Here is a 57,671-nt window from a genome sequence, read left to right as displayed (position 1 = left end):
TTATTGCCCCGAGCTTTGCAGACATCTTCTATAATAACTGTGTAAAAAACGGAATGTTACCGATTCAATTAGATGAAGAGACAGTGAATAACCTTTTTACATTTGCTGAAAAGGACATTTATTCATTAACGATTGATTTGGAACAACAATTAGTAACGGGAGAAGGGTTTGAGGCTTCCTTTACCATTGATCCCTATTGGAAAAAGATGCTTCTAAATGGCTGGGATGAAATAGGCTTAACCCTTTTACATGAAAAAGAAATAAAAGCGTTTGAAGCATCTAGGTAAAGGGTAGCATTTACCTACACGAGGAGATATCTTTTTCGATAAAGATATCTCCTTTTTTCAAAAGGAACAATCGTAGTTTGTAATGAGAAGGAGGAACTGATACACTTTACCTAACTTTAGTAAAAAGACTAGTCCAATAGGAGCGGGAGTAAAACGAATGACCGACAAATCACACGAGCAAAACGAATCTAATATCGTTCTTTATCCTGGCTTAGTTCGTAGATTGCTTGAACTAGGTATGGACTCCTTAAAGGCAAAAGATGGTCAGGCGGCCTACGACTATTTTCAGCAAGCTGAAAAAGTAGAGCCTGAGAATCCAAAGGTCCGATTCGGGATGATGCTTAGCCTTGTGGAATTGGGTCGTCTAGATGAGGCTGTGCAAATGACGGATAAGCTACTCAAAGAAGGTACCGGTGATTACTTTGAGAATTTGCAAGTTCATATCTCTTTACTGGTGCAACTATCCCGGTACGAGGAAGTCATTGAGATTCTTGATGCGGTGTTGGCTGAAAATCGTTTTCCACCTCAACACGCGGAGACGCTTTATAAGCTCCTTCATTTTAGCCGGCAAATGACGGACGGTTACTTTTCAACTGAGTTTTACCCTACAGAAGTTGAGCCTGATGATTCGGGGATTCTTCAAACTGAACATCTTCAATCGGATTCTCCAGAAGTGCAATGGCAAGCGATCCAATCCTTAAATAAAGCAAATCTACACAAGGCGACACCAGAACTTATTACGTACATAGAAGACCCGAACAAAGATCTGCTTTTACGCAGCTATGCCCTGCAGCTTTTAATGAAATGGGAGATCTCGAGTGAGGTTACGATCTCAAAACTTGGTCGAACAAAAACCATTGTCCCAGCTAAGCTTGTGGGAAGTGATGGTATGACTGCATTCTCTAATAAGATAAAAGACATCTTATCAGAACAGCTTGAACACGAAAATCCTATTCTTCATGAAATGGCTACACAGCTTATGATTATGCACTTGCTTGTGCTGTTTCCTTTTTTACCCGAAGAGAACGAGGTAAATGTGTATGCAGCTTCGTTCCATTTGTTGGCGTGTGATCGCTTGGCTTTAGATGACCTTGAAGAAGAAATAGCCGATCAATATAGCTGTTCTGTCTCAGATGTTCTTGAGAAAGTAGCAGTAATTGAAGAATTGGAGCAACAGATATTTAAGCAGGGACCGACTGATTTTAGGGATACAGATACATAACAATTACGAACGTAGAAAAAAAATGAAAGTAGCTCCTGCTAATTCAGGCGCTTCCATTGAAAAGCAAAGGCTTTATGTTATAATAGTGTGGTTGTCAATCATGAATAACGGAAAATCAATCGTTTTAACGAACGAAGATATAGTTGGAGGGAACATGTATGAGTGCAAAATGGGAAAAGCAAGAAGGAAATCAAGGAGTCTTAACAGTAGAGGTTGAAGCAGAGAAAGTAACAACAGCTTTAGACGAAGCATTTAAGAAAGTATCTAAAAAAGTAAACATCCCTGGATTCCGTAAAGGGAAAGTTCCACGCGGTATGTTCGAAAAGCAATTTGGCGTAGAGTCTCTTTATCAAGATGCTCTAGATATTCTTCTTCCAGAAGCATATGCAGCAGCAGTTGACGAATCTGGAATTACACCAGTAGACCGTCCTGATATTGATATCGAGAAGATGGAAAAAGGTAGCAACCTTATTTTTAAAGCGACAGTAACTGTTAAGCCAGAAGTTGAGCTTGGCGAGTACAAAGGCTTAGAAGTAGAAGCACAAGATACAGAAGTAACAGAAGAAGACATTGAAGCAGAACTTAAGCATCTACAAGGGCATCAAGCTGAGCTTGTTGTTGTTGAAGACGGAGCTGTTGAAGATGGAGATACAGCTGTTATTGACTTTGAAGGTTTCGCTAATGGTGAAGCATTTGAAGGCGGCACGGCTGAAAACTATTCTCTAGAAGTAGGTTCAAACTCATTTATCCCAGGCTTTGAAGAGCAGGTAATTGGTCTTAAAGCTGGAGAAGAGAAAGAAGTTGAAGTTACATTCCCTGAAGAATATCATGCAGAAGAGCTTGCTGGCCAACCAGCGACATTCAAAGTGAAGCTTCATGAAATTAAGCGTAAAGAGCTTCCTGAGCTAAACGATGAGTTTGCTAAAGATGTAAACGAAAATGTTGAGACTCTAGATGAACTTAAAAAAGAAGTAAAAGAAAAACTTGAAAAGCAAAAGAAAGATACTGCTGAGAACACAACACGTGAATCTCTAATTGAACAAGCAACTGAAAATGCTACAGTAGATATTCCTGAAGCAATGATCACAACAGAAACTGACCGTATGCTTCAAGAATTTGGTCAACGCCTTCAAAGCCAAGGAATGGATCTTGATACGTATTATCAGTTCTCTGGTCAAAATGAAGAAGCAATGCGTGAGCAGTTCAAAGAAGATGCTGGCAAACGTGTGAAAGCAAATCTAGTACTTGAAGCAATTTCTATCAAAGAAGAGATTGAAGTAGAAGATGCAGACGTAGATAAAGAGCTTGAAAAAATGGCTGAAATGTATCAACGTTCTGTTGAAGAGATTCGCACAATCTTCACTGCACAAGGTGGCATTAACAACTTGAAAGAAGATCTAAAAATTCAAAAAGCTGTAGATCTATTATTAGAACAAAGCAAAACAGCTTAATGTTAATTAAAAATAACAAGGTGCGGACTTGGACGCACCTTGTTTTTCTTCCTTATTATGTTTAAAAGAATGTATGCCGAGCGGTTAATTTGAACATGCTTAGGAGACTATACGAAAAATCTTTTCGCAGAAAAAGGATTTTGAGGATGGAATCTTGAATGTATACAGTATCTAGACATACACTAACATATAACCATTGTTCATGTAGTACATGGTTAATGCAAAATCAATCGTACATAGAAGTTGTTATTGTGTGTAGTGCAATTCAAATTGTGCTACAATAGCTGGAACTCATTGCTCATAACATGAACAGATGACTAGAAAGTAGATGTTATGAAGTAAGTTTGAATTGGACCTATTTTAGGAGTGATCTCATAGTGAATAACAACAAAAAAGGACTAACTTGTTCTTTCTGTGGTAAAGCTCAAGATCAAGTTCGTAAAATTGTAGCAGGACCAGGTGTGAGTATATGTGATGAGTGTGTTGAGATGTGCACGGAGATTATTGAAGGAGAGTTTGGATCAAGAACTTAATGACCGCTATTCTTATAAAGTATGGCATGCATCATTAGTTATGGAGATAAGTTAAATCAATAGTCATGATACGTGCGCAAATGATACAATATTTTCTGAGGGGTGATCTCATGTTTAAGTTTAACGAAGAAAAAGGACAATTAAAGTGTTCTTTCTGTGGAAAAACTCAAGACCAGGTTCGTAAGCTTGTAGCAGGACCAGGTGTGTATATATGTGATGAATGTATTGAACTTTGCACAGAGATAGTGGAAGAAGAGCTTGGAACAGAAGAAGAAGTTGAGTTTCAAGAAATTCCAAAACCATACGAAATCTGTGAAGTATTAGATGATTATGTTATTGGTCAAGGGAATGCGAAGAAATCTCTTTCTGTAGCTGTTTACAATCACTATAAGCGAATTAACTCACTAAGCCGTTCTGAAGATGTTGAATTGGCTAAGAGTAATATTTGTATGATTGGACCAACAGGTAGTGGGAAGACGTTACTTGCACAAACATTGGCTCGTATTCTTAATGTTCCATTTGCAGTTGCAGATGCGACTTCTTTAACTGAAGCTGGTTATGTTGGGGAAGATGTTGAGAATATCTTACTTAAATTGATTCAAGCTGCTGATTACGATGTTGAAAAAGCCGAAAAAGGTATTATCTATATTGACGAAATTGATAAAGTGGCTCGTAAGTCAGAGAACCCTTCTATTACACGTGATGTGTCTGGTGAAGGTGTACAACAAGCTCTATTGAAAATTCTTGAAGGTACAACAGCAAGTGTTCCACCTCAAGGTGGGCGTAAGCATCCTCATCAAGAATTTATTCAAATTGATACGACAAATGTTCTATTTATTTGTGGCGGAGCATTTGATGGTGTTGAGCAGATCATCAAACGTCGTTTAGGTAAAAAGATCATTGGATTCGGTTCTGATGTGAAGCAAGAAGAGCTTAAGCCAGGTGAATATCTAGCGAAAGTCCTTCCAGAGGATCTATTACGATTTGGTTTGATTCCTGAGTTTATCGGTCGTCTTCCGGTCATTTCTAGTTTAGAACCGCTTGATGCTAAGGCTCTAGTTGAGATCTTAACGCAACCTAAAAACGCTCTAGTGAAACAATATCAAAAGTTACTTGAGCTTGATGATGTTGAGTTAGAATTCACTGAGCAAGCTTTAATTGAAATTGCAAATAAAGCGATTGAGCGAAAAACAGGTGCTCGTGGATTGCGTTCAATCATCGAAGGAATCATGCTTGATGTTATGTTTGACCTACCTTCGAGAGAAGATATCGTCAAATGTATCATTCATGATAAGTGTATCACTGAAGGTGAAGCGCCAATCTTGAAATCAGATGATGGTACGGAAATTACCATCTCCAATAAAGAACCAAAAGAAAGTGCATAAGAAGAAGGAGGAGCGAGTGATCGCTCCTCCTTTTTTTATTTCCATAAATAGATCTTCCATTAATTACTATAAGATAGTCTCATAAGGCGTAATGAGTCCCTTCGCGTTCGGTCATACTATGTAAAGATTCGACAGCGACAGGAGGCAATCGTGTGAACTGGACAAGTATTGTATTAATCGTACAGCTGTTTTTTGGTGTAGTCATTGGGATTTACTTTTGGAACTTATTAAAAGGGCAGCGTAGTCAACGAGTGAGTATTGACAAAGAGTCCAAAAAAGAAATGGAACAGCTAAGAAAGATGAGAGCTATTAAGCTTTCTGAACCTTTATCTGAAAAGGTAAGACCGGCCAGCTTTGATGACATTGTTGGTCAACGTGAGGGAATTCGGGCACTAAAGGCAGCACTTTGTGGGCCAAATCCACAGCACGTCATCATCTATGGGCCACCTGGTGTAGGTAAAACAGCTGCAGCAAGACTTGTACTGCAGGAAGCTAAAAAGCATGCGGACTCACCCTTTGCCACAAATGCTGTATTTGTAGAACTAGACGGGACAACGTCTCGTTTTGATGAGCGCGGTATTGCGGATCCGTTAATTGGTTCAGTGCATGATCCTATTTATCAAGGAGCTGGAGCCATGGGGCAGGCTGGAATTCCGCAACCGAAGCAAGGAGCGGTATCAAAAGCGCATGGTGGAGTGCTCTTTATTGATGAAATTGGAGAACTACATTCAATTCAACAGAACAAATTATTGAAGGTGCTGGAAGATCGTAAAGTGTTTTTGGAAAGTGTTTATTACAATGAAGAGAACCAACAGATTCCAAGGCATATACATGAGATTTTTCAGAAGGGATTGCCAGCTGATTTTCGATTAATTGCTGCAACCACAAGACGTCCAGAAGAGTTGCCACCTGCGATTAGATCCAGGTGTATGGAAGTGTTCTTTCGATCATTGAAACCAGAAGAGATACTAAGCATCGCACAAAATGCAGCACAAAAGATTCACTTTGAATTAGATGAAGAAGCAGGAAGTAAAGTATCAAAGTATGCAACGAATGGTCGAGAAACGGTTAATGTTATTCAGATTGCATCAGGTCTTTCATTAGCAGATGGACGCAAACGAATTACAGTGAGTGATATTGAGTGGGTGTTACATGCCGGTCAGATCTCACCGCGACCAGAAAAACGGATTCATGAAGAACCATCTATTGGTTTGGTAAATGGGTTGGCTGTATATGGTCCCAATATGGGTGCTTTATTAGAGATTGAAGTGAATGTTATTCCGAATAAACATAAAGGTACGATTAATATAACAGGAATTGCTGAGGAAGAGAGTACTGGGAACCAGTCCCGCTCTATTCGCAGAAAAAGTATGGCTAAAGGATCTGTCGAGAATGTTGTTACGGTGTTAAGAAGAATGGGTCTTCCTACCGCTGATTTTGATATCCATGTGAATTTTCCAGGGGGAGGTCCTGTAGATGGACCTTCTGCGGGTATCGCTATTGCTAGTGGCATTTATTCAGCCATTCATGACCAACCAATCAGGCATAATCTTGCGATGACTGGAGAATTGAGTATTCGTGGACATGTGAAACCAATAGGCGGTGTTGTCGCTAAAGTAGAGGCAGCAAAGCTCGCAGGGGTAACAAAAGTACTTATTCCTTTTGAAAATGCAGAGTCGATCCTTCAAGAAATTGAAGATATAGAAGTTATTCCTGTAAAAACATTAGATGAGGTTCTTGAGCTATCATTGCTTCCATCTGAAAAGGCAGAAACAATCCCTGCACAAGTATCCTTGAATGATTCTGTTGCGACATCTGTATAAATAGACAAAAAAACGTGGATAAGATAGAATTGAGAAAGTGCCTATCAGTGTATGATCTAAAGGCTGACAGCTATCAAAAAGAATTGATATTAGTGTGCGCGTAATACGTAAAGAACGCATAGACTACGATAACAGCACGAGGATTAGGGTCTTGGAGAAACTAATCCTCGTCTGATTTGTCTGGAACAGGATTCGGAGGTGTTTGCGGATGGTCGAAACAGAAAAGAAACGGCATATTCCGCTTCTGCCTTTGCGGGGGTTATTGGTATTTCCAAAGATGGTTCTTCATTTAGATGTAGGAAGAACAAAATCCGTAGAGGCCTTACAGCAAGCGATGGAAGATGACCAAGAGATTTTTCTGTCTACTCAGAAAGAAATTAAGCTAGATCAACCAACTGAGGGAGACATTTATACAGTCGGAACATTAGCTCGTGTAAAAGAAATGACGAAGCTATCTAATGGAACAGTAAGAATCCATGTAGAGGGAATGAATCGTGCCAAAATAGAACGGTACATTACTAATGAAGCCTACCTTCACGTAGAAATCTCTGAACTTAAAGAGTTGGATACAGAAGTTACGGCGGAAGTTCAAGCAATGATGCGTCATGTTATGTCGATGTTTGAACAATTCTCGAAGCTATCTAAGAAGATTTCTGCAGAAACGTTAGCCATTGTTGCAGATATTACGGAAGCTAGTCAATTAACAGATGTCATTGCAGCGAACCTGCCTCTTAAACTGCAGCAAAAGCAGGAACTACTTGAAACGAATTCCATTCACGCTCGGTTAGTCAAACTGATTGATATTCTTAACAATGAGCAAGAAGTTTTAGGCTTAGAGAAAAAAATCAGCCAGCGTGTCAAAAAATCAATGGAAAAAACCCAAAAAGAATATTACTTGCGTGAACAAATGAAGGCTATCCAAAAAGAGCTTGGCGATAAAGATGGCCGGACGGGTGAAGTGAGTAGCCTCAGGGAACAAATTGAGGCAATAGAGATGCCTAAACAAGTGAAAGAAAAAGCATTAAAAGAATTAGACAGATTCGAGAAGATGCCAGCTAGCTCAGCAGAAAGCTCTGTTCTGCGTACGTATTTGGATTGGCTTATTCAATTGCCATGGACTCACGAAACCGATGATCAATTGGATGTCATTCGTTCAGAAGAGATTTTAAACGAAGATCATTTTGGTTTGGAAAAGGTCAAAGAACGAGTTCTAGAATACTTGGCTGTCCGACAAATGACACAAGAATTAAAAGGTCCCATTTTATGTTTAGCGGGCCCACCAGGCGTCGGAAAAACATCATTAGCACGCTCGATTGCACGTTCCCTTAATCGTAAGTTTGTGAGAATGTCTTTGGGTGGAGTTAGAGATGAAGCCGAAATCCGAGGACATCGACGTACGTATGTAGGTGCGATGCCAGGACGACTTATACAAGGTATGAAAAAAGCCGGTTCTGTTAATCCAGTCTTTCTTTTGGATGAAATAGACAAAATGGCAAACGACTTCAGGGGAGATCCATCGTCGGCGCTACTTGAGGTGCTAGATCCTGAACAAAACAATACCTTTAGTGATCACTATCTAGAGGAGCCATACGACTTATCTAAAGTCATGTTTGTGACAACGGCTAACAACCTTAGTACTATTCCTGGTCCATTACTTGATCGTATGGAAATTATCTCAATTGCTGGCTATACAGAGCTTGAGAAAAAAGAAATAGCTAAAAGCTACTTATTTCCTAAACAAATCAAAGAGCACGGACTTAATGGCAACAAAATGCGTCTAACAGAAGATGCATTGCAAAAGGTCATTCGATACTATACACGTGAAGCTGGTGTTAGGAATTTAGAACGTGAGCTCGCTACCCTTTGTCGAAAAGCAGCTAAGATGCTTGTCACAAAAGAGAAGAAACGAGTGAATGTGACAGAGGCGATGGTTGAAACGATGCTAGGTAAACCACGTTATCGTTATGGCTTGGCCGAGGTAGAAGATCAGATAGGTGCGGCAACGGGCCTAGCTTATACATCTGCTGGTGGAGATACATTGTCGATTGAGGTATCTGTGGTGCCTGGAAAGGGTAAGCTGACCTTAACAGGAAAGCTAGGAGATGTAATGAAAGAATCTGCGCAGGCAGCTTTCAGTTACATTCGTTCACGCTCTAATCAATTAAATATTGACCCATCATTCCATGAGAGTATGGATATCCACATTCATGTTCCAGAGGGAGCTACACCAAAGGACGGCCCTTCTGCTGGTATTACTATGGCAACAGCCTTAATTTCAGCACTAACTGGACGTATCGTCAAACGGGAAGTAGGCATGACCGGAGAGATCACTCTACGTGGACGTGTCTTACCTATAGGCGGTTTAAAAGAAAAATCAATGAGTGCCCATCGTGCTGGCCTAAAGACCATTATTATACCTCAAGATAATGAGAAGGACTTGGATGATATTCCTAAAAGTGTACGCGATGAGCTCCAATTTATTCTCGTGTCACACCTAGATGAGGTGCTAGAACACGCTTTAGGAGAAATCAAATGAAAATAACAAAAGTAGACCTCGCTCATATTGCGGTAAAACCAGAACAGTATCCAAAAACCTTTCTGCCAGAGATAGCCTTGGCGGGAAGGTCCAATGTTGGAAAATCGTCTTTTATTAATAAAATGATTAATCGAAAAAGCCTGGCTAGAACATCAGGTCAGCCTGGTAAGACCCAAACTCTCAATTTCTATGAAATTAATGAGAAGATCCATTTTGTTGATGTTCCAGGGTACGGATTCGCTAAAGTAGCGAAGTCAGTACGGGACCAATGGGGAAAAATGATTGAGCAATTTCTCTCAGAACGCGAACAATTAAAAGGAGTCGTTCTTTTAATTGATTCAAGACACAAACCTTCAAAAGAAGACAAGCTTATGTATGATTGGCTTATTCACTTTGATATCCCTGTCATTCTTATCGCGACAAAATGCGACAAAATTGCTAAGTCAAAGTGGCAAAAACATTTAAACATTATAAAAGAAGAATTAGGGAAACGAGAAGAGGATCAGCTCATCTTGTTTTCATCAGAAACAGGCTACGGACGAGAAACAGCATGGCGTGTCATTCAAAAGACTATCTAAGCTAGTGTCTGGGACACAATCCTATTAATGAATGAAAAGGCCAATCATTTAAATGGGTCTCACAGCTACAGAACACTAATTCGGTTTACTGATTAGCTTAAACCAGTGTAGGACATACATGGAAAGCGGAATGTATGTCCGGAGCGGTAGCAATACTCTTATTATGATTGAACAAAAAACCCTAACCAATATGCTGTTTAATGAGCATAATGGTTAGGGTTTTTTCTTAAGTAAAATATCTATCCTATTTTTTCTTCTGATATAATAGCACAATTCCGATCAAGATAAGAACTAGAGGCCAGAAGTAATCTCCAAATGGAAGAAAGGCAGGATTCTGCAGATACGGTTTCCATGGGGACAGCATATATAATGCAAGTAAAAATAGAGCAATGCCTGGAATAAGTCCTTGGTGTTTTGTACGTGTATAAAGGAATAAAAAGGACATGCTAATGATTAGAAGATACATACCTATGTGACTGGGCCAAAAGGATAACCAATTTAACCCATGAAAATGGATAGCAAATCCGATAAGAATTGCTGCGGGAAATGACATCAATCCATCATATTTGCTTTGAAACAACAAAGAAATTCCAATGATGAATAGAATGGTCGGCCAGGTAAGAAGCTCGTTAGCATAAGGAATCTGGAACATTTGAAGCAAGAAATATGCTCCAAGTCCAATAAGTATAATACCAGGCATAATGTTTGTAGACTTTACTTTTCTCAGGGGACATTCCTCCGGTGATTATTTATAAGATAGATACCTAAAAGCAGATTATTTGCACTGATTCAGCAAAAGGCATACCATTAACTGTGGTTCGTTTGTTAGACTATTCGTTTATGGTAGCATAATGAACTAAAAAGTTCACATAAAAGTACGATGAGAATGGCTTGGTACATGTTATACTTATAACGAATGTAACCGAGTACAAAAGTTAGGTAAGCAGTATGGACCGTATTATTTTTGGGGGTGAGCGACACATGCACATAATACTAGTGGGATTAAATTATAAAACAGCCCCGGTTGAAATGAGAGAGAAAGTCGCATTTCAAGAGACGGAGCTCCCCGCAGCTTTAAAACAATTACGTGTGTCAAAAAGTATATTAGAATGTGTCATAATTACAACCTGTAATCGGACAGAAGTGTATGTCGTAGCAGATCAGCTTCATACAGGTCGGCATTTTACGAAAACGTTTCTGTCGGATTGGTTTAATATTTCGAAAGAGGAGATCACACCGTATCTCCAGATTAAAGAAAACGATGTAGCCGTAGAGCACCTTATGCGTGTTTCTGCAGGCCTAGATTCTATGATTCTTGGCGAGACTCAAATCTTGGGTCAAATCAAAAATCAATTTTTGCTTGCTCAAAATGAGCAAGTGACGGGCACGATTTTTAATGAACTCTTTAAGCAAGCTATAACATTTGCGAAGAAGGCTCATTCACTAACGGACATTTCGCAGCAGGCTGTTTCAGTAAGTTATGCTGGTGTCGAGCTTGGTAAGCGAATCTTTGGTAGCTTCCATGAGAAAAATGTTTTAGTGCTTGGTGCAGGCAAGATGAGTGAATTGACGGCAAAGCATTTGCATTCAAATGGAGCAGCTGAGATTACAGTCATTAATCGTACCGAAGAGAAGGCAAAAGAACTGGCTAGTCGTTTTTCTGGAACGGCAAGACCCTTTAATGAGTTAGCTGATGCACTGACTTCAGCAGATGTCTTTATCAGCTCTACTGGTTCACGTGATTTTGTTGTGACCAAACAAGACGTGGCTCTTGCTTTGAAAAAAAGAAAAGGCCGTCCGTTGTTTATTGTCGATATTGCTGTTCCACGTGATATTGATCCGGCTATTGCTGATTTTGATGATGTGTATTTGTATGATATTGATGATCTGCAGAATATTGTTGAATCAAATCTGGCTGAGAGACAAAAGGAAGCCGAAAAGATTGAGTTATTAATAGAAGCAGAGCTCGTTCAGTTTAATCAGTGGCTTACTACATTGGGCGTTGTGCCAGTTATTACAGCCTTACGCTCTAAAGCATTAGCTGTACAAGCTGATACGATGGAAAGTATTGAACGAAAACTGCCACATCTATCTGAGCGTGACCGTAAAGTCTTACGCAAGCATACGAAAAGTATCGTGAACCAATTGCTTCGTGATCCAATAACCCGTATTAAAGAAATGGCAGGCGAAGGTGAGTCAGATGAATCACTAGACTTGGTTACGAAGATGTTTGCTCTTGAGATGGAGTTAGCAGAACAAGAAAAGCAGGCCTGTTTGCGGGCAGCGGAGGATCATTGGGAACAAACGAAGCAGTTGGACTATGCTGCGGTTTCTACGGAAGAAAAGGCGGTTGTTCGCTCCTAAATAAGGAGTCTCTATTATGAGCTGGATTTATCCTATAACTGTTATTTTATACAGCTTTAGTGTCCTCGGATACTTTATCGATTTTTTGTTTAATAACCGGAAAGTCAATGTTGTGGCTTTCTGGTTGCTTTCTATTGTCTGGAGCTTACAGACAGTTTATTTTGTCCTGAGAGCACTGGAAGTGGGGAGATTTCCGATTGTTACCCCATTTGAAGGGCTCTTTTTTTATGCATGGAGCCTTGTGACAATTTCATTAATTATAAATCTGAGGTTTAAAGTGGATTTCCTCATTTTGATTATGAACGTTGTTGGTTTTAGTATGATGACTATTAGTTTGTTTAAGCCACATACGGAAGTGCCTAATTACTTAGCAAGTATGCTTCAGTCAGAGCTACTTGTTCTGCATATTAGTTTTATTTTGCTCTCTTATACGGCATTTACATTAGCTTTCTCCTTTTCGATTTTATATGTACTGCAGCATCAAATGTTAAAGAAGAAAAAATGGAGTAAACGCCTTCAACGATTTGGCTCGTTTCCTCTATTGGAGCGATACTCTTTTCTAACAGCTGCGATTGGTTTTCCTCTTATGTTAATTGGTGTGATCCTAGGTTTTGTTTGGGCGTCAATAGAGTATCATAGCCTTCCATGGCTTGATGTAAAGATTCTGAGTTCTTTGATGACCCTTATCGTATATGGAGCGTACCTTTACCAGCGTGTGGTAAACTATAAACGAGGGTATCAGATCATTTTATTAAATATTGGTGCATTTTTGGTGTTATTAATTAATTATTTTTTGTCAGGACAATACTCAAGTTTTCATATGTGGACTTGAATAGAGATGATCGCTGAATTGGATGAATGGAGGCAGTTATGCGTACAATTGTTTTAGGTACAAGACGAAGTAATCTAGCTTTAACACAGACAAGATGGGTGATTGATCAGCTTACAAAGCTCAATCTTAACTACGATTTTAAGATAAAAGAGATTGTAACAAAGGGTGACAGAATTCTTGATGTAACCTTATCAAAGGTAGGCGGTAAAGGCTTATTCGTAAAAGAGATTGAACAGGCGCTGGAGGATGGCGAGATTGATTTAGCTGTTCATAGTATGAAGGATGTTCCTTCTGTTATGCTAGATGGCTTTACACTGGCTGCGATTACAAAACGAGAAGACCCAAGAGATGCCATCATCTCCGAAGGTCATGTTAAGCTTAGTGATTTGCCTCCGGGATCTATAGTAGGGACAAGCAGTTTAAGACGTTCTGCACAAATTTTGGCGAAGCGTCCAGATCTAGAAGTACAATGGATTCGAGGAAATGTAGAAACAAGGCTGAGAAAGTTAAAAGAGGAATCTTTCAGTGCGATTGTGCTAGCAGCAGCAGGCTTAAACCGTTTGGGTTACACTGAGGACTTTGTTACAGAGTATCTTGAACCCTCTGTCTGTGTTCCAGCAGTTGGACAAGGAGCACTTGGTCTTGAGTGTCGGAGTAATGACGAAGAATTGAAAGAGCTTTTAGCACATATAAATGATCCCGTTACTTCTCTAACAGTAACAGCAGAGCGTGCTTTTTTACACAAACTAGAAGGTGGCTGTCAGGTACCGATCGCTGGTTTTGCTGTTGTGAATCAAGAGCAGATCGAATTAACAGGATTGGTTGGTTCACCAGATGGGAAAGTGTTAATACAGGAAACAAAAACAGGAACCTCTCCAATCGAGCTTGGTGAATCCGTTGCCCAGGCATTGCTTGATCAAGGAGCCGAAGACATTTTAGAAAAGGTAAAAAGTGAGCTTGACTCATAATTCACTTCATGGAGCAACGGTTCTTGTTACAAGAGCAGCCCATCAGGCTACACGTTTTGTTGAGCAAATTGAACAAGCAGGTGGAGTAGCTGTTGAGGTTCCGCTTATTCATGTAAAAAAAGCGACGAATCAAAAACGAATTCAACACGTTATAGCTACTTTAAAGTCTTACAAATGGGTCGTTTTCACTAGCGCAAATGGCGTTCGGTTTTTCTTAGATCAACTAACGGATGTAGAACTTCGACAGCTACGTCTTTCTGCGAGTATTGCTACGGTAGGGTCAAGTACAGCGAAGGTACTAACTCAATATGGGTTGGTAAGTAAACTAATGCCTAAAAAATATGAAGCACAATCATTGGCAGAAGAACTTCTGCAACAAACAAGCAAAGATGATTCGATTTTGCTTGCACGAGGCAATCTTGCTAGACCTATATTGGCCCAGACATTAGAGCAAGCGGGACGAAAGATAACGGATGTACCTGTGTATGAAACCTACTTTTCAACCGATTCAAAGGAAGCGATAAAAGCATTGCAAGACCAGGGAACACGGTTGGATTTTCTGACATTTACAAGTCCTTCAACCGTTAGTCGATATGTGGAGATTGCAAAGCAACTGACAGGAAAAGTGGATTTGTTATTTCCGAAAGCAAATGTTGTTTGTATTGGGACAGTGACAGCTGAGGAAGCTAGAAGAAATGGGTTATCCGTTGCAGCTGTTCCACGTACATTTACCACAGAAGCTATGGTAGAAGAGCTTGTTCGTTTAAAAAGGAGAGATCTTGTATGACAAAGATGGAGTTTGATCGGCATCGTAGATTAAGACAATCTGCTTCTATTCGTAAAATGGTAAGAGAAACAAAACTTGATCAGGATGATTTTATCTATCCGATCTTTGTAAAAGAAGCAGGAAGCGAAAAAACAGAAGTATCTTCTATGCCAGGAGTGTATCAATGGCCTCTTACTGAAGTATTACAAGAAGTAGAAGAGATCGTGAATTTAGGCATTCCATCGGTTATTCTTTTTGGCTTACCGATTGAAAAAGATGCTGTAGGTTCCTCAGCTTTTCATGATCATGGAATTGTTCAAGAGGCAACTCGCATAATCAAAGAAGCATATCCAGAGTTAACGGTTATTGCTGATACGTGCTTATGTCAATTTACGGATCATGGACACTGTGGAGTTATTAAAGGGAATGACATCGATAATGATCCTTCTCTTCAAATTTTGGCCCAGACAGCGATTTCACAAGCCAAGGCGGGAGCGGATATTATCGCGCCATCTAACATGATGGATGGATTTGTCGCAGTCATTCGCCAAGGCCTAGATGAAGCTGGGTTCGAACACGTTCCTGTTATGGCTTATTCAGTGAAATATGCATCTGCGTTTTATGGACCGTTTCGCGATGCAGCACATGGAGCACCATCTTTTGGAGACCGAAAGACCTATCAAATGGATCCAGCCAATCGTGAAGAAGCTCTTCGTGAAGCGCAATCTGACTTGAACGAAGGTGCTGACTTTCTTATTGTCAAACCGGCATTGTCTTATCTCGATATTATTCGCGAGGTAAAAGATTTTTCTGGTGTTCCACTTGTTGCGTATAATGTCAGTGGAGAGTATGCAATGGTAAAGGCAGCGGCACTGAATGGGTGGATTAATGAGCGCGAAGTAGTCCTTGAGAAGTTGCTAAGCATGAAGCGTGCAGGCGCCGATCTTATTTTAACTTATCATGCCAAGGACGCTGTGAAATGGATGAAGCAATCTATCGAGAAAGGGGATCAGTAGATATGAATTTTTCAAAATCAGAAGCTGCGTTTGAACAGGCTAAGCCACTAATGCCAGGAGGCGTAAATAGTCCGGTTCGTGCCTTTAAATCGGTAGGTATGAATCCTATTTATATGGAAAGTGGCAGTGGGTCTAGAATTAAGGATATAGATGGACATGAATACATTGACTATGTCTTATCTTGGGGACCACTTATTTTGGGTCATGCAGACCCGCAAGTTGTTGAGCAGATTAAGAAAACAACGGAAAAAGGGACAAGCTTCGGCGCACCAAGTGAGCTAGAAACTAAATTAGCTGAGCTTGTTATTCAACGTGTACCTTCTATTGAAGTTGTGCGTATGGTGAATTCGGGTACAGAAGCTACAATGAGTGCGTTAAGACTAGCAAGAGGGTATACAGGTCGATCCAAGATTCTTAAGTTTACAGGGTGTTATCATGGTCATGGGGACTCCTTACTAATCAAAGCAGGATCAGGAGTAGCGACACTTGGACTCCCTGATAGCCCAGGGGTACCTGAGTCTGTAGCTAAAAATACATTAACGGTCCCATATAATGATATTGAAAGCGTCCGGTATGCGTTTGAAGAATTCGGAGATGATCTGGCAGCTGTTATAGTAGAACCAGTAGCTGGAAATATGGGCGTAGTGCCACCGGAAGAAGGTTTCCTAGAGGATTTGCGAAGTGTGACTGAAGAACACGGCACATTGTTAATCTTTGATGAAGTGATGACAGGATTCCGTGTAGGCTATCATTGTGCGCAAGGTACCTTTGGTGTAACCCCCGATTTAACGTGTCTTGGAAAAGTAATAGGCGGAGGGCTGCCGGTGGGTGCGTTTGGTGGAAGACGTGAAATAATGGAGCAAATTGCTCCTAGTGGCCCGATTTATCAAGCTGGTACATTATCAGGTAATCCACTGGCAATGACAGCAGGATATGAAACCCTTTCACAATTAAAGGAATCAGATTATGAGGTTTTTGCGGCTCAGGCAGAAAGACTCGAAAAAGGTCTCTCTGAAGCAGCAAAAAAGTATGGAATTCCTCATCATATTAATCGAGCAGGTTCGATGATTGGGTTGTTCTTCACAGATGAGAAAGTAGATTGTTTCGAAAAAGCGCAAACATCTAATCTCAGTATTTTTTCTCAGTATTTTAAATTCATGCTTGAAGAAGGCATTTCATTGCCACCTTCGCAATTTGAAGGAATGTTCCTTTCAACCAAGCACACGGATGCAGATATTGAAGCAACCATTGCAGCTGCGGAACGTGCTTTTTCAAAAATTGAAGTTTGACTCTTCACAAGAGATCTCTTTGCTAAAACAAGCAAAGGGATCTTTTTTTGGTCATAAACTAGTTCTTATGCGCATAGGATTTCCATGTACGGATTGTATAGGTAACGTGTTGAAAGAATTGAATAAGGAGGAGTTATCATGACGCAGGAACATCCCTCGAAGTTGACGTTGACCGTTGAAGAGTCGGTGTGGTTAAACAAAGGCCAGGAGATAGAAGAAATTCTCGGTATGTCCCTCTCTCCTGAAATTTCAATTAAGGAAGAGGGCAATCAAGTAAGTATTGTAGGTGGGTTAAGGCTAGTAGGTGAGTATATACTTTCTGATTCAACCCAAACGCAGAATGAGCAAGATGTTGATGCGGCTTATCGGGACCAAGCTGCCTTTCGCTCGATAGAAGAAGTGAATGTCTCTGATAATGGTAGAGGAGCTCTAAAGCATTTTTTTCCGATTGATGTCACGATTCCGTTAGACCGAATTCAAAACTTACAGGATATCTATGTGGAAGTTGAATCCTTTGACTATGATGTTCCTGATAAAAGCTGCATTCAGTTAACCGCAGACATCACGATAAGTGGGATGACAGAGGCAGGAGAGCAACAACACGAAGAGGAACGACCGATATATGAACAGGTAGAGGAAGAACAAGCTGTAGATACCTCTTTCTCATATGAAGCATATCAGTTACCAACCCCTTCATCTCCATCACCAGAGCATGACTTGGAGCGAGTTGAGGTACAATTTGAAGAGCCAAGTGATATAGAAAATAATGCGAGTTATTCAGATTTAGAACGCATTACAATTGCCCCGCAACAACCAGATTTACATGAAGTGAGGGCAAATCACTCTCGCGCTGAAGAAGTAGAGAATGAAGAACAAGAGGAACCACATCAAGAAAGACCAGAAAGAGAAGAGAATGCTCTTTATTTAACAGGAATGATGGCTAAAAGTGATGAGCAATTCACGAGATGGAAAATGTGTATCATTCAAGAAGATGAATCCCTTGATACAATAGCTAGTCGGTATGATGTAACAACAAGTCAGCTTATCAGAACCAATCGTTTAGAAGCCGATCAGATTGAAGCTGGACAAATCCTCTATATTCCGGTCCAGTCATAGCGCCTTGAAGGGAGGGGGTTGTCATGGACTTGCTGGAAGAGCTGAAGCAGCAATATGGTTGGAATAAGGCTGTAGCTATAAATGAGGACATCGTGGAAACAGACCATGGATTAAAAAGAATAAGATATTGGGAGGATCAAGATCTTTTGGACTGGCACATTAACTGGCGCGATCATTGTACCATCGCTCCAGTTGTGCTAGCTGATCGTATGATTCGCACGAAGGATGGGGATTCGTTTATTCCATGGGAATCTTCTAAGGTTACGGTCCATGATGAACTAACCCAATCTTTTAGTCAAAGTGAAAATGGACAGGTTTGGGGTACGTTATTGGGGTTAATGATTCGCTATGGTGTGCAATCCAAGACGAAAATTGACGCTCAAGTCATCCAACAACCTGATCTAGTTAAACTTGAAAAGAGATTGTGGATGTTTCCAACTACCCTCCATGCTATGCTTCAAAATATCGTTTATGAAGGAAAAATCCGCTCAAAAAAAGCGAAAAAACTACGATCAAAATATTTGGAAGAACACCACTTACCTCTTTTAGATAAGGTAAGAATGGATGGGCAGGCGAAACATATTCATGATATGTTGCATTGGGCAGGTACAAGTACTTACCCAGAGCGAGGCTATCATTCTATACAGATCTTTTTGCGAGACTGGTTATCTCAGCACCATTCAGCAGAGTTACACACACTACTAGATGCCATTGAAGATATCTATCCGGAGTTTTCAACTGCTCAAGGTCCATTTCTTTTAGCTGAATGTCTTGAACCTTATGAAATTCTTCCTATTCTAAAGCTTGAGCCGCAAAATGAGTCAATAACTAGAATCGAAGAAGTGTTACACACTTGTACAGTAGAATGGGAACAATCGAAACGCATGGTGGAAGACCTAGCCAATTGGCTTGATGGGAGGATCGTACACACATGAATCAGTCTGTACAACAGCCTTTTGAATTCATCTTTTTTCACTATGACTTATATCCAGATAGCATCGAGGATATAGGGACTGGAAAAGTGAAAAGATTGACGACACAAAGAGGAATATTTGCCCTGAAAGAAACGACGATTGGTCAATCGCAAGCGGATGAGCTTGTTCATGCTATGCATCGATTGACAAAACTCGGCTACAAACAAGCCGTTCCAATCATTCCTACAAAGTATGGGGAATATACAATCTCAATTGGCAATACCAGTTACTATTTAATGCCATGGGTCGAGTCGCCTGAGTATACAGCAAGAGAATCGATGGAAGAGAAGCTAATCGACCAAATGGGCGTGATTCATCGAATTACGGTTAAAACACAGGAGCTTTCCCTCGAACAATTAGAACAGTCATACAGACAACTGTTATCTAAATGGGAAGCTCGCCAACTTGATCTGATTCATTTTGCTGATCAAGCGGAACAAAAAATCTATATGTCGCCTTTTGAGTTGACCTATTTAACGCATGTTCATACACTTGATCAAATGGCAGAAGTAGCAAAATACCAACTCAATCAATGGTACGAGGCCGCAAAAGAAAAAGGCAAATATCGCAGCGTATTAAATCATGGTCGTCTCTCGCGCAGTCATGCACTTTTTACCGTAGAGAACGAACCACTTCTTATTAATTTTGAACGAGCGAGTCTAGATACTCCCGCGCGTGATCTCGCGACATTCTGCCGTCATAGTTTCCCTTACGCCCAGTGGTCTGATGAAGAAGTTATGCGTTGGTTTGCACGATACGAACATCACTTACCTCTTCTTGATGAAGAAAAACAGCTGCTGTGCAGTTATTTAAGCTTTCCGGAACCCATTGTTTATGCAGTAGATTTCTATCGGAAAAAAGATAACCAATGGAGTGAAATTGAGCATGTGCAAAGGTTAGAAAAGCGATTGCTCTCTATGCGAAAAGCGCAACGGTTAGCAGGAAAGCTTTTGCCGATATCAAATGAATCCGTTTGATATGAGAAGTTGCGTAAATCAACCGATTTCCTTATACTGTATATAAAGAAGATACTGATTGAAACGGTTGATTGGAGGCGCCTGAGATGGGCAAGAATTCATACGAGAATCAGTCAGATGATAGACGTCTACTGCACATGCAAGATCAGGTGGTCTTTAACGAATTGAAGGATTATCTCCATACAAAAGAAATACCTAAGTCTATAGCTGATCAGCTGCTTCACTCATTTCAGAAGCAGCTCGTCACAGCACGAGAAGAAAATAAAGATATTCAAGACATCATTGGTGAAGGCATAGACACCTATTGTGACCGTGAAATTGATCTAGTAACCAACGTTGCATGGCGTTCTATTTTGTTATCTATGGTTGGGACCGGTTTTTTTATTTTATGTGCATTTTTCCTTTTGCAGGCGATTGTCCATTTTATTAGCTTTATGTCCTATGGAAATAGTGGGGCTACTCTAACACATGTATCGCTTATGCCTATGTTGATTTTTGCTGTTCTCGGTTATGGCGGACTTGCAATATTAGCTTATGTCCATACAAATCGATACAACGTAAAGAGACCGTTGCTTTGGAAAATCTCAGGCTGGGTCAGTTTACTTATTGGAACAGGGTTGTGTATGGCAAGTATGTCAATGTGGGATGAAGTACTCATGATTCCATTGAATACGAGCACTAGCCTTGTCATTGCTGTTGTGTGTTTCGTCATGTACAAATGGATGAAATCCCCTTTAAAAAAGGTTCAAAGAAATCGAACAGTAGAGAACAATTAAAGCAACTAACAGGAGAAAGTCCAACGTAGTAGGAAAAAGCAGCGTTCGGATTGCTTGAAAACAAATGATTGGCAATAGGCATTGATAACATACAGCTCGTAGATAAGACCAAAAGCCCCACTTTTTCTTGGGTGGACAATATGGTGGCCGATTATAACGACGGAACATGGAGATCCCCCTTTCATTCGCCCGATTTTTATACATACTATGCACGAATAAGATTGTTTGGGAAACAACAGGTCTAAGCTTCAGAAAAATAGGCCATCCTAATATTGACGAATGCTATCTTGACACGATAGAATGGAAGATATTCAAATAGACATGCAACGATCGGGAAGAGTATACCTAACCCCTCACAGAAAGAGAAGTCCTTTGGCTGGAAGATTTCTCAGGAAGGTTACGTAGAAGGTCGCCCGTGAGCATCTTTGCCGAACGTTAAGTAAGCAAGGACGGGACCTGGCCGTTAACAGATTGAGTGTGCATAATGTAGAGATGATCTGCCTTTTGCAAACAAAGGTGGTACCGCGAAGCCCTTCGTCCTTTGAGATGAAGGGCTTTTTTTTATGAAAAAAAGGAGGCTTCAACTATGGACCAGCACAAAAAGGAAATGCCAACTAAATACAATCCAAAAGACACCGAGGCAAAATGGTACGATTATTGGATAAAAGGAAAGTTTTTTGAAGCAACAGGTGATGAAACGAAAACTCCTTACTCAATCGTTATTCCGCCACCAAACGTAACTGGAAAGCTACACCTTGGACATGCGTGGGATGCAACACTTCAGGATATTCTAGCGCGTACAAAACGTATGCAAGGATATGACACCCTTTGGCTGCCAGGAATGGACCACGCAGGCATCGCAACTCAGGCTAAAGTAGAAGGAAAGCTTAAAGAACAAGGAATTTCACGTTACGACTTAGGTCGAGAAGCATTTGTCGAAAAGACGTGGGAGTGGAAGGAAGAGTATGCACAGTTTATTCGCGATCAATGGTCAAAAATCGGGATTTCTGTCGACTATTCAAGAGAGCGATTCACCTTGGATGAAGGCCTTTCTACAGCAGTAAATGAAGTCTTTGTAAAGCTGTATAATAAAGGCTTAATCTATAGAGGCGAGTACATTATTAACTGGGATCCGGCGACTAAAACAGCTTTATCTGATATTGAAGTGATCCACGAGGATGTTCGAGGTGCGTTCTACCATATGAATTATCCATTAACCGATGGCAGTGGTGTGATCGAAGTGGCAACCACACGTCCTGAGACTATGCTTGGTGATACGGCAGTTGCTGTACATCCTAAGGATGAGCGATATCAGCATCTAATTGGGAAGACGGTTACACTTCCAATTGTAGGCCGTGAGATACCAATTGTTGCAGATGACTATGTTGATATGGAGTTTGGATCAGGTGCAGTGAAAATTACACCGGCCCATGACCCGAATGATTTTGAGATTGGTAACCGTCACGAGCTTAAGCGGATTCTTGTAATGAACGAAGATGGAACAATGAATGAGAATGCTGCTACGTATAATGGATTAGATCGTTTTGAATGTCGTAAGCAGATTGTTTCTGACTTACAAGAGCAGGGAGTTCTCTTTAAAATTGAAGAGCATATGCATTCAGTTGGTCATTCTGAACGAAGTGGCGCAGTAGTTGAGCCTTACTTATCTACACAATGGTTTGTGAATATGCAGCCACTAGCTGATGCGGCAATTGAGCTACAGAAAACAGATGATAAAGTGAACTTTGTACCAGATCGTTTTGAAAAAACATATCTGCGTTGGATGGATAATATCCGTGATTGGTGTATTTCGAGACAACTATGGTGGGGGCATCGTATCCCGGCCTGGTATCATAAAGAAACGGGTGAGATATACGTTGGTCACGAGGCGCCTGAAGATGCCGAGAATTGGAATCAAGATGAGGATGTTTTAGACACGTGGTTTAGTTCTGCTTTATGGCCATTTTCAACAATGGGTTGGCCGGATGAAGAGGCCATAGACTTTAAACGCTTCTACCCAACGAGTGCTCTTGTCACGGGGTACGATATTATCTTTTTCTGGGTAGCTCGTATGATTTTCCAAGGCATCGAATTTACAGGAGAACGTCCATTTAATGACGTCCTCATCCACGGATTGATTCGTGCAGAAGATGGACGTAAGATGAGTAAATCTCTTGGAAATGGAGTGGACCCTCAGGAAGTAATCGACAAATACGGAACAGACGCCCTGCGCTTTTTCCTAACAACAGGTAGTTCCCCGGGAAATGACTTGCGCTTTTACTGGGAAAAGGTCGAAGCAACGTGGAATTTCGGAAATAAGATCTGGAATGCCTCTCGTTTTGCACTCATGAACATGGAAGATCTAAGCTATGACGATATAGATTTAAGCGGAGAAAAATCTGTAGCAGATAAATGGATTTTAACTCGTTTGCAGGAAACCATTAAAGATGTAACCCGATTGATTGATAAATATGAATTTGGCGAGGTTGGACGCCTTCTTTATACATTCATTTGGGATGATCTTTGTGACTGGTATATTGAGATGGCTAAACTATCCTTATATGGAGAAGACGAGGAAGCGAAGAAAACAACTCGTTCTGTCCTAGCCTATGTTTTGGATCAGACGATGAGAATGCTTCATCCGATTATGCCATTTATTACAGAAGAAATTTGGCAGCATCTACCGCACGAAGGAGAATCAATTACTGTATCAGAATGGCCAGTCGTTCATACTGAATTGATCTTTGAAGAATCAATTGATGACATGAATCAATTGAAAGAAGTCATTCGCGCTGTACGTGCAGTCCGTTCTGAGCTTAATGTACCAATGAGTAAACAAATTGAGCTTCTCGTTCGTCCGGGAAATGACACATTACAGAAACAACTGGAACGAGGCCAAGTCTTTATCGAGAAATTCTGTAATCCAAGTAAGCTCGAAATCTCTACAACCATTCAAGCACCTGAGAAATCGATGTCTCAAGTCCTAAGTGGAGTAGAGTTGTTCCTGCCATTAGCCGGATTACTAAATATCGAAGAAGAAGTCGCTCGTCTACAAAAAGAATTAACCCGTCTAACTAAAGAAGTAGAGCGAGTAGACAAAAAGCTTAGCAATGAAGGCTTTGTTGCAAAAGCCCCTGCAAAAGTAATCGAAGAAGAAAAGAAAAAACAAGCTGACTATGCTGAACAACGCAAAACAGTCGAAGCTAGAATAGCTGAATTACAAGCATAAAAGAAAGTCGGAGTTTCGCCAAAGGCGGTGCTCCGGCTTTTTTTGGTGGAGAGGGAGAAGAGATGTGAAGGTTTGTTTACTCATATGGAGGATCAATTGTGGATAAAGGGATCAGAATGATGATAAGTGCATTTCATTGCGGATAAAAGGAGCTAAATGATGATAAAAACTGATCATTGCTGATAAGAGGAGCTAATTACTGATAAAAGACACTCACCCACGATAAGATCGAATTAAATCGACAATATACAAAGTCTCCGCCAAAAATAATCATGCACTCAACAAATTCTTACTCTATGGCTATACATATTGAATTCATCCCCCAATTCTCGCTATAATAAGACAGAGTAGTTCAGGTACACGGAGTGGGGGAGAAAAATGAACAGCGGAGAAGAAACAATAGAGTGGATCCACAGTCTGCTTCCGTTTGGAATTAAACCAGGCCTAAAACGAATGGATTGGATGCTGGAGAAATTGGGGAACCCAGAATCCAACTTAAATATGATACATGTAGCTGGAACAAATGGTAAAGGGTCAACCGTAAGTTTTATGCGTCATATGCTTGAAGCGAACGGGTATCAAGTAGGGACCTTTACTTCACCATATCTTGAATGTTTTGAAGAACGTATATCATTAAATGGTGTACCAATCTCAGAGCAGGATTTAGTAGCCGCAGCAAACAAAGTCAGACCACTTGTTGAGGAATTAGCGCAAACAGAGCTAGAATCGCCAACTGAATTTGAAGTCATTACAGCTATTATGTTTGAGCATTTCGCTCATGTAGCGAAACCTGACATTGTATTAGTTGAGGTAGGGCTTGGAGGAAGACTTGACTCAACTAATGTCATTAAGCCGCTTCTTTCAATTATTACATCCATTGGACACGACCATATGCACATACTTGGTTCAACCATTGAAGAGATTGCTGCAGAAAAAGCAGGAATCATCAAAAAAGGGATTCCTGTTCTCTCAGGAGTCACCAATCCGGATGCGTTAACTGTATTAAAAGAAACAGCGATTGAACGCGATACATCATTCTATCAATTAGATGAAGACTTTTATAAAATGGATATCCAAACGACACAAGAGAATCAACGATTTACGTTTGATTCTCCACTCGGACGATTCACTCACTTAAAAACAACCATGAAAGGTGAGCATCAACTAGCCAACGCGAGTTTAGCTATCATGGCTCTGCTTTACCTAAAGGAACATGCAAGCTATCAGATCACAGAAGCAGCCTGTAAAAAAGGATTAACCTTAACAAATTGGCCAGGACGATTTGAACAATTAATGCAGCAGCCTCTTGTGATCGCCGATGGAGCTCATAACGAAGAAGGCATGCAAGCATTAGCTGCAACACTTAAAAGTCATTATCCAAACCATAAAATTAGAATGCTTGCAGGGGTGACAAAGGAGAAAGATGTCGCTAAATTACTGGCTCCATTTAGCAAAATGGATATTCAGATTACCTGGACAAGCTTTGACTTTTTTAGGGCGGCAGATGCAGGAGAACTACTAGATGCAACTCCTGATGGGATAGAAGCTAATGCGGAGAAGGACTGGAAGAATGCGCTAGAGTTGATGATGAATCAGTGGAAAAGGGATGAATTAATTTTAGTAACAGGATCTCTTTACTTTATTTCTGAGCTGCGCGGAGCGTTAAAAAAGAATGAAGAGTTGATGAAGGTTAATTAGATATAAAGAAACATCCGCTCTATTGAAGGGCGGATGTTTTTTATCATTGAGGTTTACTTGGAGCAGCTGAAACGAAAGTAGCTGAGCTAAGCACATAAAAACGAAATTACGACGATGTCATCAGGCATTGGAAACGCATTACACTGATCACTTATAAGATTATCGAAAAGGAAGCAAAAGAAAGTGAAACCAGGCCCTATATTAAACTTATTTTCAGATCTTTACTAGAAAAACAATTGAATTTCCAATTAAAAACATTTATCCTTATAGGTATATAGTTTCGCGAATAAACGACTAAGTAAGCCATTGAGGTGGACAAATGATCGATAGTATCATGGTAGGCTATCTGGCAGTAGTAGGATTAGTATTTGGTTCCTTCTATAACGTAGTGGGTCTTCGCGTTCCGGTAGGTGCTTCCATCGTTAAGCCACGATCTCATTGCTCTAAGTGTGAGAGGACACTAGAGGCTAAAGAGCTAATACCAGTTTTTTCATTCCTCGTACAGGGAGGCTCCTGTCGAACGTGTGATACAAAGATTTCTTTTTTGTATCCGACAACTGAACTTATGACAGGAATTTTATTTGCGCTTTCATTTTATCTTTTAGGTTGGTCGCCAGAAACGATTGTCGCTTTATTACTAGTCTCACTGCTCGCCATCATTTTTGTGAGTGATATGCGATATATGCTCATACCGGATAAGGTTTTGTTGTTTTTTACAGTACCTCTTATACTCATGCGTGTGTTTGTAGCTCCGCTTACCCCTTGGTGGGATGCCTGGTTTGGAGCATTGCTTGGCTTTGGTTTACTATTACTAATTGCAATCATCAGCCGAGGAGGTATGGGTGGTGGCGATATTAAGTTATTTGCCGTATTAGGTCTTGTTTTAGGTTGGAAAATGGTTCTTCTAACCTTATTTTTAGCGTCTACTTATGGGGCTATTTTTGGAGGAGGAGCCTTGCTTTTGAGAAAAGTTAAGCGTAAGCAGGCTATTCCATTTGGCCCCTTTATAGCAGCAGGAGCATTAACGGCCTATTTCTTCGGTAATGATTTAATTCGTTTGTACATTGAATTAGTACTCTATTAATACGTAGTAGATAAGATTAAATATATATGGGAGACACGGGGTGGGGATTTGGTGGAAAAAAATAAAGGTTCAAGTGATTTGGTATGTTGGGAGTGAACGAGCAGGTTTAACAACCTTTCAATCGTTTGGTAAATGCACCTCCACCTCGTTTCACACATTTTAGAAAGAGGTACAACGTTTGATAGAAAAGAATGCCCCATTCCGTTCATACCCAGATATTTCTGAGAAAAAAGACCCGCTCTATCCAAGATAAACCTAACCATTACCTAAAACCGTGCCAGATGAACTGGTATGGTTTTTTTGTCTGAACGTTCTAATTCCTAGCTTGTACACATACATATCGTTTAAGAAGTGATACAGGGAGGGAGTCTTGACATGGAGCAGGACAAGAGAACCATTTCTATTCAGTTTGCCAAGGACGGGACAAGGCGAAATAAAGTGGACAAGCGTAAGTCTGACCCTATAAAGACGAAGCCAGAAATTGACTGGGTATTTCCTGAACCTGATCATGCCGTTGAATCCGTTCAGCCAATAGAGGTTCAAGAAGAGGAAAAAAGAGAGATACATTATTGGAATGAACATGATCAACAGCCTGTTGCCATACCAATTCCAACTAAAAAAAAGAAGCTACCCACTCTTAAAACAACCTTCAATATACCTTGGATGCTTGTTGCGGCGGTCGCATCAGCCGTTTTGATTGGTGTGTCCCTTGGTGTGGTCATGTTGACTTTTTCCACTGGAAGTAAGGATCAGCTGGCCGAACAACCGGCCGTTGAGGTGGGTACAACGGCTATGGCTCCAGTTGTAGAAGAAGAGCAGACTACTTCATTTGAATTATACGTGATCCAAGGTGGCGCCTTTTCTACTAAGGAAGCTGGTACAAAGTCAGCAGAAACCTTTAAACAGGATGGGCACGCGGCTGTCATTGAAACGGGAGGAGAATCCGATTATTTATATATAGGTGCTACTGGATCAAAAGAACAAGCTATTCAAGTGGTTGAACTCTATGAAAAAGCTGGCTATGATGCATTTGTTAAGAAATTTGCTGTTGATGAGGTGAAGAGTACAGATGAACATGAGGCAGCAACTGAATGGTTTCAACAAGCGGGCAAACACTTAGCTGAACTAGCCGAAGCCTCTGCTGCTAGTCTTGCTGGCACCTCGTTAGAAGACGAAGCACTCATAAAACTTACTAATGATCTAACGCAGCTAGAGAGTCAACGAGAAGTGGATATGGCTGAGCTATCTGATGAAATAAAAGCCAGTGCGCAGACTATAATGGCCAAACTAGCTGAATCGAATCAATTAATTGCTGGAATAACAGAAGAAAATCAAGAAGATGCATGGGTTGCACAGCAGATTGTACTAGATGCTGTTATGACTTATAAAAAAAGTGTGGGAGATTTAAGTGATGAATAGGCGTCAATTTTGTTCAAGAGATAAGAACCTGTTATTCTAGTAGTGTGAACATTTCGAGAAAAAGGATGTGCTGTTATGAGTAAACGGGTTGTAACACCAGAAGATTTGCTACAACTGCGCAGTGTGACCTCACCTGCGCTTTCAAATGATGGGGAACATGTTATTTATGTAGAAACGACTCTGCATAATGAAAAGGATAAGTATTCTGCTGAGCTTATTAGAGCTTCTCTTGCTAATCCAGACGATTCTCACTATGTGACTCAAGGTAATCACATAAATCGTTTGCCACGCTGGTCTCCAAAGGATGATGTAGTAGCTTTTCTTTCGAACCGAACAGGGACGTTTCAGCTCTATGTTTTGAGTAGCTGGGGGGAGCCTAAGCAGCTGACTGAGGAGAAGAAAGGTGTCACAGATTTTCGCTGGTCTCCTGATGGCAAAAGGATTGCTTACTCTAGTACTCAACTTTTAGAAGAAGAAAAAGAGGAAGATAAGCTTGAACCACTAGTAGTGAATAAGATGAAATACAAATCAGATGCGAGTGGTTTTTGGCATGGTGAGTACGTACATATCTTTACGGTGGAAGTAGACTCAGGAAAACATATACAGTTAACGGATGGTGAGTTCTCGTTCCAACTGTTTGATTGGACTGCGGATAGCCAGCAGCTGATTGTAAGCTCTGCCTATCAAGAGAATACAGATTTTGTCTTCACTAATGAATTATTACTTCTTTCAGTTGAAAGCAAAGAAATCATTCAGTTAACAAATCAGACTCATGTAATTAGTAACGCAAGTGCGTCTCCGGATGGTAAGTATATAGCGGTTCGAGCTCATGAGAGAGAATTTGATAATGCGACTCATTTTGAGATCTATCTGCTTGAGCTCGCATCTAATGAATGGACTAAGCTAACTGGCGGCTGGGATGTACAGCTTGGACCAGTTGTAGCTGCTGACTTCTTGCAAAATATAGTGGATCCTGGTTTGGTTTGGGCCGGTGATAGCCAATCATTAACTTTCCTTGTATCTGAGCAAGGTAATGTTGGGATCTACAACATCACTGTTGCTGGAGAGAAACAGGCGGTCCTTACAGGTGACAATCATGTGTATGGCTTCTCGATTAATTCGGAGGGGACAACTCTTGTAGCAGGCATTAGTGAATCAGGACATCCTGGTGATTTATACAAGGTGATCCCTGGACAAGGAGAACCAACACGATTGACGTCGAGTAATGATAAAGTCCTTGATGAGTTTGAAGTAATAAAAGCAGAAGAAGTACGTTTTCAGCATGAGGAAGGACATGAGCTACAAGGATGGCTAATGAAGCCTGCTGGATTTAAAGAAGGCCAGTCCTATCCTTTAATTGTAGAAATTCATGGTGGTCCACACGCAATGTATGCAAACAGCTATCTTCATGAATTTCAGACGTTGGCTGCGCGAGGTTTTGGTGTATTATACATTAACCCTAGAGGTAGTTTAGGATACGGCCAAGAATTCGTAAATGCTGTCCGAGGAGATTATGGTGGTGGGGATTATCGTGATATTATGTCTGCACTAGATTATGTCTTAGAGCAGCATTCGTGGATCGACGAATCAAGGCTTGGTGTAACAGGAGGAAGCTATGGTGGGTTTATGACTAACTGGATTGTTGGTCACACGAATCGCTTTAAAGCGGCTGTTACTCAACGCTCCATTTCAAACTGGACAAGCTTCTATGGTGTCAGTGATATTGGCTATTATTTTACAGAATGGCAAATCCAAGCGGACTTAAACGATGTCGATAAATTATGGAAGCATTCACCCCTTGCTTATGTAAACCAAATCGAGACTCCTTTACTAATCTTACATGGAGAAAAGGATTATAGATGTCCAATTGAACAGGCGGAGCAGCTTTACATTGCACTAAAACGTCGTGAAAAGACAACAACGTTCATTCGTTTTCCTGAATCGAGTCATGAACTGTCTCGAAGCGGAAAACCAAGTCTCAGACTCAAAAGACTTGAGGCCATTGGTGAATGGTTTGAGCGATATTTGTAAAACAATAGGGTTAGCAAAAAACACAGTCGTTTTCTCTCGGCTGTGTTTTTTTATGATTTAATTACAAAATTTTCAGATAAATAGATTGTCGATGAAAGTAGAGTTTGGTATTCTATAAACAAGCCTGTACAATAGAGGTAACAAAAAAATTGTAGAGGTGTGTCCCTTCATGAAACCACTTATTTTAGCCTCCAGCTCCCCCAGAAGAAAAGAATTGCTCCAACAAGTCCATTTTGATTTCAGTATTCAAACTAGTGAGGTTGATGAACAACTTGATCCGGATTGGCTACCAGAAGATGCCGTAAAGCATCTATCCAAAAAGAAAGCAGAAGCTGTCTTTTCAACTAACCGAGAAGCCGTGGTACTTGGGGCAGATACGATTGTTGTTGTCGATGGTGTTATTGTTGGCAAGCCTTCTAATCATGCAGCAGCGAAAGAAATGCTACAAACCTTGTCAGGGAGGAATCACCAAGTTCTATCGGGCGTTACGATCCTCTCATCTGAGAATATGATTTCTTTTTACAATGAGACAAATGTGTCTATGTATGAATTATCACCAAAAGAGATCGATCGGTATTTGGCAACAGGAGAACCTTTTGACAAAGCCGGATCCTATGGTATTCAAGGTATTGGGGCGACTTTAGTGCATTCAATACAAGGCGATTATTATTCGGTAATGGGCCTGCCTCTTGCCCAAACAACAAGAGCTCTTTCCGCGTTCTCTATCTACCCCACATATTAACGATACATGTTTCCTCAAAATTCGTGCATGTTAGAAAGGAGAAAACGGATTGTCCCTCCTCATTCGAGATGTCCCTATTACAGAAAGGCCCCGCGAGCGACTGCTTCATAATGGAGCAGCTGTACTTTCTAACCAAGAAATTATCGCTATTTTACTTAGAACCGGTTCAAAAAAAGAGTCCGTTATAGCATTAGCGGGGAAAGTATTAGCTCATTTTGATGGATTACCTCTTTTAAAAGAAGCGACCATAGAGGAACTTTGTGAAATTGATGGCATTGGTATAGCAAAAGCTGTGGAACTAAGTGCAGCTATCGAATTGGGTAGACGTATTCACAGTCTTCATACTGCAGAGAAATATGTCATTCGATCACCTGAGGATGTCTCAAATCTTGTGATGGAGGATATGCGTTTTTTAAAACAGGAGCATTTTGTCTGTCTTTATTTAAATACAAAAAATCAAGTGATTTTTAGACATACGGTATTTATTGGCAGCTTAAATGCAAGTATTGTTCATCCACGAGAGGTTTTTAAGGAAGCGTTAAGACGCTCCTCAGCCTCTATTATTTGTCTGCACAATCACCCAAGTGGTGATCCAACTCCAAGCCGAGAAGACATAGATGTGACAAAACGCTTGTATGAAGCGGGTAGAGTTTTAGGAATTGAACTGTTAGACCACATTATTATAGGAGATCGCACATTTATAAGCTTGAAGGAGCAAGGCCATGTAGGATAAGCTAAGAATATGTGAAAGTTAAGGCGAAAATGTGGTAAGATCTGAACGAAAAAGTCGATAATCTATCCTGGGGGAAGATAAGGCTATTTTTTTCCTTTGTTATTCGATATAATAAAGGTTATGATTTCGGATCTGTCATGAAGGGAGATACATAGATGTTTGGTGGTTTTTCAAGAGATATTGGAATTGACTTAGGAACAGCGAATACGCTTGTATATACAAAAGGAAAAGGGATCGTTTTGCGGGAGCCTTCGGTTGTTGCATTACGTACAGATACAAATTCAATTGAGGCAGTTGGTAATGATGCCAAAAACATGATTGGTCGAACACCTGGAAATATTGTGGCAATTCGTCCAATGAAAGACGGTGTCATTGCGGACTTTGATACAACTGCTACGATGTTAAAATATTTTATTCGTCAGGCGCAGAAATCTCGATCGATTTTTACACGTAAACCTTCTGTTATGGTCTGTGTACCAAGTGGGATTACAGCGGTTGAAAAACGTGCGGTTGAGGACGCAACAAAACAAGCAGGCGCAAAAGAAGCGTATACGCTTGAAGAACCTTTTGCAGCGGCTATAGGCGCTGATCTTCCTGTTTGGGAACCGACAGGAAGTATGGTTGTTGATATTGGTGGAGGAACAACAGAAGTCGCCATTATCTCACTAGGAGGTATTGTCACTAGTCAATCAATTCGTGTGGCGGGTGATGAAATGGACGATGCGATTATCCATTACGTCAAAAAGACATACAGTCTAATGATTGGTGAACGAACGGCTGAGACACTTAAGCTTGAGATTGGATCAGCTAGTGCTCCGGATGATGTAAATGAAATGGATATTCGTGGACGTGATTTAGTTTCTGGTTTGCCTAAAACCATTACAGTCACTGCTGAAGAGATCTCAAAAGCGCTCTCAGACACAGTCACTACAATTATTGAAGCGGTGAAAAATACGTTGGAGCAATCTCCTCCAGAGCTTGCAGCAGATATTATGGATCGTGGTATCGTGTTAACAGGTGGTGGGGCTCTGCTTCGCAATCTAGATAAATTACTAAGTGATGAAACAAATATGCCTGTGATTGTTGCTGAGGATCCACTTGATTGTGTAGCCATTGGCACAGGACGCGCGTTAGAGAATTTACATTTATTTCGTTCAAAAGCGGGAATTACCTCGCGTTCTGATCGTAAATCGTAAGTAGGTGTTCTAAATGCCATCTTTTTTCTCAAATAAGAAGCTGATTATTTTACTTGTTAGCTTGATCATCCTAGTGGCGTTAATTGGTTATTCAACAAGTAATAGAGAAAATCCAACAGGACCTGAAAAGCTCGTACGTGATTCTGTGGGTTGGGTTCAAAACCTCTTTTCAACACCAGCTCATTTTGTTGGAGGATTTATTGAAAATGTTCGTGATATTAAGGATCTCTATGAGGAGAATCAACTGCTGAAATCTAGGCTAGATGAATATGCGCAGATTTCAGTAGAGCGAAACCAACTTGCCAATGAAAATGAAACATTGCAAGATATGCTTGATTTACAGGATACGCTTAATGATTACGTTAAACGTCCAGCAACTGTGATTCACCGTAATCCAGACAGGTGGACACAGTATGTTGGGATTAATCTAGGAGAAGACAATAACATCACAACAGATATGGCTGTTGTGGATTCAAATGGTGGACTTGTTGGAAAGGTAAAACAAACCAGTAAATTTACCTCGTATGTGCAGCTTCTCTCTGATAATGATCCGTCCAATCAAGTGTCAGCTCAAATCATGGATGGAGAAGATATTCCTGGTTATGGATTTATTGAAGGCTACGATGAGGATCGAAATCTACTAATCTTACGAAAGATTGATGTAGAAGCAGACATCGAGCCAGAACAAACCGTAACAACCTCTGGACTAGGGGATGTGTACCCTGCAGGATTAATCCTTGGTGAAGTGGAAGAAGTTGAGCTTGATGAATATGGTCTTTCACAAACGGCCTATGTGAAGCCAGCAGCTGACTTTTCTGCGTTTGGTTATTTATATGTAGTCGAACGCGGAACGGACGCAATGGATCCTTCTCTTTTAGAAGAGGAGGACTAAGCGTGAGTCGTTATTATGTTGCTGCTTTGCTATTGTTTTTACTTGTGATTGAAGGGACGATCGTGCCAAATGCTGTGGCTAACTTTCTACAGATAGATGCTATTATGGTTCCTCGATTTTTAGTTGTAGTGATTGTTTTTATAGGTATCTACATTGGTCGGAGTCAAAGTTTGATTCACGGTCTGATCTTTGGATTTGTTTATGACGTTGTTTATACAGAGTTTTTAGGGATCTATATGTTTGGGTTTGCTTTTATTGGTTACATCTTTGCTTTCTCTACTAAACGGATTCAAGATAGTGTGTTAGTGCCCATTGTCTTGGCCTGTTTAGCGGTGGTGTTCTTTGAATATTACCAATATGGAATTCTACAGATGTTAGGTGTAACGAATATGACAGGAGGACACTTTGCGAATAGTCGTCTTCTTCCAACTGTATTATTTAATGGAGCGTTTGCTATACTCGCTTTATTTCCGATCCGTCGCCTAATTTATCATGTTAATCAGCAGACAGATCTGCGCCAACGTTAAGAATAAGTCTGAAAAAGAGGACTATATTCTAGCTGTGGCGAAATGAGTAAAGAATCTAACACCATTCGATCAAGACAGTCAAAAAATGAACTTCGTGTGTAGCGAGTGTGTCTGAGGTGAGCAAAAGGTGACGCAGAAAAAACAATATGTAACAATAAAAGGCACAAAAAACGGTTTGGTTTTTCTATTAGATGATCGATGTGCATATGATCAGTTAATAGAAGAGTTGACTGAGAAGCTAAATTCTAACTATTATCAGCATGAGGATGGTCCAAAGGTCCGAGTCAAAGTCGATGTGGGACGAAGGTTTTTGTCTGACGAATCAGAAGCTGAATTGCAAAAAGTCATAACTGAAGGTCGAAGCTTAGAAATTGAAACGATTGAATCGACCGTTATTTCTGTAGAAGAAGCAGAGAAACGTCAGCAGGAAAGTCAATTTCTGACTCTTACACGGATGGTGCGTTCTGGCCAAGTACTTAAGATTCGGGGAGACGTGTTGTTAGTAGGAGATATTAATCCAGGTGGAACGGTAATGGCAACTGGAAGTATCCATGTGCTAGGCGCTCTCAAAGGTATTGCTCATGCAGGGTATGAAGGGAACAAAAAAGCGGTTATTACGGCTTCATTAATGGCACCAGTGCAATTAAGAATTGCATCAGAAATTTATAGCTTTGCTGATATTGACCATGAAGATACGTTTATGGAAACCGCGTTTTTAAAGGGTGCGACCTCAGAAATTGTTCTGGAACGTGTACAGAAGCTGGTTCATGAGAGACCTGAACTAACATCTAACACGAATCAGCTTACAGAAGAGTAAAAGGATCCAGAGAAAGGGGAATAGACGTGGGAGAAGCAATCGTCATTACAAGCGGGAAAGGTGGAGTTGGAAAAACAACCACCTCTGCAAATGTTGGTACCGCATTAGCTTTGCAAAATAAAAAAGTATGTTTAGTGGATACAGATATTGGCTTACGTAATTTAGATGTAGTTATGGGGCTTGAGAATCGAATCATATATGATCTGGTTGATGTTGTAGAAGAGCGATGCCGCTTGAAGCAAGCTTTAATTAAAGATAAACGATTCGAATGTTTATTTCTTCTACCAGCTGCTCAAACAAAGGACAAGACATCCGTTGAACCTGAACAGATGCGTAAAATCATTGAAGAATTAAAGCAGGAATATGATTATGTCATCATTGACTGTCCTGCTGGAATTGAGCAAGGGTTTAAAAATGCCATTTCTGGAGCAGATCGTGCGATTGTTGTAACCACTCCTGAGCGTTCAGCTGTGCGAGATGCAGATCGAATTATTGGTTTGCTTGAAAAAGAAGATATTGAGTCACCTCGATTGGTTGTAAATCGTATCCGTGGCCACATGATGCAAAATGGTGAAATGATGGATGTAGATGAAATAGCAGCTATTTTGGCTATTGAATTAATTGGGATCGTCATTGATGATGATGAAGTCATTAAGTACTCTAACAAGGGTGAACCCATTGCTTTACATACTGGTAGCAAAGCCTCTATTGCCTATCGCAACATCGCTCGTCGAATTTTAGGAGAAAATGTACCTTTAATCTCATTTGAAGAGCAAAAAGGCGTGTTAGCTAAGATTAAAAAATTCTTCCGAGTTCGATAAATAATAGAGTAGTCTTATAGATAAAGCCTCTGAGAAACCATTTCTCGGAGGCTTTTTTTGTAGAAATGAGTTAACCAATCATACGTTTATTTTTTGTCTATTGCGAATATTAATTGGAGCTTTATCCTGTGTTTAGTTATAGATCTAAAGGGTACATTATTAGTAACAATCAATATAGGAGTGATAGTAAATGAGTAAACACATCGCCGTTTTAGTAACAGACTATTTTGAGGATGTTGAATACACAGATCCAGTGAAAGCATACAAAGAAGCTGGACATACAATCACAACGATTGAACATAAAAGTGGAAACACAGTAACAGGTAAACAAGGTGACGCTAAAGTCACGATTGATAAAGCGATTGGTGATGTAAGTCCAGCCGATTTTGATGCATTGTTGTTACCTGGTGGATTTTCTCCAGATATCCTGCGCGCGGATGATAAATTTGTCGCATTTACAAAAGAGTTTGCAGATGCTGGGAAGCCTATATTCGCGATTTGCCACGGTCCTCAGTTATTAATCAATGCAGATGTTTTAAAGGGTCGTACTGTAACAGGATTTAAATCAGTGTTAGTTGACCTTGAAAATGCGGGGGCAACGGTGAAGGATGAGGAAGTCATTGTATGCGGAGGAAACTTAGTAACAAGCAGAACGCCAGATGATCTTCCCGCTTTTAATCGTGAATCCTTAAAAATTCTTGCTTCTTAAAAATGTGCATAAGAAAGCCAGCAGTATGAAGCTGCTGGCTGTTTTTTCTTGGTTATGCATCGTCACTTTTACGTGAGAGGTATGTAGGACCAATGACAATACCTTTATCGTATTCTTTACATACATCAAATATAGTAAGGGCTGCTGTAGATACTGCAGCCATAGCCAACGTATCTAGTGAATTTGTAGCCTTTGCTTTAATTGACGCTTGAATGAGTAATGTATGAGCGTCCCATGAAAATTCAATGGTCAGCGTATCAATTGTTGTCGTGTGACAGTAAGGAATCCATTGCCCAGCATTTTTAGCAGCTAATGTACCTGCTACTCTTGCTGAATAACATAATTCATCTTCTTGAATTCGACCTTCTTGGATAATGGAATAAATCAAATCACTGCATTCGATTGTTGTATTAGCAATAGCTGTTCTTTCGCTGGATGAAGAGAAGGAACGGGCTAATGATAAAAAATTCGGTTTAGAAGATCGCTTTGGCCTGTTCATAGTTTCTCCTCCATTTCAGCTACTCCGAACAGAATAGACACTGTGTAATCATAATAGATAACTAGACAAACTGTCAATTAGAGGGGGATTTATCTCATGATTCAATCGAATCTTGTTGTAAGGTGTATGATCTTGACTGTTTCATCAACACGAACCTATGAAAACGATGTGAATGGTTCAACGATGAGAGAATTGCTAGAGAGTGATGGACATGCAGTCACTGAATATCAGATCTGTAGGGATGATTATAGCAGTATCCAGAGATGGCTGAAAGTAGCGGCCGCACGTGCTGATATTGATGTTGTGTTAATTAGTGGTGGAACAGGTATTGCTATTGAGGATACAACCTATGAAGCCGTTCGAGATAGTTTAGATAAGGAAATGCCAGGCTTTGGAGAAATTTTTCGCTACATGAGTTTTAGTGAAGACATTGGTACAGCGGCTATCACAAGTCGTGCGATCGCGGGTGTTCGAGATGGTAAGGCTATCTTCTCGATGCCAGGTACAACAAGGGCTGTTAAGTTAGGAATGGAAAAGATTATCGTGCCAGAACTAAAAAATGTGGTTCAAGAAATAATGGAAGGAAATCGTTGAGTTTAAAAACAGGCTGGGACAGAACTGCTTTATAAAGCTAAAAACCCGAATCATTATGCGAGTTAAACTGCATGATGATTCGGGTTTTTGTCATTTAGAAATAAGAGAGTGTCGAGGCCGCTCCGGACATACACTCTGCACCCGCGGGCTGGCTGGTGAGCCTCCTTGTGCTGATGCATTGCGGAGTCTCACCCAGGCCTTTGCTCCCATGGAAGTCTCCGTGTATGTCCTACGCTGGATTGAGCTCATTTTTAAGAGATAGCGTTACTGAAGAACGAGCAAATGTCAGCTTTGGCTGTGCAAACGATTAAACTTGTTTGTCTTTTCATATCAACTGTATGGTTCTGTCTCAGCCTCTTTTTTGTTTTATTACCGATGCTGCTCATACACATCAGCTTTTGTATGTTGTTTAAGCCAGCTAATTTCTTCTGAAGAAAGAGGTTGTGACTGAATAGCTTGTGCATTTTCACGGATTTGCTCAATGCTGCTTGCTCCTGCAATAACAGACGCAACAGGTGTTTGTGCAAGGTTATATTGGAACGCAACATCTACTAAAGATCTCTTTTGTGAAAAGTGTTCATTGAGTTGTTGACGCAGCGTATCAAGCTCAGCATACGTATAGTTCATGTAGCCTTTATCTGAAACCGACTGAATAGAATCCAATGGTCTATCACTTAAAATTCCCTTTGCGATAGGTCCTCGAGTGACGACACTGATTTTGTTTTTATCAAGAAGCTCAAACCATTCCTCGGCTCGACGATCTACCAAGCTATGCTGCATCATCACACTAACGATGGATGATTTTTTTACATATTCACGAATAACATTTGGTCGAATCGAAGAAATGCCATACTCGCGAATGACTCCTTCCTGTTTTAGTTCCTCAAACGCTTCAATGGTTTCATCGATTGGATCATCGATTGTGCCCCCATGAAGTTGATAAAGATCAATATAGTCGGTTTTCAGGCGGAGTAGGCTATCTTTTACTGCCTGTTGTATGTGTTTTTTTGATGGGTCCCATTCCCAGCCTTCTTTCCCTTGTTCAAAGCGATTTCCTGCCTTGGTAGCAAGAATGATGTCTTTGCGTCTTTTACTAATGGCTTTTCCAATCAATTCTTCATTTTCTCCCATATCATACAAATCTGCTGTATCGATATAGTTCACACCATGATGTAATGCTTCATCAATGATAGAAGAGGCCTTTTGAGCATCTTTCCCAAGCGACATGGCACCTAATCCGAGCTCGCTGACTACTAGATCAGAGTTACCTAGTTTTCGTGTTCTCATTATACTTTCACTCTCCTGTTTGTTTGTGTATATGTATCTGTTCCCTGCAACACGTATGATCAATCCTATTTGAACAATATATTCTGGAATGGACATACTCTCTCCGGACAAGTCATAGAGTAGAGTACAATCATTACGGCAATGATAAGGAGTGTTGGCAGAATGTCAAAGCAGTTAAAACAAGTTCGTAAGCGGATAGAAGCCAAGCGCAAAGCTTCAACAGGAAATAGAAAGACTCTATCCACCTCAACTACTACTTCAACCTTACAGAATCTGAATTCAGCTGAAAAGCCTTCACTTAATGTAGTAGATGATCAACCACCAAAACGAATAAGTGGATCTCTTGCTCTTCGAACGTTATTTTGTACATTGGTTTTTCTGTCTTTATTAATTATTTATCGTACAGATCAGGCGCATCTTGAACCTGTTCGAAAAGTTGTTGGGGAAACCTTTCAACAGGAATTTCAATTCGCTGCTGTTAGTCATTGGTACGAGACTAATTTTGGTCGCCCACTGAGCCTGCTTCCTCAAAAGTCAGGGGAAGATAAGCAACATACAAATGAAGAGTCCCCAATAGAATTAACGCCCTACGCTGTTCCTGCTACTGGAACCATCCGTGAGAATTTTGATCAAAATGGGCGTGGAGTGATGATTGAAACAGGAGAAGGCATAGAAGTGCAAGCGGCTACAGGCGGGTTTGTGACTGATATTACGGACAAGGATGATATCGGTAAAACCGTTGTACTTCAACATTATGATGGAACGGAGTCGACCTACGGAATGCTCGATGAGATTTCCGTGAATATTTATGATCATATTCAAGCAGGTCATGAATTAGGAACCGTATCTAAAGGAACTGAAGAGAATAAAGGTATTTATTATTTTGCGTTAAAAAAAGGAGAGGAATACATTAATCCAAATGAAGTGATTACATTTGAATAATATGTGGTCATTGATCTCGGTTATTCGATTGAATCCATTTTTCTGGGTTATTATTGCTATTGGAATCATCACAGGTTATTTTCGAGAGGCGCTCATGCTATTTGCCATCGTGTTTATTCATGAGCTTGGTCATGCATCTGTCGCTGTTCATTATGGATGGAAAATCCGAAAGATCGAGCTACTTCCTTTTGGAGGTGTAGCTGAAATTGAGGATAGTGGCAATAAACCAATTAAGCAGGAAGTACTGTTAGTCTTAGCGGGGCCATTGCAGCATGTGTGGATGATCGGTGCATCCTATCTTTTTGCAGGTACAGCCATTTGGTCGCAGTCTAATCATGAACTGTTCCTTTGGCATAATCTCGTCATTCTTTGTTTTAATTTATTGCCAGTCCTCCCACTTGATGGGGGCAGACTCGTTCAACTTTGGTTTATGGAACGTTTGGCCTATAAGAAAGCTCATAAATCTTCTATATTCAGCTCAGTTATAGCTTTATGTTTGATTTGTATAGCTACCTTATTTTTGCCTTTTCACTTGAATTTGTATGTTGTCTTATTTTTTTTAGTCATTAACAATTATCTTGAATGGAAACAGCGTCATTACCGGTTTATGCGCTTTTTAACAGAACGAGAAGCGTTACCTACTATTCACTCTCCGGAAACAGAACTTACTGTATCACCGAGCCTAATTGTTCGAGATGCTGTGAATCTTCTAAGGAGGGGGCATAGTCATCTTTTTACCATGCAACCAGGGCACGGGCAGGTGACAGAAAAAGATGTCCTACAAGCCCTGTTTAACCGCAAATTAACAGAGCCAATTAAAGATTTGATTGATAAACCTCCGCGTGTAAATTCCATTCGAACTAAGGTACAATAAAGGAAGATACGTAAAAGACGGGAGTGTCTTCTTTTTGAAGCAACTGATACTAAATACAGCTACTCGTGAGAAAAGGGCGGCTGTTATCGAGGGAACTCAAATAACAGAATTAATGATTGACCATCCAAACCAGGATCGAATAGTAGGGAATATTTATAAAGCAAGAGTGGAGAAGGTATTACCCGGCATGCAAGCGGCTTTTGTTAAAATAGGCAGAGAAAAAAATGCCTATTTATACCGAGATGACATTCTTAGCTATTATGTAAGTGATGAGGAAATCGAACAGAAAAAGAATCGAAGTATTTCTCACTATATCCAACAGGGTGAGGAATTAATTGTTCAGGTTACAAAAGAAGAGATTGGTTCAAAAGGCGCAAAGGTAAATGGAGTAGTGGCTGTACCTGGGCACCACTTAGTCTACCTTCCTCACAGCCAATATATTGCTGTATCCAAACGATTTCAAACAATGGAAAGTCGAGAACGCTGGAGAGCACTAGGTGAGAGTTGGACGGAGCAAACCGAGGGATTAATTATTAGAACAGCCGCTGAAAAAGAATCGCACGAAACGATTCTCCAAGAATTACATGTGTTAAGAAAGGATTGGCAGGAAGCTTTTGAGCGAGCTAAGACTCAGCCTGTCCCTTCCATCATCATGGAAGCTCCCAACTTTGTTGAGCAGCTCGTGAGAGATTATGCCTCAGAGGGAATCGACGAGATCATTGTGGATACGGTTCATGTGAAGCAACGAATTGACAAGCTGTTAGCACTAATTCATTTACCGGATGTCAAGACTACATTGTATCGGGGAAGAGAGAATATCTTTACTGAATATGGTGTAGACCGTCAACTCGATTTAGCTATGCGGAGACAAATTTGGTTGAAGAGTGGAGCCTTTCTAGTATTTGATCAGACTGAAGCCCTTACGGTTGTAGATGTAAACAGTGGCAAGTTTACTGGGAAGTCAACACTTGAAGATACGGTTTTAAAGGTCAATCTAGAAGCGGCCAAAGAGATTGCTCGTCAATTGAGGCTTCGAGATATTGGCGGTATTATTCTTATTGACTTTATTGATGTACGTAAGGATTCTCATAAAGAGAAATTGACTAAAGCTTTAGAGAAAGAACTAAGGCTAGATCGAACCCAAACAAAAGTGAGAGGGTTAACTAGTCTTGGACTTATGGAGGTCACTCGTAAGAAAGCAAAAGAAAATCTAAGAAATCAATTAACGACTGATTGTCCTGTTTGTCATGGCACGGGCAAGGTGCTATCGCCAGAAGCACTTGCCTTCCAAATTGAGCGCGAGTTATGGGAATATCGTGACCAAGCGGAAGCCGTCATTGTAGAATTACCGAAGACAGTTGAAACAGTATTATTTGGTGAACAGAAAGAACACAAGACACGATTAGAAGAGACCTTAGGATTTCAAATTTATAGCCTCAATCAGAGTAGCTGTCATGCGCATACCTATAACATACGATATGTAGGGGAAGAAGTAGAAGTACAACGCATGTTGAAGCAGGTTTCAAAGGCATAATTGCACTCAAATGTTTATTGACTTCGGAATTTTAATTGTGCTATGATGGGTAATGTTAGTGATTTGGTTGCACCCAAAGAACTACAACCGCGCGGAACAGGTTCAAATAGGATTTTTTCCTTACCTGAAATGGCGAGTCTGAGTATATAAGGAGGTGCAGATATGTACGCAATTATTGAAACAGGCGGAAAGCAGTTGAAGGTTCAAGCTGGAGACACGATTTACATCGAAAAACTTTTTGCAGATGTTGATGAAGTTGTAACGTTTGACAAAGTTCTTTTTGTTAGCGGAGACGAAACGAAAGTTGGAGCTCCATTAGTAGCAGGTGCTTCAGTTACAGGTAAAGTTGAAAAACATGGCCGTGACAAGAAAATCATCGTTTACAAAATGAAAGCTAAGAAAAACTACCGTCGTAAGCAAGGTCATCGTCAGCCATACACTAAAGTAGTGATCGACGCTATTAACGTGTAAGAGGTAGACATGATTAATGTTAGTATAAATCGACACTCAACAGGTCGCATTGTATCTTTTTCAATGTCGGGACATGCTGAATCTGGCCCATATGGGTATGATATAGTGTGCGCCGGAGCTTCTGCTGTCTCAATTGGAGCAGTAAATGCTGTTCAGGTGTTATGCCAAACAGAACTTATTGTTGACATGCAGGATAACGGAGGTTATTTAAGTTGTACAGTGCCTGAGTCTTTAAGTCAGGAGCAGCATAGAGATGTGCAGCTGTTGCTTGAAGGTATGGTTCTTTCTCTTAAATCAATCGAAGAAGAATATGAAGCATTCATATCCATAACGGACAGGAGGTGAATTTTCATGTTGAAAATGAATCTGCAATTTTTCGCATCCAAAAAAGGTGTAGGTAGTACAAAGAACGGTCGTGACTCTCAGTCTAAGCGTCTTGGTACTAAACGTGCTGATGGTCAGTCTGTAACAGGTGGCTGCATCATCGTTCGCCAACGCGGTACACGTATCTACCCTGGAACGAATGTAGGAAGAGGTGGAGATGACACTCTTTTTGCGAAAGTGGACGGCGTTGTTAAATTCGAGCGTGTTGGTCGTGATCGTAAGCAAGTTAGTGTATATCCAGCTTCTTAATAGAAAAACTCTATCACATGATGTGGTAGAGTTTTTTTGTAGTTGTTACGTAAGTCAATACATATAAGCCTAAAGACTCAATTCTAATAGCAAATAGTCAATTTAAAAGGAAATTTACTTTTAATAAGAAAAAAATGTAAGTAACCTGCTACCTTTCGGCTGTTAAGAGAGTATTTTCTTAAATCCTCTGTTAAAAGCCAAAGATGTGATATAAAATAAAAGGGCATACAATAAGTCACTTAGAACATTCCGTTTTCTAGTAATCGTACCTCTGTTGTAGCAAAGAATGCGGATCAGATTGAATAGAAGGAGTCGTGAATGAATATGAAATCAACAGGAATCGTACGAAAGTTAGACCAGCTTGGTAGAATTGTTATTCCAAAAGAATTAAGAAATATGCTCGAAATTGAAATTAAAACGCCTCTAGCTATTTTAGTCGATGGAGAGCAAATTATCTTAGAGAAATATCAGCCGTATCGTGCGTGTATGGTAACTGGCGAAAGTTCTGATGATAATATTTCTTTAGCTAATGGACATATCATCCTTAGTCCAGAAGGTGCAGAGAAAGTAATGAATGAACTAAAACAATATACAGAGCAAAAGTAAATCTATTAGACTGACTTTCATAGAAGGTCAGTCTTTAATCCAATGAATACTTCGGAACTCGAAGTAATGATAAATGAACATAAGGGGTGCACTTGAACATGAAAGCATATGTGAACGCACGAGTATGGACAGGCGAGCAGTACATAGAAAAAACGACAATTCTAGTGAATCAAACAGAAATTGTTGAAATAGGTGAAGACATTAGTGTGCCTAGTGATGCAGAGGTCATAGATCTTGAAGGAAAATTTGTGACTCCAGGATTAATCGATGTACATACTCATCTAGGTGTACATTCAGAAGGATTGGGTAATGCAGGGCATGACTTTAATGAGACCTCGGAGGCTTCTACTCCTTATATTCGTTCGTTAGATGGACTGAATCCACAAGATAATGGGTTTGCAGAAGCGATAAAACATGGAGTGACAACGGTTCAAGTGTTACCAGGTAGCGCAAATGTTATTGGTGGCGAGATTGTTGCTGTCAAAACTGTTGGAACTGTGGCTGATCAAATGGTGATAAAAAGTCCATCGGGAATGAAAGCGGCTCTCGGAGAAAATCCTAAGCGTATTCATGGATCAAAAGGAAAAGCAGCTGTTACCCGTATGGGCGTTGCGGGTCTTCTTCGTCAGGAACTTATGCGTGCAGAGGATTATAATGAGAGCTTGATTAATAAAACGGTTCACACGAGAGACCTTGGGATGGAACAATTAGCAAAGGTTATCCGTAAAGAAATTCCACTCCGAGTCCATGCACATCGGGCAGATGATATTGTCACGATTATCCGAATCAAAAAGGAATTTGATATCGACATCACTATTGAGCATTGCACAGAAGGACATCTATTAATAGATTTCTTAGTGGAAAATCCAGTTCCGATAGCAGTTGGACCGACAATGTCTGCCAAATCGAAGCAAGAGCTTGCAAACAAAGCATGGGATACAATGGTTCTTTTTGAAGAGAATAATATTCCTTTTGCTATAACCACAGATCATCCAGTTATTACGATTGATCACCTATTAACTACAGTTAAAACCGCTGTTAATCATGGTTTGTCTGAAGAAACAGCTTTACGTGCTATTACAAGTCAGGCAGCAATCCATATAGGGTTGGAGGATAAAGTAGGTTCACTTAAACCAGGTTTAGATGCGGATTTAGTGATCTGGACAGAATCCCCATTTAACTTGATGGCGAAGGTTGAGCAAACAATTATTAAAGGTGAGACGGTTTATAGTCAGGTTTAATATATTATTAGAAGGATATAATATAAGGGAAGCAATAAGTCTCATAAACGAGAACGAATTGCTTTCCTTGCTTTTGTTTGAGCTATGTATGAGTTATACTAGAATAAGGTCAAGCAAAGAGTTAAAAGCAGAGAGGAGCTTACAGGTGAGACACCTGGAATTTTTAAATGATGCTGAAACTGCTGATGTTAAGCGCTTACAAAGAAGATTTGTTGAATCTTGTGACGAGCAATTAAGAAAGCGGTCCATTACTCAAATGATCTTAATTATTGAACGAGCAAGACTACGTGAACAATTAGCTGAAACGGATCATTGCAATGTGTAATGAACAATGAATAAATAGAGATAGACCACCACCTACAAATGGGTGGTTTTTACTGTTTGGAGGGATTCTTTTGGACAAAAAGAGAAAATTGACAGAGGAATTAATAGAGATATGTAACAAAAGAATGGAGCCTTATGCATGCGAAGGGTTTCTGATGGGGGAAGGTAATCTAAACGCACAGGTTATGTTTGTTGGAGAAGCACCTGGTCGTCAAGAAGTAATTGAGAACAAACCGTTTATTGGTAAGGCAGGAAAGGTGATGGATCAGTACTTTGACTGGCTTAATTTATCTCGAGACGATGTCTATATAACAAGTGCTATTCGAAGTAGACCCTATAAATCGCTAAAGCCAGGTCAACATAAACCCATTTCTCAAAGGGGCAATCGAACGCCAAATCAATCAGAGATTCTTGCTCATGCGCCTTTACTTGATGCACAAATAGAGGATGTAGCTCCAAAAATAATTGTGACATTAGGTGGCGTGGCCTTACGAAGGTTAACAGGAATGAAAGAACGCTTAATAGATATTCATGGAACGGCTTTTACCTCACATCTACTTAAGCTACATTCTCTAGATGACAATCACTATGTTGAAACAGAGCAAACTTATACGATTTTTCCTACTTTTCATCCAGCTTCTATCTTTTATAATCAGAAGCTTGAAGCAGCTATTAAAAATGACATGGAAAAATTGAAGCACCTTATTGAAGAGATAGAATAGACTTTATCACATCTTCAATTGAGAGTAACACTATAAATAAGGCCCCCTTTCCTTTTGCTTAAAGGGAGAGGGGGCAAGCTAACGGCCTTACTACATATTGATCTTTGATTTAACCTTTTTATTTATAGAATGAAAGCTCTTCACTTAGCTGATGGTTTACATCAGTTAATCCTTCAGCCGTTTTCGCTACATTTGAGATCGCTCTTCCTTGTTCATCAAGAGAAGCCGTGATTTCTTCAATTGAAGCAGCGGATTCTTCGGAGACGCTGGATGCATGCTCAATCGCTTCTGCTATCGTATTTGTGTAGGATGTGACTAGGTTTAACTCTTTTTCAAGCAACGTAATAGATGTTGATGTATCATCAATTGCCAGCTCAATATTCGTAAATTCAGTCGCAGTTTGTTTCACTGCTTGGCTTAATTGCTCGGAATTCGTTGAGGTTTCACCCATTAGTATCACTGTTTTTTCTGTTTCTTGCTCAATACCATGAATCATTTCTCTAATTTCAATGGTACGGGCGTTCGATTGCTCCGCTAACTTCCGCACTTCACTTGCAACCACAGCAAAACCTCTTCCTTGTTCTCCAGCGCGTGCTGCTTCAATACTAGCGTTTAATGCAAGTAAATTTGTTTCTTCTGCAATTCCATTAATGACATCAGTAATACGGGAGATATCTTGGATCTTTAAAAATAAATTTGTAATACCAATGCTTATTTTATCGGATGCCTGTAATGAGTTAGCATTAGATGATTCAAGAGCTTGAACGATTTCTTTCCCTTTTTTCACTGCTTTTGATGAATGAGAGGTTAACGTATTCATCGTTTCTTTCTGCTCATTCATAGATTGTACAGACGTATTAAGTTCTATAATTTGATTATTTGTATGTTCTAAGTGTGTAGCTTGATCTTGTGTTCCGGCGCTGATTTCATTCACAGCTCGTACGATTTCTTCACTGCTTGCTGATGTTTCTTCGGATATAGCAGACAAATCTGTTGCTTGATCAAGTAATTGATTTCCTTTTTGTTGTAAGCTATTTACTAATGTACGTAGCTGCTTTGACATATCATTAAAGGCTGTACCAAGCTGACCAATTTCATCATCACCTTCAGGAAGCTCTGTTTGAGTAAGGTGACCAGCTGCAATTTGATTAGATGATGATGCAATGAGAACTAGAGATTTAATTTTTTTGCGTGATAAAATGTGCACTGAAAGAAATGCTATTAGAATCATTACGACAGTTAATCCCAATACGATATTTCTTAGTGTTTGAATCTCATCGTAGAACTCGCTTTCTGTTGCAGTCATACCAATATGCCAACCCCAAGGTTCAAAGTACGTCATGTATCCAATTTTACTTATTACTTCACCGTTATCCTGATTGCGTTGATATTCTGTGTAACGATCTTCTGCTTGATCATGTAATGCGCTTCCTACAAGCATTGCCTGAACCGTTGTATCTTCAGGGATCTCATCGATTGTAGAGGTAGGATGAAGCTGTACATTGTAGTCTTCTAGATAAGCGACCATATACCCGTCATTTTTGTAAGAAAAGTTAGACTGGGTGATATCATAACCAGAGTCTATTTTTGGACCAGAAATGAGCACACGTGCACGCTCCTGTGCTTCTTCTAAGGTTAATAGACCGCTTTCAACATCAACTTGCAATGATTCAAGTACTGAAAGTGAAGCGTCTACAGTATTTCTCATATCTAATTTACCAGAGTCGGTTAGTTGCTCTTTAGCCAGCAAGTAAGTTGCTCCACCAATAACCACTCCAGTTACAATCACAGCCGTCATAATTAATAGAATTAGTTTTGTAGATATACGATTTAAAACCCATTTCTTATTTTTCAATTGAATCCCTCCATATAATCTATATCGTCAGAAAATCTATCGCTATGAATAGAAGAGAAATCAATATTTTTTAAGAATCCGTGATTAAGTATTGCATAATTATAAGTGATCCTGTAATCTTATAAGTTGAATTGAAGGGAGTTATCATGATCGATACAAAAACAGGCAATCATAAAAAGCACGTGTTATTATTTCTTATTCCCTCTATAATAGGGGCACTATTATTTCTAATCCCTTTACCAATTGGGGATGGCAGACAATGGACAGTGATCATTGCGTACATATCTAGCAATATAGAAAACTTCGTAAGTAGTTTTATTACAGAGTTGTTGGTCGTTGTCTTACTACTATCAAGTATTGGGGCACTTATAGGTGGAATGTTAAAACCAAGTTGGATGGTCAATCAACCCTTCCTTAAGGGTTTGTTTGTTATTCATCCGTTTTGGCTTCTCATTCGCTGTCTTGGAGCCGTATTTGCCATTTTAACGTTACTTGAAGTAGGTCCAGAAGTGGTTATTGGTACAGGAACGGGCCAAGAAGTATTATATTTCTTACTTCCAGTACTAGCAGTGTGGTCCTTTGTGATGGGGATGCTGTTACCATTGTTAATAGAATTTGGACTAATGGAATGGCTAGGTACTCTAGCTCAGAAGATCATGAGACCTCTATTTAAATTACCTGGACGTGCAGCTGTTGATTCGATGGCTTCATGGATGGGAAATAATATGGTTAGTATTCTTATTACGATTAATCAATATGAATCAGGTTATTATTCGAAGAGAGAATCTGCTATTATTGTGACAAACTTTACGATTACGTCAATTGGGTTTAGCTTGATTGTCGCTAGAATGCTAAATATTGAGAATCTGTTTCCACCATTTTATCTAACCGTACTAGTTGGGGTTTGTGTAGCCGCAATTATCTGTCCTCGTATTCCTCCATTATCTCGTATGAAGGATGGATATTATGAGCCGGTTGGAAAACAAATTGTTGAAGAGGTACCTGAGAACACATCAATTCCAAAATGGGCTTTTCAAAAAGGTGTGGCGAAAGCATCAAACGTGCCATCACCTACTGTTCTCGTAAAAAAAGGATTATTTAATGCGATGGATATATGGTTTGGTATGCTACCACTTGTCATGGGGATTGGGACAATTGCTTTAATGATTGCAAACTTCACCCCGGTTTTTCAGATTATTTCATACCCGCTTATTCCTGTATTAGAGTTAATGCAAATACCTGAAGCATCAACAGCAGCGCCAGCGATGTTAATTGGTTTTGCCGATATGTTCCTACCGGCTATTCTTGGCTCGAACATTGAAAGTGAATTAACACGTTTTGTCGTAGGTGCCGTTTCTCTTACTCAATTAATTTATATGTCTGAGATTGGTGTCATGCTGATCCGTTCGAGCATACCTGTAAACATAGGTCAGCTGTTCTTAATGTTTATCATTCGAACCATTATTACGTTGCCAATCGTTGTATTGATTGCTCATTTGTTTGTTTTTTAAGGGTGTTTAATTGTAAGATGTGAAAGAGAAAAGGATGTGATGATGGTGTCAGCAGATTGGAAAGAATTAAGTGAAAAGATGCCGATCCGTTTAGCGCCTAGTATGGCTAAGGATCATCCCAACCTACCTGTTGTGAAGGAAGAAGGTTGCTATTACTGGGGAGTGGACGGTAAGAAGTATCTTGATTTCACATCAGGAATTGCCGTAACAAATGTGGGACACCGACATCCAAAAGTTGTTGCAGCGATTAAGGCTGCAGCAGACTATTTGACTCATGGTCCAATTGGTGTGATTCAATATGAATCGATTTTAAAGCTGGCTGATGAGCTCGCTGAGATTATGCCTGGAGATCTAGATTGCTTTTTCTTTGGAAATAGTGGGACTGAGGCAATTGAAGGAGCACTAAAGCTTGCTCGTCACGTGACGAAGAAACCTTTTGTTGTCTCCTTCATTGGTGGATTTCATGGTCGAACACTTGGTTCGATGGCAATTAGTACGTCAAAAAGTAAATACCGTTCGCATCAGCATGTGAGTGGAACCTATCAATTACCTTATTATCAGCCTGGTGATTCTGAGGAAGATGCAATCAAAAAACTAGACGCTGCGGCAGAGCAATTATTTGCCCATCAGGCTCTCCCAAATGAGATAGCGTGTATGATCTTGGAGCCAGTCCTTGGAGAAGGGGGATATATTATTCCTCCGAAATCTTGGTTACAGCGTATTCGCCAACTATGTGATGAGCATGGTATTCTCTTAATCTTTGATGAAGTGCAAACAGGCTTTGGCCGAACGGGAGAGTGGTTTGCTTCTCAAAGTTTAGAGGTAGTTCCTGATATTATGGCTGTAGCTAAAGGCATTGCATCGGGTATTCCATTAAGTGCAACGGTAGCAAATCATAAATTAATGCAACAATGGCCACTAGGATCTCATGCAACAACATTTGGCGGTACACCTCTAGGATGTGCAGCAGCTTTAGCTACAATTGAGGTTATTAAAGAAGAAAACTTACTTACTAACACAAAAGTAGTGGGCGCATATGCCCGCAAACAGCTTGAGAAGCTTCAGAAGCAATATGCTCGCATTGGAAATGTTCGTTCAATTGGTTTGATGATTGGAATTGAAATCATAGATCCGATTTCGGGTGAAGGCGATGGTGAAGCGGCTATGGAGATATTAGATCTTGCCTTACATGAGGGCGTGCTCTTTTACTTCAGTGGCAAAAATGGTGAAGTCATTCGAATGATCCCGCCTTTAACGGTGACAGAGAAACAAATTGATGATGGATTAGAAATGCTTGAGAAGGCACTCATTGCTTTTGATCAAAAATAAGAAAAAAAGAGGTACTGCATCTTTTGCAGCACCTCTTTTTTTGTGTTCTCCGTATATCTTTAAGAAGGGGTGTGATCATTCAATGGCTTGAGATATCTCATATAGCGATAAGTCGATCGAAGAATCTTGTACCAAAGCCATCTTAGCCAGCTCTGATCCGATGTAAGGTCCCATTGTTAATCCAGAAGCACCTAATCCGTTTGCAAGTAAAATCTCGGGATGTCCTGGTAACCTACCGATGACAGGCAGAAAGTTTGGGGTAAACGGACGAAAGCCAACCTTGACTGTTTTCACAGATGCATCTGAAAGTCCTGGTGCGTGAGTAAGTGCCTTGCTTAACAATTCTAACGTGCCTGATGCCGTGACTCGTTCATCAAAGCCAACCTCATCCTCGTGTGTTGCACCTGCCACAATCTGCCCATCTGGAAAGGAGAGAAGGTACTGATCTCCCTGAGGCATGATGACGGGCCATTCACTTGTTTCCTGATCTTGAAGCTCAAGATGTACGATCTGTGCTTTTTGAGCTTTTACGTTGAATTGAATATTTAGCGGAGCCAGCAACGTATCAGCCCATGCGCCAGCTGTCACAATGATTGAATCTGCGTGATACCTCGTTTGATCAACTAGAATACTCGATTTGCCCTGATCATCGATTTGGATGGACGCATCCCCATAGATAATGGTTGCTCCATTTCGTTTGGCTGATCGTAATAAAGCGTCTTTTAATGCAGCTCCATCAACACGAGCTGCTCCGCTAACATGCACACCTTCTAACCCTTCCGCAATCGGTGGAAATAGCTCCTGAACCTCTAGCGCCGATAAACGAGTAATTTCACCTATTTCAGGGGCATCTAGTTTACGTTTCTCCGCACGTTTAACCATCTCGTCTAGTTTTTTACCATCAGAATGTAGGCTTAATGCGCCAACCTGTGCATAGCCCGTATCTGATTCTCCTTCTTTCTCAAGGTCCTGAATAAGTTTTGGATAATAAGCTGCGCCAGCTTTTACTAGGGCGTACCAGGCTTTATTTCTACGTTGTGAGATCCACGGGCAGATGATGCCTGCAGCAGCTTGAGTGGCTTGTCCTGGTTCTTGTCTATCAATAATCGTGACGTTCTCACCTTCTTGAGCAAGCTTATAAGCCGTAGAAGCACCAAGTATTCCGGCACCGATAATGATATGGTTTTTCATAGAGGGAAAACTCCTTTTATTTGAAAACAATAAAAAAAGGCGAGGCAGGCTCACCTTTTTATTGTTTGTTTAATTGATGTAAATCGCTTGGTTTATAGATGCCTTTTTCCGTAATAATGGCTGTAATGAGTGTATGATCAGTTACATCGAAGGCAGGGTTGTAGGTTTTGACACCTTTAGGAGCCATAGGTTCAGTATACCATTTTGACGTAATTTCTTCAGCTGAACGCTCTTCAATGATGATATCTTTTCCATTCTTAGTCTCAAAATCAATCGTAGATAGTGGCGCACAAACATAAAAAGGAATGCCGTAGTGAGCGGATAAAATGGCTACACCAGAGGTACCAATCTTATTAGCTGTGTCTCCGTTTGCTGCCACGCGATCACAGCCAACTAACACGGATTGAATTTTTCCTTCACTCATGACGATAGACGCCATGTTATCGCAGATTAAGGTTACATCAATATTCGCTTCGGATAGTTCCCAAGCTGTTAAGCGTGCACCTTGCAGGAGTGGGCGTGTTTCGTCCGCGTAAACTTTAAACTGGTACCCTTTCTGCTGACCAAGATAGATTGGGGCTAGAGCCGTACCATATTTGGCTGTAGCAATTGTGCCTGCATTACAGTGAGTCAAAATACCACTTCCAGGTTCGAGAAGAGTAAGGGCATGTTCCCCAATGGCTTCACAAATGTGCTCGTCCTCTAAGCGGATCGATTCTGCTTCGTCCTTTAAAGCATCGATAATCTCTTCAATTGAAGCGCCCGCGCCAATGATTTCCTTAAAACGTCCTTCCATCCGATCTAATGCCCAAAATAAGTTAACGGCGGTTGGGCGGGATGAAGCAAGATACGTTTTACTATCCAAAAAAGCAGAAAGAAGTTCAGCTGTCGTATTAGCATCACTATGTTTAGCGCCTAAATATACTCCATAAGCCGCCGCAATTCCAATGGCCGGGGCTCCTCGTACTTTAAGCTGGACGATGGCATCCCACACCTCTTGAGGAGTTTGAAGTTCGTTATACACTTTTTTTACTGGTAGTAAGGTTTGGTCTAAAATGATGAGCCTCTCACCATCTTCACTTAAGCGAACGGATTGAATTAAATCAACGATTTGAGTCATTTGTTATCGTCCCCTTACGTATTCTCACTTATTACACGGGTGAAATCTTCACCATGAAAGAAGTCATATCGATTAAGAATAAACACTTTAGCTGCTTTTAAGCAAGCAATTTCCGCGGAGGCTCTTTTGTCAGGATCAGCGATGTCTGTAAGATCCTGCACGGGAGCAAGCCCAATGACTCTCCGAGATAATTCGAGACCAGCGACAGCAGCAGTATCAGCTATAAGCTCTTCTAAATAATATTCTAAAAATCCTGGATATTCAGCCACACGTTCAGTTACTTGATCATAAAAGGCATCAATAAATTTCTCTTTAAACAAATCAATAATGTCCTTGATCGTTGTTAGAATGTACGTGGTAAATTGATTGCGTTCTAATGGATCCTCTATCGTTTGCTCACCATTCACATAAGCAAATAGAAGGTTAGCAATGATGTTGCCGACATCGTATCCAGCAGGTCCGTAGAAGGCAAATTCGCCATCAATCACTTTGGTGTGTGTACTGGTTACGAAAATGGAGCCTGTATGGAAGTCACCATGAATTAAGGATTGTGCTTTTGTTAAGAATTGAAATTTCAGCTTCGCTGTCTCTAATGCAAGTGTTTCATCACCCCAAATTTCTTCACGTACAAACGGGAGAGTTCCTTCGAATACTTCATTTCGAGGGCAGTCATAAAAAGGTTCTGTATAGACAAGGTCTTCTGTGATTTCACAAAGCTCTGGATTAATAAAAGCCTTCACTTGTTCCTTTTTTTCTTTATGGCCTAAAACAAGATCAGATGTAGAGAGCAAGGTACTCACTAAAAAACTTGAGAGATGGTCCGCTAGATTTGGGAAGGTCTGATGAGACAAAAAAGCTTTCCGTAAAATGGTATAGTCAGATAGATCCTCCATCACCGTGCAGTTCATTATTGGATCATAATGGTATACCTCTGGAACAAATTGAGGGACTAGCTCGCCTTGTATTCTCAAAATATCATGTTCAATGCGATTACGATCAGGAGATAATTTAAATTCATCAGAGATCCGTGCAACTGGACCAGCTTGTTTGAAAATTAGGGATTGCCCACTGATCTGATCAACGATTCGAAAAACATAATTTAGATTACCGTCTCCAATTTCTTCACACGTTAATTCAGCATCATTCGAAAAGAATGATGGGTTTGATTTGGCGTATGTAATTGCATCTGATTCCGTCATCGTGAAATATCTTTCTGTAAAGGTTGTCATGAGATCTCCTCCATTTATTTGAATTTATAATCGGTAATCACTAAAGCTAAGGCAAGTACTGCACCTTTCACAATATCCATGGCATAATAAGGAACACTCATCATGATAAGTCCGTTCATCACCAACCAGAGCATAAAAAAGCCTCTTTCTTAACCAAGAAAGAGGCGGAATGCTGTAATCCAACCTCTTATCTTTCAGACTCGATTAGAGTCTGTTGGATGTAGCACCGTGCCTTAAAACCTTAAAGGTTTTCATCTTGTATAAGATGATTAGGTCGGTTGCCGGGCTTCACAGGGCCAATTCCCTCAGCCAGCTCTCGATAAGAGTTCATAATGTAGTTGTATACTCACATTCTTATTATTCCCAATATGAGTAGTTGGTTTAAATAATACGAGGGATTAAATCTATTGTCAATACATTCTGATAAAATGATTTTTTCTAATTGACAGAATAGAATCTCACTGTCATAATCCATAGTATATTTATCAACATTACATATTTTTTACTCTTATGAAGAGCTGGTGGAGGGACGAACCCAATGAAACCCGGCAACCTGTTTTGGCGTATTTGTCGATTCAAGGTGCTAATTCTCTCAAGGTTACCTTGGTAGATAAGAGGGCATGAAATGGGTACGATGTCCTCTTCAATTATGAAGAGGATTTTTTTGTTACATTTGTTAGGAGGCTATGTTCAAATGAGTAGAGTTATAGCTACATATCGAGTCTTTGATCCAAAGAAGGATCTTCATAAAAAGGCAGAGTCTATTGCCTTAGGTCTCACCATTGGATCTTGGACTCATCTTCCATCACTTGAAAAGAAACAGTTAGAGAAGCATAAGGGTGAAGTGATTGAAGTCATCGAAAAGGAAACAACAGGGTTATTAAAAATAGCGTATCCAGCAGCAAACTTTTCGGCGGATATTCCGGCTATTTTAACAACAATTTTTGGAAAACTATCCTTAGATGGAGAAATTAAGCTGGTAGATATTGAATTAGATAGTGATCTAGAAACGGCATTTCCTGGGCCGCAATTTGGCATTGATGGGATTCGCAGCTATCTCAATGTATATGATCGACCACTAGTCATGAGCATATTTAAAGGAATGATTGGTAAGGACCTGACTGAGTTTAAACAACAGCTAAGGGATCAGTTATTAGGTGGTGTCGACATGGTTAAAGATGACGAGATTTTATTTGAAAATCCGTTAACGCCATTCACTGCTCGTGTTCAAGCGGGTTCCGAGATCATCAAAGAGGTTTATGAACAAACAGGTGAACAAAAGCTGTATGCCGTTAATTTAACAGGTCGCACATTTGAGTTGAAGCATAAGGCAAAACAAGCCGTTCAGCTTGGTGCCAATGCGCTATTATTTAATGTTTTTGCCTATGGACTAGATGTTCTGCAGGCATTAGCTGAGGATCCTGAAATTAATGTTCCGATTATGGCTCATCCAGCTGTTTCTGGTGCATTAACAGCCTCACCTTTTTACGGTATATCGAACAAGGTGCTTCTAGGTAAATTACTGCGCTTGGCTGGCGCAGATCTTGTTTTATTCCCATCTCCTTACGGAAGCGTAGCATTAGAAAAAGCTGAAACACTTGATATTGCAGAGGCTTTAACAGAGAATCGTACGTTAAAAAGAGCTTTCCCAGTGCCTTCAGCTGGCATTCATCCTGGACTGACTCCACTGTTAATAAATGATTTTGGAAAAGATTCAGTCATAAATGCTGGTGGCGGTATTCACGGTCACCCTGGAGGGGCACAAGCTGGAGCAAAGGCATTTCGAGATGCTGTGGCGGGCGTTTTAGCCAACAACACATTACAAGAAGCAGCTACTCAGTCTCCAGAACTTGCACAAGCCATTGAACTATGGGGCGCTCCAACATGACACAAATAGCTAAAAAAACGCCCATTATTTTCTGTGATTTTGACGGCACGATTACGACTAAAGATAATATCATTGCGATTATGAAGAAGTTTGCTCCGCCAGGTTGGGAGACAATAAAAGACGATATTTTAGCAGAGCGTATATCCATTCGAACGGGTGTAGGGCAATTATTTGACTTAATCCCAGTTGAACAGAAGCAGGATATAATCAATTTTGTGTTAGCACAAGCGGAGATCCGAGAAGGCTTTTCTTCCTTTTTGGAATATGTCCGTGAAAAGCAGATTCCCTTAAAGGTCGTTAGTGGTGGTATTGATTTTTTTGTTCAGCCAATTCTGGAGCCATACGGCCTGCTAGAAAATCTATATTGTAACGGCAGTGATTTTAGTGAAAAGACAATAGTGATTACATGGCCACATAGCTGTGATAAACAGTGTACAAATGATTGTGGTTGCTGCAAACCTTCTATACTAAGACAGTTTCAAGATGAAGATTATTACAAGATTGTGATCGGGGATTCGATTACAGATTTGCAAGCAGCAAAGGAGGCGGATGAAGTATTTGCGTGCGATTCCTTTTTATTAGATAAATGTCGAGAGCTTCAATTGAATCATTCGTTCTTCACAACGTTTCATGAAATTATTGACCGACTTGATTCGAAGTTGGAGGTGAGTAAACAGTGAGTTTTATTCAGGATACACACGACACATTATGGAACGAGCTAGCAGATATTAAGGATGAATTGGCGGCTCGCGACTGGTTCCCAGGAACCAGTGGCAATCTTTCCATTAAGGTTAGTGACGATCCATTAAAGTTTCTTGTTACAGCAAGTGGAAGAGACAAAAGGAAGCGAACACCAGAGGATTTTCTTTTAGTAGATGAGAACAGTCAGCCATTGGAAGAGACAAGCCTAAAACCTTCAGCGGAAACGGTTCTTCATCAGCGAATCTATCAAAAGACGAATGCAGGCTGTTCACTTCATGTCCATACTCTAAATAACAATGTGATTTCTGAGCTATATGGAGATGAGGGA

53 protein-coding genes, 2 pseudogenes, 2 riboswitches and 2 other annotated features (2 of these 59 cut by a window edge) are annotated in these 57,671 nt (G+C 40.3%); of the genes and pseudogenes, 47 read left to right on the top strand and 8 right to left on the bottom strand.

Translation table 11 applies throughout. The features are described from left to right. The 8 genes and pseudogenes from leuD to yihA form a co-directional block, all read left to right on the top strand. A protein-coding gene (gene leuD / locus J2S05_RS13880) for a 3-isopropylmalate dehydratase small subunit (protein WP_306983778.1) crosses the window boundary here: on the top strand, positions 1–287 show its 3' end. Its footprint begins 292 nt before the window's first position; 287 of the gene's 579 nt are visible here — the last part of the coding sequence; the start codon falls outside the window, past its left edge; it ends in the stop codon at positions 285–287. A gap of 157 nt (positions 288–444) precedes the next feature. Then, complete coding sequence (locus tag J2S05_RS13875; protein WP_306983777.1) at positions 445–1,509, top strand: tetratricopeptide repeat protein; 1,065 nt, start codon at positions 445–447, stop codon at positions 1,507–1,509. 158 nt (positions 1,510–1,667) lie between these two features. Then, positions 1,668–2,960, top strand: coding sequence for a trigger factor (gene tig, locus J2S05_RS13870; protein ID WP_306983774.1), 1,293 nt, complete (start codon positions 1,668–1,670; stop codon positions 2,958–2,960). A 374-nt stretch (positions 2,961–3,334) separates the two neighbouring features. Next, positions 3,335–3,484 (top strand): annotated as a pseudogene (locus J2S05_RS13865) (ClpX C4-type zinc finger protein); the annotation flags it as partial. 119 nt (positions 3,485–3,603) lie between these two features. After that, the gene (gene clpX, locus J2S05_RS13860; protein WP_306983773.1) at positions 3,604–4,878 is read left to right on the top strand and encodes an ATP-dependent protease ATP-binding subunit ClpX; all 1,275 of its coding nucleotides are present in this window, start codon (positions 3,604–3,606) and stop codon (positions 4,876–4,878) included. Between the two features lie 152 nt (positions 4,879–5,030). Then, positions 5,031–6,701 (top strand): ATP-dependent protease LonB, encoded by a 1,671-nt coding sequence (gene lonB, locus J2S05_RS13855; RefSeq protein WP_306983772.1) that lies wholly within the window; start codon positions 5,031–5,033, stop codon positions 6,699–6,701. A gap of 208 nt (positions 6,702–6,909) precedes the next feature. Further along, positions 6,910–9,237: an endopeptidase La gene (gene lon, locus J2S05_RS13850; RefSeq protein WP_306983770.1), complete on the top strand. Its 2,328-nt coding sequence runs from the start codon at positions 6,910–6,912 to the stop codon at positions 9,235–9,237. Then, positions 9,234–9,815, top strand: coding sequence for a ribosome biogenesis GTP-binding protein YihA/YsxC (yihA, locus tag J2S05_RS13845; protein WP_306983768.1), 582 nt, complete (start codon positions 9,234–9,236; stop codon positions 9,813–9,815). Before lon ends, yihA begins: the two co-directional genes overlap by 4 nt. 244 nt (positions 9,816–10,059) lie before the next feature. Here yihA and J2S05_RS13840 read toward each other — a convergent pair whose 3' ends face one another. Then, complete coding sequence (locus tag J2S05_RS13840; RefSeq protein WP_306983766.1) at positions 10,060–10,515, bottom strand: LiaF transmembrane domain-containing protein; 456 nt, start codon at positions 10,513–10,515, stop codon at positions 10,060–10,062. Positions 10,516–10,796: 281 nt separating this feature from the next. Here J2S05_RS13840 and hemA point away from each other — a divergent pair, with 281 nt between their 5' ends. The 23 genes from hemA (at position 10,797) to J2S05_RS13725 (ending at position 36,791) form a co-directional block, all read left to right on the top strand. Next, positions 10,797–12,179 carry a glutamyl-tRNA reductase gene (gene hemA, locus J2S05_RS13835; RefSeq protein ID WP_306983764.1) on the top strand — a complete coding sequence of 461 codons (1,383 nt, stop codon included), beginning with the start codon at positions 10,797–10,799 and terminating at the stop codon, positions 12,177–12,179. A gap of 16 nt (positions 12,180–12,195) precedes the next feature. Continuing rightward, the gene (locus tag J2S05_RS13830; protein ID WP_306983762.1) at positions 12,196–13,011 is read left to right on the top strand and encodes a cytochrome C assembly family protein; all 816 of its coding nucleotides are present in this window, start codon (positions 12,196–12,198) and stop codon (positions 13,009–13,011) included. A gap of 38 nt (positions 13,012–13,049) precedes the next feature. Then, positions 13,050–13,979, top strand: coding sequence for a hydroxymethylbilane synthase (hemC, locus tag J2S05_RS13825; RefSeq protein WP_306983759.1), 930 nt, complete (start codon positions 13,050–13,052; stop codon positions 13,977–13,979). Next, positions 13,969–14,766 (top strand): uroporphyrinogen-III synthase, encoded by a 798-nt coding sequence (locus tag J2S05_RS13820; protein WP_306983757.1) that lies wholly within the window; start codon positions 13,969–13,971, stop codon positions 14,764–14,766. The genes hemC and J2S05_RS13820 overlap by 11 nt, the downstream gene beginning before the upstream one ends. Beyond that, entirely contained in the window at positions 14,763–15,761 is a 999-nt protein-coding gene (gene hemB / locus J2S05_RS13815; protein WP_306983755.1) for a porphobilinogen synthase, read from the top strand. Before J2S05_RS13820 ends, hemB begins: the two co-directional genes overlap by 4 nt. A gap of 2 nt (positions 15,762–15,763) precedes the next feature. Beyond that, positions 15,764–17,050, top strand: a complete 1,287-nt coding sequence (gene hemL / locus J2S05_RS13810) for a glutamate-1-semialdehyde 2,1-aminomutase (RefSeq protein ID WP_306983753.1) — start codon at positions 15,764–15,766, stop codon at positions 17,048–17,050. A 138-nt stretch (positions 17,051–17,188) separates the two neighbouring features. Continuing rightward, on the top strand, positions 17,189–18,166 hold the full coding sequence (gene spoVID, locus J2S05_RS13805; protein ID WP_306983751.1) for a stage VI sporulation protein D: 978 nt from the start codon (positions 17,189–17,191) through the stop codon (positions 18,164–18,166). Positions 18,167–18,189: 23 nt separating this feature from the next. Beyond that, complete coding sequence (locus J2S05_RS13800) at positions 18,190–19,101, top strand: hypothetical protein (RefSeq protein WP_306983750.1); 912 nt, start codon at positions 18,190–18,192, stop codon at positions 19,099–19,101. Beyond that, positions 19,098–20,117 carry a spore coat protein YsxE gene (gene ysxE, locus J2S05_RS13795; protein ID WP_306983748.1) on the top strand — a complete coding sequence of 340 codons (1,020 nt, stop codon included), beginning with the start codon at positions 19,098–19,100 and terminating at the stop codon, positions 20,115–20,117. Before J2S05_RS13800 ends, ysxE begins: the two co-directional genes overlap by 4 nt. 86 nt (positions 20,118–20,203) lie before the next feature. Next, positions 20,204–20,893 (top strand): DUF1129 domain-containing protein, encoded by a 690-nt coding sequence (locus J2S05_RS13790; RefSeq protein ID WP_306983747.1) that lies wholly within the window; start codon positions 20,204–20,206, stop codon positions 20,891–20,893. A 317-nt stretch (positions 20,894–21,210) separates the two neighbouring features. Further along, positions 21,211–21,438, top strand: a binding site (T-box leader). A 41-nt stretch (positions 21,439–21,479) separates the two neighbouring features. Further along, positions 21,480–24,122 carry a valine--tRNA ligase gene (locus J2S05_RS13785; RefSeq protein WP_306983745.1) on the top strand — a complete coding sequence of 881 codons (2,643 nt, stop codon included), beginning with the start codon at positions 21,480–21,482 and terminating at the stop codon, positions 24,120–24,122. A gap of 378 nt (positions 24,123–24,500) precedes the next feature. Continuing rightward, positions 24,501–25,820, top strand: a complete 1,320-nt coding sequence (locus J2S05_RS13780; protein ID WP_306983744.1) for a bifunctional folylpolyglutamate synthase/dihydrofolate synthase — start codon at positions 24,501–24,503, stop codon at positions 25,818–25,820. A gap of 319 nt (positions 25,821–26,139) precedes the next feature. Then, positions 26,140–26,904 carry a prepilin peptidase gene (locus J2S05_RS13775; protein ID WP_306983741.1) on the top strand — a complete coding sequence of 255 codons (765 nt, stop codon included), beginning with the start codon at positions 26,140–26,142 and terminating at the stop codon, positions 26,902–26,904. A 375-nt stretch (positions 26,905–27,279) separates the two neighbouring features. Continuing rightward, complete coding sequence (locus J2S05_RS13770) at positions 27,280–28,323, top strand: hypothetical protein (protein ID WP_306983740.1); 1,044 nt, start codon at positions 27,280–27,282, stop codon at positions 28,321–28,323. Positions 28,324–28,398: 75 nt separating this feature from the next. Beyond that, a complete protein-coding gene (locus J2S05_RS13765) occupies positions 28,399–30,354 on the top strand; it encodes a S9 family peptidase (protein WP_306983738.1) in 1,956 nt (651 codons plus the stop codon). A 169-nt stretch (positions 30,355–30,523) separates the two neighbouring features. Then, positions 30,524–31,096 carry a Maf family protein gene (locus J2S05_RS13760; RefSeq protein WP_306983736.1) on the top strand — a complete coding sequence of 191 codons (573 nt, stop codon included), beginning with the start codon at positions 30,524–30,526 and terminating at the stop codon, positions 31,094–31,096. Positions 31,097–31,145: 49 nt separating this feature from the next. Further along, positions 31,146–31,829 carry a RadC family protein gene (gene radC, locus J2S05_RS13755; protein WP_306983734.1) on the top strand — a complete coding sequence of 228 codons (684 nt, stop codon included), beginning with the start codon at positions 31,146–31,148 and terminating at the stop codon, positions 31,827–31,829. A 155-nt stretch (positions 31,830–31,984) separates the two neighbouring features. Beyond that, on the top strand, positions 31,985–33,025 hold the full coding sequence (locus J2S05_RS13750; protein WP_306983731.1) for a rod shape-determining protein: 1,041 nt from the start codon (positions 31,985–31,987) through the stop codon (positions 33,023–33,025). Between the two features lie 13 nt (positions 33,026–33,038). Further along, complete coding sequence (mreC, locus tag J2S05_RS13745; RefSeq protein WP_306983729.1) at positions 33,039–33,917, top strand: rod shape-determining protein MreC; 879 nt, start codon at positions 33,039–33,041, stop codon at positions 33,915–33,917. A gap of 2 nt (positions 33,918–33,919) precedes the next feature. Continuing rightward, a complete protein-coding gene (mreD, locus tag J2S05_RS13740) occupies positions 33,920–34,444 on the top strand; it encodes a rod shape-determining protein MreD (RefSeq protein ID WP_306983727.1) in 525 nt (174 codons plus the stop codon). 127 nt (positions 34,445–34,571) lie between these two features. After that, the gene (gene minC / locus J2S05_RS13735; RefSeq protein ID WP_306983725.1) at positions 34,572–35,261 is read left to right on the top strand and encodes a septum site-determining protein MinC; all 690 of its coding nucleotides are present in this window, start codon (positions 34,572–34,574) and stop codon (positions 35,259–35,261) included. 26 nt (positions 35,262–35,287) lie between these two features. After that, complete coding sequence (minD, locus tag J2S05_RS13730) at positions 35,288–36,082, top strand: septum site-determining protein MinD (RefSeq protein WP_306983723.1); 795 nt, start codon at positions 35,288–35,290, stop codon at positions 36,080–36,082. 190 nt (positions 36,083–36,272) lie between these two features. Then, a complete protein-coding gene (locus J2S05_RS13725; protein ID WP_306983721.1) occupies positions 36,273–36,791 on the top strand; it encodes a type 1 glutamine amidotransferase domain-containing protein in 519 nt (172 codons plus the stop codon). A gap of 52 nt (positions 36,792–36,843) precedes the next feature. Here the strand turns inward: J2S05_RS13725 and J2S05_RS13720 are convergent, their stop codons facing one another. After that, positions 36,844–37,290: a cyclic pyranopterin monophosphate synthase MoaC gene (locus tag J2S05_RS13720; protein ID WP_306983720.1), complete on the bottom strand. Its 447-nt coding sequence runs from the start codon at positions 37,288–37,290 to the stop codon at positions 36,844–36,846. A 96-nt stretch (positions 37,291–37,386) separates the two neighbouring features. On the opposite strand from J2S05_RS13720, the gene J2S05_RS13715 reads away from it, so the two are divergent. After that, positions 37,387–37,884 (top strand): MogA/MoaB family molybdenum cofactor biosynthesis protein, encoded by a 498-nt coding sequence (locus tag J2S05_RS13715; protein WP_306983718.1) that lies wholly within the window; start codon positions 37,387–37,389, stop codon positions 37,882–37,884. Positions 37,885–38,253: 369 nt separating this feature from the next. Here J2S05_RS13715 and J2S05_RS13710 read toward each other — a convergent pair whose 3' ends face one another. Beyond that, positions 38,254–39,171: an aldo/keto reductase gene (locus tag J2S05_RS13710; RefSeq protein WP_306983717.1), complete on the bottom strand. Its 918-nt coding sequence runs from the start codon at positions 39,169–39,171 to the stop codon at positions 38,254–38,256. Between the two features lie 162 nt (positions 39,172–39,333). Between J2S05_RS13710 and J2S05_RS13705 the strand changes: the two genes are divergently transcribed. From J2S05_RS13705 to J2S05_RS13660, 10 genes are all read left to right on the top strand, one after another. Beyond that, a complete protein-coding gene (locus tag J2S05_RS13705) occupies positions 39,334–40,113 on the top strand; it encodes a M23 family metallopeptidase (RefSeq protein ID WP_306983715.1) in 780 nt (259 codons plus the stop codon). A gap of 1 nt (position 40,114) precedes the next feature. After that, positions 40,115–40,987, top strand: coding sequence for a M50 family metallopeptidase (locus tag J2S05_RS13700; protein ID WP_306984165.1), 873 nt, complete (start codon positions 40,115–40,117; stop codon positions 40,985–40,987). Positions 40,988–41,021: 34 nt separating this feature from the next. After that, on the top strand, positions 41,022–42,521 hold the full coding sequence (locus J2S05_RS13695) for an Rne/Rng family ribonuclease (RefSeq protein ID WP_306983713.1): 1,500 nt from the start codon (positions 41,022–41,024) through the stop codon (positions 42,519–42,521). 75 nt (positions 42,522–42,596) lie between these two features. Then, positions 42,597–42,671 (top strand) — a sequence feature (ribosomal protein L21 leader region). A 12-nt stretch (positions 42,672–42,683) separates the two neighbouring features. Then, the gene (rplU, locus tag J2S05_RS13690) at positions 42,684–42,992 is read left to right on the top strand and encodes a 50S ribosomal protein L21 (RefSeq protein ID WP_251605498.1); all 309 of its coding nucleotides are present in this window, start codon (positions 42,684–42,686) and stop codon (positions 42,990–42,992) included. 9 nt (positions 42,993–43,001) lie between these two features. Further along, complete coding sequence (locus tag J2S05_RS13685; protein ID WP_306983710.1) at positions 43,002–43,337, top strand: ribosomal-processing cysteine protease Prp; 336 nt, start codon at positions 43,002–43,004, stop codon at positions 43,335–43,337. Positions 43,338–43,343: 6 nt separating this feature from the next. Beyond that, on the top strand, positions 43,344–43,625 hold the full coding sequence (gene rpmA, locus J2S05_RS13680; protein ID WP_306983709.1) for a 50S ribosomal protein L27: 282 nt from the start codon (positions 43,344–43,346) through the stop codon (positions 43,623–43,625). A 324-nt stretch (positions 43,626–43,949) separates the two neighbouring features. Then, complete coding sequence (locus tag J2S05_RS13675; protein WP_306984163.1) at positions 43,950–44,231, top strand: AbrB/MazE/SpoVT family DNA-binding domain-containing protein; 282 nt, start codon at positions 43,950–43,952, stop codon at positions 44,229–44,231. A 98-nt stretch (positions 44,232–44,329) separates the two neighbouring features. Beyond that, positions 44,330–45,472, top strand: coding sequence for an amidohydrolase (locus tag J2S05_RS13670; RefSeq protein ID WP_306983707.1), 1,143 nt, complete (start codon positions 44,330–44,332; stop codon positions 45,470–45,472). Between the two features lie 145 nt (positions 45,473–45,617). Beyond that, the gene (locus J2S05_RS13665; protein WP_306983706.1) at positions 45,618–45,797 is read left to right on the top strand and encodes a hypothetical protein; all 180 of its coding nucleotides are present in this window, start codon (positions 45,618–45,620) and stop codon (positions 45,795–45,797) included. Between the two features lie 70 nt (positions 45,798–45,867). Then, the gene (locus J2S05_RS13660) at positions 45,868–46,518 is read left to right on the top strand and encodes a uracil-DNA glycosylase (RefSeq protein ID WP_306983704.1); all 651 of its coding nucleotides are present in this window, start codon (positions 45,868–45,870) and stop codon (positions 46,516–46,518) included. Between the two features lie 118 nt (positions 46,519–46,636). On the opposite strand, the gene J2S05_RS13655 is transcribed toward J2S05_RS13660, so the two are convergent. Next, complete coding sequence (locus tag J2S05_RS13655; RefSeq protein ID WP_306983701.1) at positions 46,637–48,373, bottom strand: methyl-accepting chemotaxis protein; 1,737 nt, start codon at positions 48,371–48,373, stop codon at positions 46,637–46,639. Between the two features lie 146 nt (positions 48,374–48,519). On the opposite strand from J2S05_RS13655, the gene J2S05_RS13650 reads away from it, so the two are divergent. Together J2S05_RS13650 and J2S05_RS13645 are read left to right on the top strand one after the other, a co-directional pair. Beyond that, positions 48,520–49,884 (top strand): YjiH family protein, encoded by a 1,365-nt coding sequence (locus J2S05_RS13650; protein WP_306983699.1) that lies wholly within the window; start codon positions 48,520–48,522, stop codon positions 49,882–49,884. Between the two features lie 45 nt (positions 49,885–49,929). Further along, entirely contained in the window at positions 49,930–51,213 is a 1,284-nt protein-coding gene (locus tag J2S05_RS13645; RefSeq protein WP_306984161.1) for an aspartate aminotransferase family protein, read from the top strand. A gap of 75 nt (positions 51,214–51,288) precedes the next feature. Here J2S05_RS13645 and J2S05_RS13640 read toward each other — a convergent pair whose 3' ends face one another. From J2S05_RS13640 to J2S05_RS13625, 4 genes and pseudogenes are all read right to left on the bottom strand, one after another. Further along, positions 51,289–52,404 (bottom strand): NAD(P)/FAD-dependent oxidoreductase, encoded by a 1,116-nt coding sequence (locus J2S05_RS13640; protein ID WP_306983698.1) that lies wholly within the window; start codon positions 52,402–52,404, stop codon positions 51,289–51,291. 58 nt (positions 52,405–52,462) lie between these two features. Continuing rightward, positions 52,463–53,524 carry an S-methyl-5-thioribose-1-phosphate isomerase gene (gene mtnA, locus J2S05_RS13635; protein WP_306983694.1) on the bottom strand — a complete coding sequence of 354 codons (1,062 nt, stop codon included), beginning with the start codon at positions 53,522–53,524 and terminating at the stop codon, positions 52,463–52,465. Positions 53,525–53,538: 14 nt separating this feature from the next. Next, a complete protein-coding gene (gene mtnK, locus J2S05_RS13630) occupies positions 53,539–54,753 on the bottom strand; it encodes an S-methyl-5-thioribose kinase (RefSeq protein WP_306983691.1) in 1,215 nt (404 codons plus the stop codon). A 14-nt stretch (positions 54,754–54,767) separates the two neighbouring features. Next, positions 54,768–54,872: pseudogene (locus J2S05_RS13625) on the bottom strand (ABC transporter permease); the annotation flags it as partial. A 65-nt stretch (positions 54,873–54,937) separates the two neighbouring features. Continuing rightward, positions 54,938–55,079: riboswitch (SAM riboswitch) on the bottom strand. Positions 55,080–55,258: 179 nt separating this feature from the next. Next, positions 55,259–55,370, top strand: a riboswitch (SAM riboswitch). Positions 55,371–55,447: 77 nt separating this feature from the next. Here J2S05_RS13625 and J2S05_RS13620 point away from each other — a divergent pair. The 3 genes in view from J2S05_RS13620 to J2S05_RS13610 are tightly spaced (each overlapping or abutting the next) and all read left to right on the top strand, a layout consistent with a single transcriptional unit that may run on beyond the window. Next, the gene (locus J2S05_RS13620) at positions 55,448–56,641 is read left to right on the top strand and encodes a 2,3-diketo-5-methylthiopentyl-1-phosphate enolase (protein WP_306983689.1); all 1,194 of its coding nucleotides are present in this window, start codon (positions 55,448–55,450) and stop codon (positions 56,639–56,641) included. Then, a complete protein-coding gene (locus J2S05_RS13615; protein WP_306983687.1) occupies positions 56,638–57,321 on the top strand; it encodes a 2-hydroxy-3-keto-5-methylthiopentenyl-1-phosphate phosphatase in 684 nt (227 codons plus the stop codon). Before J2S05_RS13620 ends, J2S05_RS13615 begins: the two co-directional genes overlap by 4 nt. Then, on the top strand, positions 57,318–57,671 hold the 5' portion of the coding sequence (locus J2S05_RS13610) for a methylthioribulose 1-phosphate dehydratase (protein WP_306983685.1). It continues 273 nt past the right edge of the window; the window shows 354 of its 627 coding nt (coding positions 1–354); its start codon is at positions 57,318–57,320; its stop codon lies beyond the right edge, outside the window. Before J2S05_RS13615 ends, J2S05_RS13610 begins: the two co-directional genes overlap by 4 nt.

Source organism: Alkalicoccobacillus murimartini (assembly GCF_030813245.1).
GTDB lineage: Bacteria > Bacillota > Bacilli > Bacillales > Bacillaceae_D > Alkalicoccobacillus > Alkalicoccobacillus murimartini.
Note: the sequence above shows the minus strand (reverse complement) of the source record. Positions and strands in the feature narration are given on the sequence as shown.

Coding starts and splice junctions, on each gene's coding strand:
- J2S05_RS13875 (WP_306983777.1), top strand. CDS start 445: ATGACCGACAAATCACACGAGCAAAACGAATCTAATATCGTTCTTTAT.
- tig (WP_306983774.1), top strand. CDS start 1,668: ATGAGTGCAAAATGGGAAAAGCAAGAAGGAAATCAAGGAGTCTTAACA.
- clpX (WP_306983773.1), top strand. CDS start 3,604: ATGTTTAAGTTTAACGAAGAAAAAGGACAATTAAAGTGTTCTTTCTGT.
- lon (WP_306983770.1), top strand. CDS start 6,910: ATGGTCGAAACAGAAAAGAAACGGCATATTCCGCTTCTGCCTTTGCGG.
- yihA (WP_306983768.1), top strand. CDS start 9,234: ATGAAAATAACAAAAGTAGACCTCGCTCATATTGCGGTAAAACCAGAA.
- J2S05_RS13840 (WP_306983766.1), bottom strand. CDS start 10,515: ATGCCTGGTATTATACTTATTGGACTTGGAGCATATTTCTTGCTTCAA.
- hemA (WP_306983764.1), top strand. CDS start 10,797: ATGCACATAATACTAGTGGGATTAAATTATAAAACAGCCCCGGTTGAA.
- J2S05_RS13830 (WP_306983762.1), top strand. CDS start 12,196: ATGAGCTGGATTTATCCTATAACTGTTATTTTATACAGCTTTAGTGTC.
- hemC (WP_306983759.1), top strand. CDS start 13,050: ATGCGTACAATTGTTTTAGGTACAAGACGAAGTAATCTAGCTTTAACA.
- hemB (WP_306983755.1), top strand. CDS start 14,763: ATGACAAAGATGGAGTTTGATCGGCATCGTAGATTAAGACAATCTGCT.
- hemL (WP_306983753.1), top strand. CDS start 15,764: ATGAATTTTTCAAAATCAGAAGCTGCGTTTGAACAGGCTAAGCCACTA.
- spoVID (WP_306983751.1), top strand. CDS start 17,189: ATGACGCAGGAACATCCCTCGAAGTTGACGTTGACCGTTGAAGAGTCG.
- J2S05_RS13800 (WP_306983750.1), top strand. CDS start 18,190: ATGGACTTGCTGGAAGAGCTGAAGCAGCAATATGGTTGGAATAAGGCT.
- ysxE (WP_306983748.1), top strand. CDS start 19,098: ATGAATCAGTCTGTACAACAGCCTTTTGAATTCATCTTTTTTCACTAT.
- J2S05_RS13790 (WP_306983747.1), top strand. CDS start 20,204: ATGGGCAAGAATTCATACGAGAATCAGTCAGATGATAGACGTCTACTG.
- J2S05_RS13785 (WP_306983745.1), top strand. CDS start 21,480: ATGGACCAGCACAAAAAGGAAATGCCAACTAAATACAATCCAAAAGAC.
- J2S05_RS13780 (WP_306983744.1), top strand. CDS start 24,501: ATGAACAGCGGAGAAGAAACAATAGAGTGGATCCACAGTCTGCTTCCG.
- J2S05_RS13775 (WP_306983741.1), top strand. CDS start 26,140: ATGATCGATAGTATCATGGTAGGCTATCTGGCAGTAGTAGGATTAGTA.
- J2S05_RS13770 (WP_306983740.1), top strand. CDS start 27,280: ATGGAGCAGGACAAGAGAACCATTTCTATTCAGTTTGCCAAGGACGGG.
- J2S05_RS13765 (WP_306983738.1), top strand. CDS start 28,399: ATGAGTAAACGGGTTGTAACACCAGAAGATTTGCTACAACTGCGCAGT.
- J2S05_RS13760 (WP_306983736.1), top strand. CDS start 30,524: ATGAAACCACTTATTTTAGCCTCCAGCTCCCCCAGAAGAAAAGAATTG.
- J2S05_RS13750 (WP_306983731.1), top strand. CDS start 31,985: ATGTTTGGTGGTTTTTCAAGAGATATTGGAATTGACTTAGGAACAGCG.
- mreC (WP_306983729.1), top strand. CDS start 33,039: ATGCCATCTTTTTTCTCAAATAAGAAGCTGATTATTTTACTTGTTAGC.
- J2S05_RS13725 (WP_306983721.1), top strand. CDS start 36,273: ATGAGTAAACACATCGCCGTTTTAGTAACAGACTATTTTGAGGATGTT.
- J2S05_RS13720 (WP_306983720.1), bottom strand. CDS start 37,290: ATGAACAGGCCAAAGCGATCTTCTAAACCGAATTTTTTATCATTAGCC.
- J2S05_RS13715 (WP_306983718.1), top strand. CDS start 37,387: ATGATTCAATCGAATCTTGTTGTAAGGTGTATGATCTTGACTGTTTCA.
- J2S05_RS13710 (WP_306983717.1), bottom strand. CDS start 39,171: ATGAGAACACGAAAACTAGGTAACTCTGATCTAGTAGTCAGCGAGCTC.
- J2S05_RS13705 (WP_306983715.1), top strand. CDS start 39,334: ATGTCAAAGCAGTTAAAACAAGTTCGTAAGCGGATAGAAGCCAAGCGC.
- J2S05_RS13700 (WP_306984165.1), top strand. CDS start 40,115: ATGTGGTCATTGATCTCGGTTATTCGATTGAATCCATTTTTCTGGGTT.
- rplU (WP_251605498.1), top strand. CDS start 42,684: ATGTACGCAATTATTGAAACAGGCGGAAAGCAGTTGAAGGTTCAAGCT.
- J2S05_RS13685 (WP_306983710.1), top strand. CDS start 43,002: ATGATTAATGTTAGTATAAATCGACACTCAACAGGTCGCATTGTATCT.
- rpmA (WP_306983709.1), top strand. CDS start 43,344: ATGTTGAAAATGAATCTGCAATTTTTCGCATCCAAAAAAGGTGTAGGT.
- J2S05_RS13675 (WP_306984163.1), top strand. CDS start 43,950: ATGAAATCAACAGGAATCGTACGAAAGTTAGACCAGCTTGGTAGAATT.
- J2S05_RS13670 (WP_306983707.1), top strand. CDS start 44,330: ATGAAAGCATATGTGAACGCACGAGTATGGACAGGCGAGCAGTACATA.
- J2S05_RS13650 (WP_306983699.1), top strand. CDS start 48,520: ATGATCGATACAAAAACAGGCAATCATAAAAAGCACGTGTTATTATTT.
- J2S05_RS13640 (WP_306983698.1), bottom strand. CDS start 52,404: ATGAAAAACCATATCATTATCGGTGCCGGAATACTTGGTGCTTCTACG.
- mtnA (WP_306983694.1), bottom strand. CDS start 53,524: ATGACTCAAATCGTTGATTTAATTCAATCCGTTCGCTTAAGTGAAGAT.
- mtnK (WP_306983691.1), bottom strand. CDS start 54,753: ATGACAACCTTTACAGAAAGATATTTCACGATGACGGAATCAGATGCA.
- J2S05_RS13620 (WP_306983689.1), top strand. CDS start 55,448: ATGAGTAGAGTTATAGCTACATATCGAGTCTTTGATCCAAAGAAGGAT.
- J2S05_RS13615 (WP_306983687.1), top strand. CDS start 56,638: ATGACACAAATAGCTAAAAAAACGCCCATTATTTTCTGTGATTTTGAC.